Origin of the sequence: Clostridium thermopalmarium DSM 5974 (genome assembly GCF_002995795.1) — a bacterium.
GTDB classification, from domain to species: domain Bacteria; phylum Bacillota; class Clostridia; order Clostridiales; family Clostridiaceae; genus Clostridium_H; species Clostridium_H thermopalmarium.
Window position 1 is genome coordinate 1 of the sequence record NZ_PVXN01000054.1, and the last position, 57,671, is coordinate 57,671.

At 31.5% G+C, this 57,671-nt stretch carries 47 protein-coding genes, 1 other RNA gene, 1 pseudogene and 1 other annotated feature (1 of these 50 running past the window's edge); of the genes and pseudogenes, 42 read left to right on the forward strand and 7 right to left on the reverse strand.

All coding sequences use genetic code 11. From position 1 onward, the window contains the following. The coding region (locus CPAL_RS10890) for a helix-turn-helix domain-containing protein (protein WP_146126585.1) at positions 1 to 119 on the reverse strand (119 nt) is incomplete at its 3' end. Positions 120 to 341: 222 nt separating this feature from the next. Here CPAL_RS10890 and ssrA point away from each other — a divergent pair. Next, positions 342 to 698, forward strand: a transfer-messenger RNA (tmRNA) gene (ssrA, locus tag CPAL_RS10895). Between the two features lie 96 nt (positions 699 to 794). On the opposite strand, the gene CPAL_RS10900 is transcribed toward ssrA, so the two are convergent. Beyond that, complete coding sequence (locus tag CPAL_RS10900) at positions 795 to 2,312, reverse strand: methyl-accepting chemotaxis protein (protein ID WP_242976311.1); 1,518 nt, start codon at positions 2,310 to 2,312, stop codon at positions 795 to 797. Then, positions 2,309 to 2,815 carry a hypothetical protein gene (locus CPAL_RS14115; RefSeq protein WP_242976312.1) on the reverse strand — a complete coding sequence of 169 codons (507 nt, stop codon included), beginning with the start codon at positions 2,813 to 2,815 and terminating at the stop codon, positions 2,309 to 2,311. The genes CPAL_RS10900 and CPAL_RS14115 overlap by 4 nt, the downstream gene beginning before the upstream one ends. Before the next feature lie 542 nt (positions 2,816 to 3,357). Between CPAL_RS14115 and CPAL_RS10905 the strand changes: the two genes are divergently transcribed. The 3 genes from CPAL_RS10905 (at position 3,358) to CPAL_RS14030 (ending at position 6,881) form a co-directional block, all read left to right on the forward strand. Next, the gene (locus tag CPAL_RS10905; protein ID WP_106024606.1) at positions 3,358 to 5,265 is read left to right on the forward strand and encodes an acyl-CoA dehydrogenase family protein; all 1,908 of its coding nucleotides are present in this window, start codon (positions 3,358 to 3,360) and stop codon (positions 5,263 to 5,265) included. Positions 5,266 to 5,325: 60 nt separating this feature from the next. Continuing rightward, complete coding sequence (locus tag CPAL_RS10910; protein WP_061858067.1) at positions 5,326 to 6,525, forward strand: FprA family A-type flavoprotein; 1,200 nt, start codon at positions 5,326 to 5,328, stop codon at positions 6,523 to 6,525. Between the two features lie 203 nt (positions 6,526 to 6,728). Further along, entirely contained in the window at positions 6,729 to 6,881 is a 153-nt protein-coding gene (locus CPAL_RS14030; RefSeq protein ID WP_207644345.1) for a hypothetical protein, read from the forward strand. Between the two features lie 129 nt (positions 6,882 to 7,010). On the opposite strand, the gene CPAL_RS10920 is transcribed toward CPAL_RS14030, so the two are convergent. Continuing rightward, positions 7,011 to 7,970 carry an NAD(P)-dependent oxidoreductase gene (locus CPAL_RS10920; RefSeq protein WP_106024607.1) on the reverse strand — a complete coding sequence of 320 codons (960 nt, stop codon included), beginning with the start codon at positions 7,968 to 7,970 and terminating at the stop codon, positions 7,011 to 7,013. 201 nt (positions 7,971 to 8,171) lie between these two features. Continuing rightward, positions 8,172 to 8,426 (forward strand) — a binding site (T-box leader). 55 nt (positions 8,427 to 8,481) lie between these two features. Between CPAL_RS10920 and CPAL_RS10925 the strand changes: the two genes are divergently transcribed. The 29 genes from CPAL_RS10925 (at position 8,482) to CPAL_RS11065 (ending at position 44,703) form a co-directional block, all read left to right on the forward strand. Further along, positions 8,482 to 8,961 (forward strand): Lrp/AsnC family transcriptional regulator, encoded by a 480-nt coding sequence (locus tag CPAL_RS10925; RefSeq protein ID WP_061858066.1) that lies wholly within the window; start codon positions 8,482 to 8,484, stop codon positions 8,959 to 8,961. Continuing rightward, on the forward strand, positions 8,958 to 10,124 hold the full coding sequence (locus CPAL_RS10930; protein ID WP_061858065.1) for an aminotransferase class I/II-fold pyridoxal phosphate-dependent enzyme: 1,167 nt from the start codon (positions 8,958 to 8,960) through the stop codon (positions 10,122 to 10,124). Before CPAL_RS10925 ends, CPAL_RS10930 begins: the two co-directional genes overlap by 4 nt. 535 nt (positions 10,125 to 10,659) lie before the next feature. Then, positions 10,660 to 11,190 (forward strand): helix-turn-helix domain-containing protein, encoded by a 531-nt coding sequence (locus CPAL_RS10935; RefSeq protein WP_106024608.1) that lies wholly within the window; start codon positions 10,660 to 10,662, stop codon positions 11,188 to 11,190. Between the two features lie 278 nt (positions 11,191 to 11,468). Beyond that, the gene (locus CPAL_RS10940; protein ID WP_106024609.1) at positions 11,469 to 12,419 is read left to right on the forward strand and encodes an ABC transporter permease; all 951 of its coding nucleotides are present in this window, start codon (positions 11,469 to 11,471) and stop codon (positions 12,417 to 12,419) included. Next, a complete protein-coding gene (locus CPAL_RS10945) occupies positions 12,413 to 13,204 on the forward strand; it encodes an ABC transporter ATP-binding protein (protein ID WP_207654933.1) in 792 nt (263 codons plus the stop codon). The genes CPAL_RS10940 and CPAL_RS10945 overlap by 7 nt, the downstream gene beginning before the upstream one ends. 23 nt (positions 13,205 to 13,227) lie before the next feature. After that, on the forward strand, positions 13,228 to 14,250 hold the full coding sequence (locus CPAL_RS10950; protein ID WP_106024611.1) for an ABC transporter substrate-binding protein: 1,023 nt from the start codon (positions 13,228 to 13,230) through the stop codon (positions 14,248 to 14,250). 214 nt (positions 14,251 to 14,464) lie between these two features. After that, positions 14,465 to 15,784, forward strand: coding sequence for a xylose isomerase (gene xylA, locus CPAL_RS10955; protein ID WP_106024612.1), 1,320 nt, complete (start codon positions 14,465 to 14,467; stop codon positions 15,782 to 15,784). Between the two features lie 61 nt (positions 15,785 to 15,845). After that, entirely contained in the window at positions 15,846 to 16,997 is a 1,152-nt protein-coding gene (locus tag CPAL_RS10960; protein ID WP_061858925.1) for an ROK family transcriptional regulator, read from the forward strand. Positions 16,998 to 17,028: 31 nt separating this feature from the next. Continuing rightward, positions 17,029 to 17,676, forward strand: coding sequence for a fructose-6-phosphate aldolase (gene fsa, locus CPAL_RS10965; RefSeq protein ID WP_061858926.1), 648 nt, complete (start codon positions 17,029 to 17,031; stop codon positions 17,674 to 17,676). Between the two features lie 15 nt (positions 17,677 to 17,691). Next, positions 17,692 to 19,191 carry a xylulokinase gene (xylB, locus tag CPAL_RS10970; RefSeq protein ID WP_106024613.1) on the forward strand — a complete coding sequence of 500 codons (1,500 nt, stop codon included), beginning with the start codon at positions 17,692 to 17,694 and terminating at the stop codon, positions 19,189 to 19,191. Positions 19,192 to 19,253: 62 nt separating this feature from the next. After that, on the forward strand, positions 19,254 to 21,248 hold the full coding sequence (tkt, locus tag CPAL_RS10975) for a transketolase (protein ID WP_106024614.1): 1,995 nt from the start codon (positions 19,254 to 19,256) through the stop codon (positions 21,246 to 21,248). 5 nt (positions 21,249 to 21,253) lie between these two features. Further along, a complete protein-coding gene (locus tag CPAL_RS10980; protein ID WP_061858929.1) occupies positions 21,254 to 22,312 on the forward strand; it encodes an aldose epimerase family protein in 1,059 nt (352 codons plus the stop codon). A gap of 204 nt (positions 22,313 to 22,516) precedes the next feature. Beyond that, positions 22,517 to 24,013, forward strand: coding sequence for a sugar ABC transporter ATP-binding protein (locus CPAL_RS10985; RefSeq protein WP_106024615.1), 1,497 nt, complete (start codon positions 22,517 to 22,519; stop codon positions 24,011 to 24,013). Further along, complete coding sequence (locus CPAL_RS10990; protein ID WP_106024616.1) at positions 24,013 to 25,017, forward strand: ABC transporter permease; 1,005 nt, start codon at positions 24,013 to 24,015, stop codon at positions 25,015 to 25,017. Before CPAL_RS10985 ends, CPAL_RS10990 begins: the two co-directional genes overlap by 1 nt. A gap of 57 nt (positions 25,018 to 25,074) precedes the next feature. Further along, positions 25,075 to 26,094 carry a sugar ABC transporter substrate-binding protein gene (locus tag CPAL_RS10995; RefSeq protein ID WP_106024617.1) on the forward strand — a complete coding sequence of 340 codons (1,020 nt, stop codon included), beginning with the start codon at positions 25,075 to 25,077 and terminating at the stop codon, positions 26,092 to 26,094. A gap of 23 nt (positions 26,095 to 26,117) precedes the next feature. Then, positions 26,118 to 27,704, forward strand: coding sequence for a glycoside hydrolase family 43 protein (locus CPAL_RS11000; protein ID WP_106024618.1), 1,587 nt, complete (start codon positions 26,118 to 26,120; stop codon positions 27,702 to 27,704). An 80-nt stretch (positions 27,705 to 27,784) separates the two neighbouring features. Further along, on the forward strand, positions 27,785 to 29,497 hold the full coding sequence (locus CPAL_RS11005; RefSeq protein WP_106024619.1) for a methyl-accepting chemotaxis protein: 1,713 nt from the start codon (positions 27,785 to 27,787) through the stop codon (positions 29,495 to 29,497). A gap of 11 nt (positions 29,498 to 29,508) precedes the next feature. Next, on the forward strand, positions 29,509 to 30,777 hold the full coding sequence (locus tag CPAL_RS11010) for an extracellular solute-binding protein (protein ID WP_106024620.1): 1,269 nt from the start codon (positions 29,509 to 29,511) through the stop codon (positions 30,775 to 30,777). Positions 30,778 to 30,795: 18 nt separating this feature from the next. Next, positions 30,796 to 32,586, forward strand: coding sequence for a sensor histidine kinase (locus CPAL_RS11015; protein WP_207654934.1), 1,791 nt, complete (start codon positions 30,796 to 30,798; stop codon positions 32,584 to 32,586). Next, a complete protein-coding gene (locus CPAL_RS11020; RefSeq protein ID WP_106024622.1) occupies positions 32,579 to 33,382 on the forward strand; it encodes a response regulator in 804 nt (267 codons plus the stop codon). Before CPAL_RS11015 ends, CPAL_RS11020 begins: the two co-directional genes overlap by 8 nt. Positions 33,383 to 33,461: 79 nt before the next feature. Further along, the gene (locus tag CPAL_RS11025; protein ID WP_106024623.1) at positions 33,462 to 34,430 is read left to right on the forward strand and encodes a sugar-binding protein; all 969 of its coding nucleotides are present in this window, start codon (positions 33,462 to 33,464) and stop codon (positions 34,428 to 34,430) included. Position 34,431: 1 nt separating this feature from the next. After that, entirely contained in the window at positions 34,432 to 35,853 is a 1,422-nt protein-coding gene (locus CPAL_RS11030; RefSeq protein WP_106024624.1) for a sensor histidine kinase, read from the forward strand. Between the two features lies 1 nt (position 35,854). Beyond that, positions 35,855 to 37,183 carry a response regulator gene (locus CPAL_RS11035; RefSeq protein ID WP_106024625.1) on the forward strand — a complete coding sequence of 443 codons (1,329 nt, stop codon included), beginning with the start codon at positions 35,855 to 35,857 and terminating at the stop codon, positions 37,181 to 37,183. 189 nt (positions 37,184 to 37,372) lie between these two features. Continuing rightward, on the forward strand, positions 37,373 to 38,458 hold the full coding sequence (gene xylF, locus CPAL_RS11040) for a D-xylose ABC transporter substrate-binding protein (protein WP_106024626.1): 1,086 nt from the start codon (positions 37,373 to 37,375) through the stop codon (positions 38,456 to 38,458). 135 nt (positions 38,459 to 38,593) lie between these two features. Next, positions 38,594 to 40,117 (forward strand): xylose ABC transporter ATP-binding protein, encoded by a 1,524-nt coding sequence (locus tag CPAL_RS11045; RefSeq protein WP_061858942.1) that lies wholly within the window; start codon positions 38,594 to 38,596, stop codon positions 40,115 to 40,117. Then, positions 40,117 to 41,289, forward strand: a complete 1,173-nt coding sequence (locus tag CPAL_RS11050; RefSeq protein ID WP_106024627.1) for a sugar ABC transporter permease — start codon at positions 40,117 to 40,119, stop codon at positions 41,287 to 41,289. Before CPAL_RS11045 ends, CPAL_RS11050 begins: the two co-directional genes overlap by 1 nt. A 206-nt stretch (positions 41,290 to 41,495) precedes the next feature. Then, the gene (locus CPAL_RS11055) at positions 41,496 to 42,260 is read left to right on the forward strand and encodes a DeoR/GlpR family DNA-binding transcription regulator (protein WP_106024628.1); all 765 of its coding nucleotides are present in this window, start codon (positions 41,496 to 41,498) and stop codon (positions 42,258 to 42,260) included. A 103-nt stretch (positions 42,261 to 42,363) separates the two neighbouring features. Then, positions 42,364 to 43,485, forward strand: a complete 1,122-nt coding sequence (locus CPAL_RS11060; protein ID WP_106024629.1) for a DegT/DnrJ/EryC1/StrS family aminotransferase — start codon at positions 42,364 to 42,366, stop codon at positions 43,483 to 43,485. Between the two features lie 27 nt (positions 43,486 to 43,512). Then, positions 43,513 to 44,703 (forward strand): DegT/DnrJ/EryC1/StrS family aminotransferase, encoded by a 1,191-nt coding sequence (locus tag CPAL_RS11065; protein WP_106024630.1) that lies wholly within the window; start codon positions 43,513 to 43,515, stop codon positions 44,701 to 44,703. A 90-nt stretch (positions 44,704 to 44,793) separates the two neighbouring features. Here CPAL_RS11065 and CPAL_RS11070 read toward each other — a convergent pair whose 3' ends face one another. Further along, the gene (locus tag CPAL_RS11070) at positions 44,794 to 45,582 is read right to left on the reverse strand and encodes an IclR family transcriptional regulator (protein ID WP_106024631.1); all 789 of its coding nucleotides are present in this window, start codon (positions 45,580 to 45,582) and stop codon (positions 44,794 to 44,796) included. A gap of 431 nt (positions 45,583 to 46,013) precedes the next feature. Between CPAL_RS11070 and CPAL_RS11075 the strand changes: the two genes are divergently transcribed. The 7 genes from CPAL_RS11075 (at position 46,014) to CPAL_RS11105 (ending at position 52,280) form a co-directional block, all read left to right on the forward strand. Next, on the forward strand, positions 46,014 to 47,159 hold the full coding sequence (locus CPAL_RS11075; RefSeq protein WP_106024632.1) for an iron-containing alcohol dehydrogenase: 1,146 nt from the start codon (positions 46,014 to 46,016) through the stop codon (positions 47,157 to 47,159). Positions 47,160 to 47,326: 167 nt separating this feature from the next. Further along, positions 47,327 to 48,304 carry a 2-keto-3-deoxygluconate permease gene (locus CPAL_RS11080; protein WP_106024633.1) on the forward strand — a complete coding sequence of 326 codons (978 nt, stop codon included), beginning with the start codon at positions 47,327 to 47,329 and terminating at the stop codon, positions 48,302 to 48,304. Positions 48,305 to 48,354: 50 nt separating this feature from the next. Then, on the forward strand, positions 48,355 to 48,636 hold the full coding sequence (locus tag CPAL_RS11085; protein ID WP_106024634.1) for a UxaA family hydrolase: 282 nt from the start codon (positions 48,355 to 48,357) through the stop codon (positions 48,634 to 48,636). Positions 48,637 to 48,676: 40 nt separating this feature from the next. Then, complete coding sequence (locus CPAL_RS11090; RefSeq protein WP_106024635.1) at positions 48,677 to 49,837, forward strand: UxaA family hydrolase; 1,161 nt, start codon at positions 48,677 to 48,679, stop codon at positions 49,835 to 49,837. Between the two features lie 99 nt (positions 49,838 to 49,936). Then, the gene (locus CPAL_RS11095) at positions 49,937 to 50,836 is read left to right on the forward strand and encodes a fumarylacetoacetate hydrolase family protein (protein WP_106024636.1); all 900 of its coding nucleotides are present in this window, start codon (positions 49,937 to 49,939) and stop codon (positions 50,834 to 50,836) included. Between the two features lie 31 nt (positions 50,837 to 50,867). After that, entirely contained in the window at positions 50,868 to 51,761 is an 894-nt protein-coding gene (locus CPAL_RS11100; RefSeq protein ID WP_061858951.1) for a dihydrodipicolinate synthase family protein, read from the forward strand. A 15-nt stretch (positions 51,762 to 51,776) separates the two neighbouring features. Beyond that, a complete protein-coding gene (locus CPAL_RS11105; protein ID WP_061858952.1) occupies positions 51,777 to 52,280 on the forward strand; it encodes a flavin reductase family protein in 504 nt (167 codons plus the stop codon). Between the two features lie 70 nt (positions 52,281 to 52,350). Here the strand turns inward: CPAL_RS11105 and CPAL_RS11110 are convergent, their stop codons facing one another. Then, on the reverse strand, positions 52,351 to 53,295 hold the full coding sequence (locus CPAL_RS11110) for a nuclease-related domain-containing protein (protein ID WP_061858953.1): 945 nt from the start codon (positions 53,293 to 53,295) through the stop codon (positions 52,351 to 52,353). A gap of 252 nt (positions 53,296 to 53,547) precedes the next feature. Next, complete coding sequence (locus tag CPAL_RS11115) at positions 53,548 to 54,363, reverse strand: protein-glutamine gamma-glutamyltransferase (RefSeq protein WP_106024637.1); 816 nt, start codon at positions 54,361 to 54,363, stop codon at positions 53,548 to 53,550. Between the two features lie 205 nt (positions 54,364 to 54,568). Between CPAL_RS11115 and CPAL_RS11120 the strand changes: the two genes are divergently transcribed. Both CPAL_RS11120 and CPAL_RS11125 read left to right on the forward strand, forming a co-directional pair. Next, complete coding sequence (locus CPAL_RS11120; RefSeq protein ID WP_106024638.1) at positions 54,569 to 55,825, forward strand: chloride channel protein; 1,257 nt, start codon at positions 54,569 to 54,571, stop codon at positions 55,823 to 55,825. Positions 55,826 to 55,942: 117 nt separating this feature from the next. Next, a pseudogene (locus tag CPAL_RS11125) lies at positions 55,943 to 57,671 on the forward strand (DNA topoisomerase III) (it continues 466 nt past the right edge of the window).

Here is a 57,671-nt window from a genome sequence, read left to right on the forward strand (position 1 = left end):
TTAGCAATATAGCGAATACTTTTACCTTCTTTAAGCAATGCATAAATTTCCCCACGCTCATATAGCTTTAGGTGTTTAAAAGAACGTATAGGTGTGTTATAATCAGTATCATGAACCATAGTGAAAATCTCCTGTATGTTTATACTCAACACCTATATCATACATGATTTTCACTATGGTTTTAATATTTTTTTATCTGTTGCATTTAATTTTACAATGAACCATGAGTAAGCAGTTAATGAGAGATTATTGACAATAGAAATATGTCATGATATAATACCATATTACAGAATGGTTTTAAAAAATTTAATATATGTTGCTTAGCAAACAATATATCACATGGGGGCGTATATGGCTTTCGACGGGGGTATGTTGTGCTGCAGAAGCGAGTCGATGGTTTCCTGGACCAGCGTTAAAAAACTGGGAATTAAATATAAACGCAGAAGATAATTTTGCATTAGCAGCTTAGTATAGCTGCTCGTTCTACCCGAGAGTCCCACGACTTGGGATAGGGCGTCGACCAGTGGGGAACCGAGCCTTGGAAAGCTTTGACCAAGGAACGGAAATTATGAAGCTACTGAAATCTCAATCCTGTCAGTAGGAGTGAGATGGAGGGAATGTTAAAATACTGACTGCACTCGGAGATGCTGTGGCATTGCTGCTTTCGGACAGGGGTTCGACTCCCCTCGCCTCCACCATACATAAATTTATAATATTGATACAATGAAAAGTCCTTGATTTCAAGGACTTTTACTATTTTTAGTAGAAATAAAATATGAAAACATTTAAAAAACTCAAACTTGAAACAGTTTAATGCTGTCTTCCAGATCTGCAGCCATTTCAGCAAGTTTTTTTATGTTTCCTGTAATCTCTTGGAGTACAGAGACTTGCTCTTCAGTAGATGCGGCAACCTGCTCAGTGTTTGATGCGGTATTCGTAGAAATAACTTGAATATCTTGGATGCTTTTATCCAAGTTGTCTATAGTGTTTCTAGCATTTATTATCATATTATTGTACTTTTCTAAATTTTCTTTAGTATTTTCAAAAGATCTTATAATTTCATTTAAAGATTGTCCTACAATCTCAGCTAACTCTTGTCCTTTTTCAGATTCTCTATTTCCTTCTTCTATTGCAGCTAAAGCTCTATTTGTTCTATCTTGGGTATCATTAATTAGCTGTTTAATACTATTTGAGGATTTCATAGATTCTTCTGCTAATTTTCTGACTTCATCGGCAACTACTGCAAATCCTCTTCCTGCTTCACCAGCTCTAGCGGCTTCGATGGAGGCATTAAGTGCCAATAAGTTCGTCTGATCTGCTATTCCATCCATTATTTCAATTATATTTCCTATTTCACTAGAATTTTTTTGGAGTTCATAAACAATGTTTGATGTATAGTTTACACTATTTTTTATTGTTTCTATTTGATTTACCATACTATTCATTTTCTCTCTACCATCAGCAGCCAATCTGCTTGTGTCTTCAGAAAGTTTCACTATTCCAGAAAGTTGTTCAGTTATATTTCCCATATCATCTACAACATTATGCATACTTGATGAAACGTCTTTAGAAGCTTTGAGTTGTTTTTCTGCTCCACCTGCAACTTCTTGAGTAGAATTTGAAATTTCTTCTGATACTTTTGATACTTGCTCTGCTGAAATTAATAATGTTTTGGAGAATGATGCAAGATTTGTTGATATATCATTTATTTTAGTAACCATATTTTTTAAATTTAGAACCATGTTATTAAAACTAACTCCAAGATTTCCTATTTCATCATTGCTCTTAATATCTATATTTTCCGTTAAATGACCCTGTGCTACATTTTCAGCTGCTTGTGCTAATTTATTTAAAGGATTTAAAGTAGAATTAATAATTAACCTTAAAATAAATCCTCCAATAATAAGCGCTAAAATAGCAACTATAGTAAAGCTTATTGCAACACTTTTTACAGCTGCATTTTTATTTTCTAATGAAAGTCCTATATCCACGGCTCCTAAATTGGTATCGTTATCTTTTAGAGGCATTAGTACATCATATACATTTTGTCCTTTATAATTATATAAGGATGAAAACATTTTTCCTTCTTGAGCTGCTACCTTACTTCCTTCATCGGTTAGAGTGATTCCTATTCTACTCTTATCACTATGGGCAGTAGTTTTTAAATCAGGATCAATAGTTAATGCATAAACTATATTAGATTTTTTACCTAACCTATCAACTAAATTTTGATTGCTTACAGTTTGGTTTAATTTTTTAACTTCGTTTGCAATTATCCCAACCTGTATTATTCCTCCATTGCTTAGAGTCATAGCTCCATACTTATAAAAATTTCCATCTTTTTCATTTGGCTTTTTCTTATTTGCTCAATAATTTTTGATTGGCGTTTCTGCAAAACTGCTTGCACAGGATGGTTTTCTGGATACTTATATCCAATATTGACTGCTAAGTTAGAATAAATTATAACACCTGATGGATCTGCTATATCGATTTCTTGAACATTAACTGCTTTAGCAACTTCTGATAAATATTCATTAGAGATATTAGGATGCTGTCCAACTAAGTAAGCAACAGCACAAATTTTATCTCCTAGTAAATTATCTAGTTGTTCCATTATAGTATTATTGCTTTGTATTTCAGATGCTATTTCTTCAACAAGACTTATCCCATCTTCTTTTACTTGATTTTCAAATTTTTTATTTATTATATTGAAAGACATGATTGCCAGTAATATAATGGAGATTGTTAACACAAGAAACGAACTAATGGTTATCTTAGATTTTAATGAGTAATTTCTTTTTTTAGTAATCTTCACTATAAACATCCTTTCTGCCATATTATGTATTATGAATATTAGTTAGATTTTACACTGAATTTTAACATTTTTCAATAATTATTCCCTTAATTCAACATAATTTTCTATACCTTATATATTTTAACTAGGATTATAAAACCAGCTAAAAATGAATTTCTAGTTGGTTTATTTTAATATAAATCTATGTAATTAATTAACTGTATATTTTTTCATGTACATATATGATCCGAGTAATAACCCGTAGAACTAATAATGAATTTTGGTTCTTTGAGGTTATTTTTTATTTTATAAATAAATCCACAATAAGAATATTTTGTATTCTATAGATAACTCATATTTATAATTTGCCATCTGCTTTAATTGTGCAATTGTGAATAACTTAACAAAAACATATTTAATATTAATCTTGTAATAATTATTATTAAGGAGTATAATAAATTATATAATTAGTAAAATTTATTAATAAAAAATATTTGTAATATGACATATGGCATATTACGTATAAATTATACTAGTTGCTTTAATTATAGGGAGGTGCGCTTATGTCTTTTAAGACTACAGACCAACATGAAATTTTAAGAAAAAGGATCAGAGAATTTGCTGAAGAAGAAATTAAGCCTATTGCATTTATGTTAGATCAAGAAAATAAATTTCCCTCTGAAGTAGTTAAAAAACTGGCTGATATGGGGATGATGGGAATACCATATCCAAAAGAATATGGTGGAGCAGGTCTGGATGTAATCAGTTATGCAATTACCGTTGAAGAATTATCAAGGGTTGATGGCGGTACAGGCGTAATCCTTTCAGCTCATACATCTTTAGGCACATATCCAATTGCAGCTTATGGAACAGAAGAACAGAAACAAAAATATCTAGTCCCGCTAGCAAAAGGTGAAAAACTTGGAGCATTTGGTCTTACAGAAGAAAATGCTGGTAGTGATGCTGGAGGTACAGAAACAACTGCTGTTCTAGAAGGCGATTATTATATTCTAAATGGTGAAAAGATTTTTATTACTAATGCAGGTGAAGCTGATATATATATTGTTTTTGCAGTTACTACACCAGGTATAGGTACTCGTGGTATCAGTGCATTCATTGTTGAAAAAGGATGGGAAGGTTTTACTTTTGGTAAGCATTACGATAAGATGGGTATCCGTTCCTCAGCTACTGCAGAATTAATTTTCAATAATGTAAAGGTTCCTAAAGAAAATCTATTAGGAAAAGAAGGCGAAGGTTTCAAGATTGCTATGACAACATTAGATGGTGGACGTATTGGTATTGCAGCTCAAGCTCTTGGAATCGCTCAAGGAGCTTATGAGAATGCTTTAGAGTATTCAAAAGAAAGAATACAATTTGGTAAGCCTATTTGTCAACAGCAGATAGTTGCTTTCAAATTAGCTGATATGGCAACAAAGCTTAGAGCAGCTAGATTGCTTGTTTATAGTGCGGCAGAATTAAAAGAGAATCATGAACGTTACAGCATGGAAGCTGCTATGGCTAAACAATATGCTTCAGACGTTTGTCTTGAAATCGTCAACGATGCTCTTCAAATATTTGGCGGAAGCGGTTATATGAAGGGTATGGAAGTTGAGCGTGCATACAGAGATGCTAAGATATGCACAATATATGAAGGAACTAATGAAATTCAACGTGTTGTTATAGCTTCTAATATAATAGGTAAAATGCCTAAAAATAACGATGGGGCTAAGGTTTTTCAAAGAGGACCTATAACAGGTTATCGTAAGAAAATAATCTTTAAAGATGGAACTTTAGAAGAAAGAGTTAACTCACTTGTTGAAGCACTTAAGAAAGATGGATATGATTTTACAGTTGGAATTCCTATAGACACTCCTATCAATAAAGCTGAAAGAGTAGTTAGTGTAGGTCTAGGTATAGGGGAAAAAGAAAACATGAAGCTTATAGAGGATTTAGCAATTCAAGCTGGTGCTGCTATAGGATCTTCTCGTCCAGTAGCTGAAAACCTTAAATATGTTCCTATCAATCGTTATGTAGGTATGTCTGGACAGAAGTTTAAAGGAAATCTATATATCGCTTGCGGTATTTCAGGTGCAGGCCAACATTTGAAGGGTATAAAAGATGCTTCTACAATAGTTGCTATAAATAATGATCCTAATGCAAAAATATTTAAGAACGCAGACTATGGAATTGTTGGTGATATAAAGGAAGTAGTACCATTGCTTACTGCTGCGTTAGATAATGGAGAACCAAAGAAGGAGGCACCACCAATGAAAAAGATGAAGAGAGCTGTTCCAAAGAAAGCTGCTCCAACATGGAAATATCATGTATGTAATGGATGCGGTTATGAATATGATCCTGGTGTAGGTGATCCTGAAGGCGAAATAGCTCCTGGAACACTATTTGAAAATCTACCTGAAGAATGGAATTGCCCTGCATGTGGTGAAGGCAAGGATATGTTTATAGAAGTATAATTTCTATAATAAATGACCATAATAACCTAATCTGTTTTAGTATAAAGGAGGACTAAGTTTATGTACTGTGTTAGAAATGTAACAGATGATCTTTATTGGGTAGGCGGCAATGATCGCCGTCTTGCCTTGTTTGAAAATATTCATCCAATTGAAAGAGGAGTTTCTTATAATTCATATTTGCTTTTGGATAAGAAAACAGTATTATTTGATACTGTAGATTGGTCAATTTGCCGTCAATTTATTGAGAATATTGAAGGAGTCCTTGGGGACAGATCTTTAGATTATATTGTAATCAATCATATGGAGCCTGACCATGCAGCTTCCATTGAAGAGGTTATTATTCGTTATCCAGATGCAAAGATTATATGCACAGAAAAGGCTGCTATGTTCATGCATCAGTTCGGGTTTCAAGTTAGTGACAGGATAATAGAAGTTAAAGAAGGCGACACCATGTCTTTTGGAAAGCATAAGGTTGTATTTATAACTGCTCCAATGGTACATTGGCCAGAGGCTATGGTAACATATGATACTACTAATGGAGTATTATTCTCAGCAGATGCCTTTGGATCTTTTATAGCATTAGACGGTAGACTATTCAATGATGAGGTTAACTTTGATCGTGATTGGATTGATGAAGCAAGAAGATATTATACAAATATTGTAGGAAAATATGGTCCTCATGTTCAAGCTCTTTTAAAGAAAGCTTCTACTATCGATATTAAGATGATTTGTCCATTGCATGGACCAGTATGGAGAAATAATTTTGAATATTTCTTGGATAAGTACAATAAGTGGAGCACCTATGAACCTGAAGAAAAAGGTGTATTGATTGTTTATGGAACAATGTATGGAAATACAGAAGCAGCTGCTAATAATTTAGCAATTAGCTTAGCTAAAAAAGGAATGACCAATATTGCTATGTATGATGTTTCAAAAACTCATGTGTCATACTTGATTTCTGAGTCATTTAAATATAGCCATATAGTTCTTGCTTCTCCAACTTATAACTTAAAAATTTATCCACCAATGCTAAACTATATAATGGATATGAAGGCGCTAAATCTTCAAAAACGTACTTTTGCTATTTTAGAAAATGGATCATGGGCTCCTCAATCTGGTAAACTAATGCGTGAACTTATAGAGAGTATGAAAGATATGACTATTTTAGATAGTGAAATGACTATAAGCTCAAGCTTGAAGGAAGAAGATGCAGATTTAATTGAGGAGATTGCGGATAACATTATAAATTCAATGAAGTAATATTCCTAAATAGGTTGCACTTGCAAATAATATTGATATTATAGTAAACTAAAGACAATGAATAAATTTTGGTACATGGAGGAATAACAATGAAGAGAGTAACTGTTTTTGGAAGCAGATACTGACCACAATGTGAACCAGTGAAAGAGTTTCTTTCCGCAAACAATATAGATTTTGACTATTTTGATATTAGTGAAAATCTAATGAATTTAAAGATGTATTTAAGATGCAGAGACTTCAGACCAGAATTTGATAAGGTTAAAGAGCAAGGTAAAATAGGAATACCACTTATAGTAGTTGGTGATGGAGAAAAATTCATTATAGAGAGAGAACCTACTTTAGATGAACTTAAATAAGAATTGTAGCTTCTTATTATAATGAACTCAAAAATTTCAAAACACAACTAAAAAATAAAAGCTGTATTTGGAAAAAACAATACAGCTTTTATTTTTATCCTAAATTTTTTAATATATTTAACTGCTGCCTTACTGGCTTACAACGTTAATAGGATTTCCTTCAATGAAGGCTTTTATGTTATCAGCTAATAATTGAATAAGTCTTTGTCTTGATTCAAAACATTTCCATCCTATATGAGGAGTAAGAATAACATTATCTATTTCAAATAGAGGATTGGTGATTGCAGGTGGTTCAGGGTCTTGAACATCTAAAGCTGCACCAGCTATTCTTTTTTCACGAAGAGCTTCTATTAAATCATTTTCATTTATAAGAGCTCCTCTAGATGTATTTATGATAAAGGCTGAAGGTTTCATCATATTTAATCTGTCCTTATTTATGATATGCTTTGTGCTTGGTGTAAGTGGGCAATGAAGGCTTACAAAATCGCTATTTTTAAGAAGTTCTTCTAAAGATACAAATTTTATATTTGGGTCTTCCCAATGTTTTGGAGTTCTGCTGTATACTAAAACATTCATGCCTAGGGCTCTAGCAATTTTTATTACTTGCTGTCCAATGCTTCCAGCACCGATTACTCCAAGGGTTTTATTCTGTATTTCAAAATGAGGAACCTTAAGGTGTTCTGTAAAATTAGTAAAGTTCTTCTGCTTTATCATTACTTGTTGTATATGTAATGAAGAACTTAAGTTTAGCATAAAGGCAATGGCAAGTTGAGCTACGGCCTCAGAACTATATCCTGGAATATTGCACACAGTAATGCCTTTTTCCTTTGCTGCATCCAGGTCTATATTGTTATAGCCAGTTCCAGCTTCACAAATTAATTTGACAGACGAAGGAAAGTTTGATATTAAATCTCTTCCAAGGGGCAATTCCTTAGAGATAACAACATTTTGATTATTAACTCTTTCTAAGATTTCATCATTAGTGCTAGAATCATATTTTGTAACAGTGCCAAGGTTTTCAAAGCAAGAAAGGTCTAATTTCTTATCAAAGTCAATTTTACCTGAATTAAGAAATACTATATTTTCCATATTACCCTCCTAAATTTTTCATAATCAATATATATTATACAAAATTTCATTTAAAAAGAATATATTTTATAAAGTAAGAATACAAATATATTCAAGAGCATAACATTAGAGTTTATAAACAAAATGTAAAAGATTACAAATGATAAAAATCTATTGAACTTTAAACCCTATTTGGATTATAATATATAAAAATAATAAAACATAAAAACTATGATAGGGAGAAGTATATATAGGATAAGTTCAAAGCGAGCGGTGGATGGTGAAAGCACTGTAATGGAACTATATAGAAAGCAGCCCTTGAGTTTCCAATCGAGAAAGAAGAATTAAGTTTTAATTCTTACAATAGAGGAAGACGTATCCTCACGTTATAGAGGAATAGAATAATCAATTCTAGGTTAGAGAGAGTGCTAAGTAGCACTAATTAGGGTGGTACCGCGAAAATCCTTCGTCCCTTTATGGAGATGAGGGATTTTTTATTATAGATAAATATATAAATTAGGAGGTATTTAATATGGAAGAGATTCTAGAAATCCTTGAGAAAAATAGCAAGTATAGCGAAGAAGAGATTGCTTCTATGGTAGGAAAAACTGTTGAAGAAGTAAGAGCTGCAATAAAGGAATATGAGGATAAGAAGGTTATTTTAGGATACCCTGCATTAATAAATTGGGAGAACACAAACAAAGATAGCGTTATAGCCTTAATTGAAGTAAAAATAACTCCACAAAGAGGAGAAGGTTTTGCAAAGGTAGCAGAGAGAATATATAAATTTTCAGAAGTTAGAGCCTGCTACTTAATGTCAGGAGGATTTGATTTAACAGTAATTGTAGAGGGTAAGACTATGAAAGAAGTAGCTCTTTTTGTAGCACAAAAATTAGCTACTCAAGAAGGAGTTTTGAGTACAGCAACTCACTTTATACTTAAAAAATATAAAGATAACGGAACTATATTTGAAGAAAAGATAAGAGACGATAGGGAGGCAATATTTATATGATAATGGAGAATATGATTTTACCGCAAGTTAAAAATATGCCTCCATCAGGCATAAGAAAATACTTTGATATGATAAACGAGATGAGGGATGTTATATCTTTGGGGGTTGGGGAACCAGACTTTGTTACACCTTGGAATATAAGGGAAGCCGGTATTTATTCTTTAGAAAAAGGACATACCCACTATTCTTCTAATGCAGGATTTATTGAACTTAGAGAAGAGATTTCAGCTTATTTAAGTAGAAAGTATGATTTGAAATATGATCCTAATAATCAAATTATTGTTACTGTTGGAGGAAGTGAAGGTATAGATATAGCTCTTAGAGCTTTAGTAGGTCCTGGTGATGAAGTAATTATTCCAGAACCAAGCTTTGTAGCCTATAAGGGATGTACAACCTTCACAGGGGCTACACCAGTAGTTATAAATCTTAGAGATGAGGATAACTTTAAACTTACTCCTGAGCTTTTAGAAAAGGCCATTACTCCAAAAACTAAAGTGGTTATAATTCCTTTCCCTAATAATCCAACAGGAGCTATTATGACAAGAGAGGATTTAAAACCAATTGTAGATGTTTTAAAGGATAAGGACTTAATTGTTATATCAGATGAAATATATGCTGAACTTACCTACGAAGGAAAACATGTATCTATAGCAAGTTTTCCAGAAATAAAAGATAAGACCATAGTAATCAATGGATTTTCAAAAGCTTATGCTATGACAGGATGGAGGATGGGATATGTGTGTGGACATCCTGTTTTAATAGATGCTATGAAAAAAATACATCAATATGCAATTATGTGTTCACCAACAACTGCACAATATGCTGCCATTGAAGCTTTGAGAAATAGTGATAAAGATGTAGAAGAGATGGTAAAAGAGTACAATAGAAGAAGAAGGGTTATGGTTGATGGATTTAGAAAAATGGGACTTGAGTGTTTTGAAGCTAAGGGAGCTTTTTATTTATTTCCCTGCATAAAATCTACAGGCTTAACCTCAGATGAATTTTGCGAAAAACTTTTAATGGAAGAAAAAGTTTTAGCTGTTCCCGGCAATGCCTTTGGAGATTGTGGAGAAGGTTTTATAAGAACTTGTTATGCATCATCTATGGACAACATATTAGAAGCGCTAAAGAGAATAGAAAGATTTTTAAATAAAATTAGATAAAACATCAATTATAGGATTTGCATTTAGAAAAGCTTCTAATGCTTGTTCAACGCTTTCTACAATGCAAATCCTATAGGTGATGTTTAAATATCTCACCAATGTACCGCAAATTTTATGTGCCAAGTAGCTAACAGTAATATTTATAGAAAAAGGGACTGTTGCAAAATGCATAGAAGTCCTGTATAAAATCAAAAGCCATGCATAAACAGGGAAATATATTCTCTTATATGCATGGTTTTTATTTATGATAGTTTATAAATATTCCTTTCGCAACACTCCTTTTGTGTTGTGCTTGGCGGCTCCGCTTTCCACTTCTTCTACTCCTAAACTTTTTGTTTGTCGCATTAGATACGACATATAGGTCGCATCTTATATGACAATGATGGCTTTTCTAATATGACACAATTGATATATAAAGAATATCAATATAATAATACAAATTTAATAATACTAATCGAAAATATCCACTAACAAAATTTTTATTTTTGTACACATTGTATTAAAGGTGCATATCTACACTTTGGAGGGGATAGATATGAGAGATTTTACAATGGTACAAAATGAAGTGTTAAACTTAGGATTAAGTGGACAAGCCTTTAAACTATACTGTATTCTAAAAAGCTATTGTTTTAATGATAAAACTATATGTTTTCCATCACAAAAGACCTTAGCATATAGGCTAAATAAAAGCGTTAGAACTGTGCAGAGAGCATTAAAGGAATTGGTTAAGTTTGGACTAGTAAAAATTAAAAGAAGAGGTTCTATCAGCAATATATATGAATTAAATATGAATCATCATAAAGCTAAGGATAATTCAAAGAGAGCTAATATCCATGAAAAGTTAAATTCTTTAATTGAAAAACACTATAATAAACCTAGTTATAAAAATAGCCTCAATATTAATAAAAGGAATTTTAAAAATACATATAATAATTGTAAGAATAAAAAGGATAGCTTTAATGATTATGAACAGAGAAAATATGATTTTAATAAGCTGGAAGCTATGCTTTTAGGATATCCATCTGCTCCGGAAAACCTTAGTGAAGCTCTAGCTAGTGAAGGTTAATGAAAGTGTAGGAGTAGAGGCACCTCCACTAGAACTAAATTGTTGCACGATTTAATTTTGAAACGCATATACTACAGTATATCTATAGGAATAATTGAAATGTTATATGAAAGTATTGACAAGATGAAAATAAATATATAAAATTATACTGAATAACATATAGGATAACTAGGAAATATAAAGGCGTATTTATAAAAAAGCTTTACCTAAGATAAGTATTTATTTTTTGAGCAAATACCTAGTAATCATATAGGAATAATATAAAAGGAGGAGAATGGATGAAAAATAAGAGTAATTTTAGGATGGTTTTACCTATGATAACATTGCTTATAGCAATTTCTGTAAGTAAATTTGTTCCAGATAAACTTGCGATTTATAAAACGACGTTCTGGATTCCTGTACTTATTGGAATTTTAGTTATTATTTTATTGTTAAATATAGTTTCTCTAAAAAATTCAACATTACATCATAAGCTTGAAGAAAAATCACCATTAATTAGTGCGGGTATATTACTACTGTGTCTGTGGGAAGTTCTTACTTCAAAGCTTACTATATTACCAATGCCATATTTCCCAGCACCAGGGCAAGTGGTTGATGTTATTATAACTGATTGGAGAATGCTTGGTATAAGTACTTTGTATTCTCTTAGAATGTTAGTTATAGGATATTCTATAGGTGCTATTTTAGGCTTAGTTACAGGTGTTATGATTGGGTGGAATCCAAAGCTCAACTATTGGCTTTCTCCTTTGCAGAAGGCAATTGGACCAATACCTGCAACAGCATGGATACCAATAGCTATGACATTATTCCCAAGCAGTTTTACGGCTAGTGTATTTATACTAGCATTAGCGGTATGGTTTCCTGTAACTGTAATGACAAGCTCAGGAATTGCAAATGTTCAAAAATCTTATTTTGAGGTAGCACAAACCCTGGGAGCTGATAAGTACTATCAAATATTTAGAGTGGCAATACCTGCTTCGTTGCCTAATATTTTTATAGGATTATTTATGGGTCTTGGAACATCCTTTGTTACCTTAATAGTAGCAGAAATGTTAGGTGTTAAAGCAGGACTCGGCTGGTATATAAACTGGGCTCAAGGATGGGCTGAATATAAAAAGGTATATGCAAGCCTTGTAGTTATGTCAATACTATTCTCTACAATTATAACCTTGTTATTTAAGATGAGAGACAAAATATTAGTATGGCAAAAGGGGCTGATAAAATGGTAAAAAAGGAAGGAAATATAGTAATAAAGGATTTAAGCTGTGAATTCACAGATCATGAAAATAATAAGATTTTAGCATTAGATAGAGTAAATATGGAAATACAATCAGGAGAGTTTGTATCTATTGTAGGTCCCAGCGGCTGCGGTAAGTCTACTTTACTAAGAATAATAGCAGGACTTCAAAAACAAACCTCTGGTACGGTTTTTCTTGATGGTGCGGAGATACAAGGGCCAAGCTATGAAAGAGGGCTTGTGTTTCAAAATCCTAACTTATTTCCGTGGTTAAATATATATGACAATATTGGCAGTGGATTAGTGGCAAGAAAGTTATATCACAAAAAGAAAGATGAGATTGATAAGTATATTGAACTTGTAGGATTAAAAGGCTTTGAAAAAGCTTATCCTCATCAGTTATCAGGAGGTATGGCACAGCGTGCAGCTATTGCAAGAGCATTAGTAAATCATCCTAAAGTATTGCTTTTAGATGAACCTTTAGGTGCTTTAGATGCATTTACTCGTATGTATATGCAGGACGAGCTTATAAGAATTTGGCAAGAGAGAAAAAATACAATGATATTAATTACCCATGATGTTGATGAAGCTGTTTATTTAAGCGATAAGATAGTGGTTATGTCACCACGTCCAGGTAAGGTTCATCATGTTATCAAAGTAGATATGAAACATAAACGAAAGAGAAATCAACCAGAGTTTATATTTCTTCGAAATAAGATTTTGCAGTTGCTTAATTTTGTTCAAGAAGAAGAAAAACAGCCAGAGTATTATATTTAATCTATAATTCAGGAGGAGATACCATGAATAAAAGTATTATAAAAATTATAAGCGTATTGTCAATTTCAACTGTACTGTTAACAGCATGTGGAAGCAAGCAATCTTCTAATAAAGATACTGCTTCACAAACTAATTCTGAAGGCTTAACAAAGGTAACTTTAGGAACATATAACGGTACATGCGAAGCACCATTATATGCTGCAGTTGAAAGTGGAATTTTTAAGAAACATGGTTTAGATGTAGAGCTTGTTAATATTAACGCTGAGACTTTAAAAGAAGGACTAGCATCAGGAAAAATAGATGGTGCACAAATTTCTCCAGGAATGTTTAAATCTATTGAACAAGGACTTGATATTAAGCTTACAAATGGAGTGCATACTGGATGCATACAAGGGGTTGTACCAATAAATTCTAGCATTAAGTCAGTTGCAGATTTAAAAGGAAAGAAAGTAGGAATAGACGCAATCGGTGGAGTTCCTATGGTACTTTTATCTATTGAGTTAGGTAAGGCAGGAATAGATGCTAAAAACGATGTAGAATGGAGAGTATATCCTCAAGCTCAACTTCAACAAGCTCTTGAAAAAGGAGATATAGATGCCTTTGCAGCATGGGATCCATATGGTGCTCTAGCAGTATCACAAGGTAAGGCTAGAAAGATATTTGGAAATATGAATCATGATAACCATGATAATCATCATGATGAAAATGCTCAAGATAATTACTGCTGCTATGTGGGAGTAAGTGGAAAGGTTGCAAAGAATAATCCAGAACTTGCTAAGGCTATTACAGAAGCGTGGTCTGAAGCAAGTGCTTGGGTTCAAGAACATCCACAAGATGCAGCTAAGCTTACTGTTGAGAAAAAATATGTAAGCAGTGGGGATGAAATTGAAAACAGCAAGTTAATCGGTGAATATGAATTTAAAGCAGATGCAGCAAAAGCAAAAAATGATTTTAAAAATACTCTTGAAGCTATGAAGAAACAAGGTATACTTGATAGCAATACAGATATAGAAAAACTTGTTGAAGATACTTTTATTAGTTTCTAAGGTTTAAAGTTAAATATTTTAGAAGTGGCTAGATCTTATGGGATATAGCCACTTTTTTCATTCGCATATAATCTTTAGTTAATACTAAAGGTAATTTTAAAAATATTTTAAAATAACTTTTTAAAATATATTGAAAAAGTTTTGATTAAGTATTATAATAAAATCACAGCAAGTGAAAACAATTTCAAAAATAATTTTATAGGGGGTAAAATAAATGAGTAAATATTTTAATAATGTACCAGAGATTAAGTATGAAGGAAAAGATTCTAAAAATCCTTTTGCTTTTAAATATTATAATCCAGATGAAGTTGTAGGAAACAAAACAATGAAGGAACATCTTCGTTTCACAATGTCTTACTGGCATACACTTACTGGAGAAGGAACTGACCCATTTGGTGCTGGAACTATGGAAAGACCATGGGATGGAGAAACAGATAAAATGAAATTAGCTAAAATGAGAATGGAAGCTGCCTTTGAATTTATGGATAAACTTGGTATAGAATACTTTGCTTTTCATGATAGAGACATAGCACCAGAAGGAAAAGACTTAGCAGAAACAAATAAAAATCTTGATGAAATAGTTGCTTACTGTAAGGAATTAATGAAAAAACATAATAAAAAGCTATTATGGGGTACAGCTAACATGTTTAGCAATCCAAGATTTGTTCATGGTGCTGCTACTTCTAACAATGCAGATGTGTTTGCATATGCAGCAGCTCAAGTTAAGAAAGCTCTAGAAGTTACTAAAGAGTTAGGCGGAGAAAACTATGTATTCTGGGGTGGTAGAGAAGGATATGAAACCCTATTAAACACTGATATGAAACTTGAACAAGATAACTTAGCTAGATTTTTCCATATGGCTGTAGATTATGCTAAGAAAATAGGATTTACAGGTCAATTTTTAATAGAGCCAAAACCAAAGGAACCAACAAAGCATCAATATGATTTTGACGTAGCTACTGTTCTTTCATTCTTAAAGAAGTATGATTTAGATAAATACTTTAAAGTTAATATAGAAGCTAATCATGCTACTTTAGCAGGACATACTGTTCAACATGAACTTGCTGTAGCTAGAATAAATGGAGTATTAGGAAGCCTTGACATAAATCAAGGAGATTTATTACTTGGATGGGATACAGACCAATTCCCAACTAATATATATGATGCAACATTAACTATGTATGAAGTGTTAAAGAATGGTGGAATAGCTCCAGGCGGACTTAACTTTGATGCTAAAGTTAGAAGAGGTTCATTTGAAGTTGAAGATCTATTCCTTGGATATATAGCTGGTATGGATACTTTTGCTAAAGCATTAAAAGTTGCACATAAGTTATTAGAAAGCAGAGAATTAGAGAAGTTTGTTGAAGAAAGATATAGCAGTTTCAGAGAAGGAATAGGAAAAGACATAGTTGAAGGAAAAGTAGATTTTGAAGCTCTTGAAAAATACGCACTAAATAACAGTGTTATTAAAAATAAGTCAGGAAGACAAGAACTTTTAGAATCTATATTAAATCAGTATATACTTAACGAATAATAGTGTAAAATAATGTAGAGATAAATTCTATCTCTACATTATATTTATAAGTGGTGATAAGATGGGAACTTTAGGGCATAGTGACATAAAAATTAATAATAAGAAAAGAATAATTAAACTCTTATCTAAGGAAAGAGAATTAACAAAATTAGATATTTCAAGAATGCTTGATATAAGTGTTACTACAGTTACAACAATAGTAGGAGAACTTAAAGAAGAGGGAATTGTTGAAGAAGCGGGAATGGCAACTTCCACAGGAGGAAGAAAGCCAGTGATTATAAGATTTTTACCTGATTCAAGATATAGTATAGGTGTAGATTTAGGTAGAGACTATATAAGAGCTGTCCTTGTGAATTTAGATGGCAAAATAATCGAAGATAGAACAATGGAATTATTAGAAATTAATAATTTAGAAGTATTATCTATAATGAAAAGATTAATACAAGAGTTATTAGATACAAGTGAGGATGTCCATAAAAAGCTTTTGGGAATAGGTTTCTCTCTTCCTGGTATTATAAATGAAAAAGAGTTTAGATTAGAACTAGCTACCAACTTCAGATTAAAAGATATATCTTTTAAAGAAATACAAGAAGAATTTAATCTACCTATTTATCTTGAGAATGAAGCTAATGCAGGAGCATTAGCAGAATGCAAACTGGGGATTGCCAAGGATTTAAGCAATCTTATTTATATCTCAATTACGGAAGGTGTAGGTGGAGGTATCATTATAAATAATGATATGTATAAGGGTAGAAACAATAAGGCTGGAGAAATAGGACATATGACCATTATTAAAGGTGGTAGGACTTGTAACTGTGGAAAAAAAGGATGTTGGGAAACTTATGCTTCAAACAGAGCTTTAATAAGAGATTATAATGAAAAAAGCAAGGAAAATGTTAATAAAATAAGCGATATAATAAAGAAATTTGAGATTGGTGAAGAAAAGGCTGTGCAAGTTGTAGAGGATTACACCGATTACCTTGTGGAAGGCATACAAAATTTAGTATTTATATTTAATCCAGATTATATTGTAATAGGTGGAGAAATAAGCAATTACTCTTCAATTTTTAGCGATAAACTTAAGGCAAAAACCTTTAATAAAAACGAATTTTATAATAAAGAAAATGTAAATATACTTTTTTCACTGCTCGGAAATGATTCAAATATATTAGGGGCAGCGCTAATACCAATTATAGATACATTTGGAGTTTAGTATTTATAGTAGTTAAAAGGAGATGTTTTGTATGAAATTGTTCGTGGATACAGCAAATATAGATGAGATTAAAGAGTTAAATGATATGGGAGTGATAAGTGGTGTTACTACTAATCCATCCCTAATTGCAAAAGAAGGAAAGGACTTTTGGGAAACTATAAAGGTTATAGCTAGCATAGTTGACGGGCCTATAAGTGGAGAAGTTATAAGTGATGATGCTGAAGGTATGATTAAAGAAGGTAGAGAGATAGCTAAAATTCATAAGAATATGGTAGTTAAAATACCTATGACTAGTGAGGGGTTAAAGGCTGTAAAGGTACTTTCAAAGGAAGGTATAAAGACAAATGTTACTTTAATATTTTCACCAGCTCAAGCATTACTTGCTGCTAATGCAGGAGCAACTTATGTAAGTCCTTTCTTAGGAAGATTAGATGATATATCAACAGAAGGAATGGACCTTATCAGAAAGATATCAAATATATTTAAGATTCAAAATATAAACACTCAAATTATATCAGCAAGTATAAGAAATACAATTCATGTAATAGATGCAGCAGAGGCTGGAGCGCATATAGCTACTGTTCCATATAAAGTAGTAATGCAGATGGTAAAACATCCTCTAACAAATGAGGGGCTAGAAAAGTTTAAAAAAGATTGGGAAGAGGCTTTTAATAAATAAGATGAGGTGTTTAATATGAATTTTTTAGGCATAGATTTAGGAACTTCTTCAGTAAAAATTGTAGTTATGAATGAAAATGGACAAGTAGTATCTTCTATTTCTAAGGATTATGACGTAAATTATCCTAAAATAGGATGGGCTGAACAAAATCCAGAGGATTGGTGGACAGCTACAAGAGAAGGAATAAAAGAACTTATAAATAGTTCAGAAATTAAAGGAGAAAGCATCAAAGGTATAGGATTAAGTGGACAAATGCACGGGCTTGTTCTTCTTGATAAGGAAAACAATGTACTAAGACCAGCTATACTATGGTGCGATCAAAGAACTCAGGAAGAATGTGACTACTTAAACAAAGAGGTAGGCCAGGATAAAGTATCACAGTTTACAGGGAATATGGCTCTTGCAGGATTTACAGCACCAAAACTTTTGTGGGTTAGAAAGCATGAAGAAGAAATCTTTAATAAGATTGAACATATACTTCTACCAAAAGATTATATAAGATTTAAGTTGACAGGCAGCTATGCTACAGACGTATCAGACGCTTCAGGTATGCTTATGCTAGATGTTAAAAATAGAGAATGGTCAAAGGAAATGCTTGAAGTACTAGGAATAAGTGAAAAGGTTCTTCCAAAGGTTTATGAATCATGGGAAGTTACAGGAAAAGTGCTTAAAGAAGTTTCAGAATATACTGGACTTTCAGAAGAAACAGTAGTAGTTGCTGGTGGAGGAGATAATGCAGCTGGAGCAGTAGGTACTGGAACGGTTGAAGAAGGAATACTATCTGTATCTCTGGGAACTTCTGGAGTAGTTTTTGCAAGCAGTGATAGATATGAAGTAGATGAAAAGAACAGACTACATTCTTTCTGTCATGCTAATGGTAAATGGCATCAAATGGGAGTTATGCTTTCAGCAGCTTCATGCTTAAAATGGTGGGTTGAAAATATAAATAAAGACATTGAAGGTGATGTTTTTGATAAGCTTCTAGAAGAAGCAAATAGTTCACCTATAGGAGCAAATGGAGTAGTTTTCCTTCCATATCTTATGGGAGAGAGAACGCCATATAGCGATCCAGACGCTAAAGGAGTATTTTTCGGATTAAATATTACAAGTGCTAGAGAAGATATGACAAGAGCAATATTAGAAGGTGTTTGTTTCGGACTTAGAGATTCACTAGAAATATTAAAGAGTTTAAATGTAGACATAAAAGAAGTTAGAGTTAGCGGTGGAGGAGCAAAGAGTCCTTTATGGAGACAAATTTTAGCCGATATATTCGGAGTAACGGTAAAGGTTATAAATTCCAAAGAAGGTCCAGCTTATGGTGCTGCTATATTAGCAGCAGTAGGATGTGGGGCATTTAAGTCTGTAGATGAAGCTTGCAAAAAGCTTATTAAAGTTACAGATTCAACAGAACCAAATCCTAAAAATGTAGAAGTCTACAATAAAGTTTATAATGTATATAAAGGATTATACCCTGCACTAAAGGAGTCTTTCAAAAAAATAAATAATCTGCAGTAAAGTAAAGACCTAAAGTAATAAAAATGCTTTAGGTCTTAATAAAATAGTATTGGAGTGATAATATGAATAAATATTTAGATGACTTATCAATAAATACAATCAGATTACTCTCAGCAGAATCTGTGCAAAAGGCAAATTCAGGCCATCCTGGACTTCCTATGGGAGCAGCACCTATGGCGTATACATTATGGTCAAAAAATATGAAACACAATCCATCAAATCCAAACTGGGTAGATAGGGATAGATTTATACTTTCAGCTGGTCACGGCTCTGCACTTTTATATTCTTTATTACATCTATTTGGATATGGTCTTACAATAGAAGATTTAAAGCAATTCAGACAAAAGGGGAGCAAGACACCTGGTCACCCTGAATATGGTCACACTCCAGGAGTTGAAATTACTACAGGACCTTTAGGACAAGGACAAGCTAATGGGGTAGGTATGGCATTGGCAGAAAGCTATCTTGCATCTAAGTTTAATAGACCAGGGTATGAAATAGTAAATCATTATACTTATGTTCTCTCAGGGGATGGAGACATGATGGAAGGAATAACAGCAGAAGCTGCGTCTCTTGCGGGCACTCTAGGGTTAAGCAAGCTTATAGTATTATATGATTCTAATAATATATCTATAGAAGGAAATACTGATATAGCTTTTAGAGAAAGCGTAGAAGATAGGTATAAGGCTTATGGATGGCAAGTAATAGTTGTTAATGATGGCAATAGTGTAGAAGATATTAGTGAAGCTATTATGAAAGCAAAACAAGATACGAAAAGGCCAAGTCTAATTACTATAAAAACTCAAATAGGATATGGCTCCCCTAAAATGGGAACTGCTGCTGCTCATGGAGAACCATTAGGATTAGAAAATATTAAAAAGACTAAGGAATTCTTGAATTGGCAATATACTGAAGAATTCTTTGTACCAAGTGAAGTAAAAGAATATATGGACAAAATTAGAAAAGATGGAGAAAAAGCTGAAGAAGAGTGGAATAAGCTTTTTAAGTCTTATAAGGAAAAGTATCCAGAATTAGCTGAGGAATGGGAACTATGGCACAGCAATGAGCTTCCTGTGGATATTTTAAATAGAGAAGATTTTTGGAAGTTTAGTGAAGGAAAGATGGCCACAAGAAATTCCTCAGGTGAAGTTATAAATCGTTTAGCTAAGCTTATACCAAACCTTATAGGAGGTTCTGCAGATTTAGCTCCTTCTAATAAAACTTATATGAAAGATAAAGGAGATTTTTCTGCTGAGAATAGGAATGGTGCTAATCTTCACTTTGGAGTAAGAGAACATGCTATGGCTGCTATAGCAAATGGAATTGCTGCACATGGAGGACTTAGAATCTTTGTTGCTACTTTCTTTGTGTTTTCTGATTATATGAAGGCGGCCATGAGATTATCAGCACTTATGAAACTTCCAGTTATTTATGTTTTAACTCATGATAGCATAGGTGTTGGAGAAGATGGACCAACCCATGAGCCTATTGAACAGCTTATTTCATTAAGAAGTATACCAAATATGCACGTATATAGACCAGCGGATTCAAAGGAAACAGCAGCAGCGTGGTATTCTGCAATAGAGAGAAAAGATGGTCCTACTGCTATAATCCTTTCAAGACAAAACCTTCCGCTATATGAGGAGAGTTCAAAAGAAGCTTTAAAAGGTGCTTATATATTAAAGGATAGTGAAAAAGAGGTTCCAGATTTAATACTTATGGCTACAGGATCTGAGGTGGAGCTTATTTATGAGGCAGCAAAAGTATTAAAAGAAAAACAAGTAGATACAAGAGTAGTAAGCATGCCTTCTTGGGAGGTATTTGAAAAGCAAAGCCAGGAATACAAGGAAAGCATACTAGCAAGCAGTGTAACTAAAAGATTAGCTGTTGAGGCAGGATGTTCTTTGGGATGGCATAAATATGTAGGTTCCTTTGGAGATGTTATTTCTATTGATACATTCGGTGCTTCTGCTCCAGCGGAGGAACTATTTAAGGAATACGGATTTACAGTAGATAATGTAGTTGAAAAAGCTCTTAAATTACTTGAAAGGAAGTAGTTATTATGAGTATTTTGAAAAAGCATTACGGGTATACCCAAGATGGAAATGAAGTTTATATTTTTACTCTTACAAATTTTAATGGTATTACAGCCGAAATAATAAATTACGGTGGTATTGTAACCTCCTTAAAAGTACCTGATAATAAGGGGAATTTTGATGATATAGTACTTGGATATGATAGTCTGGATAAATATATGGATGATACTGTATATTTTGGTGCAATTATAGGAAGATATGCTAATAGAATAGAAAATGCATGTTTCGAACTTAATGGTAAAAAATATGAGTTAGCTAAAAATGATGGAAGAAATCATCTTCATGGTGGTATTATTGGGTTTAATAAAGTTGTATGGAATGCAGAGATAATAAAAGAAAATAATAATGAGTGCTTACAACTTATATACAATAGTAAAGATGGAGAAGAAGGATATCCAGGAAATCTTCATGTGAAAGTCACTTACACACTTACTAATGATAATGAACTTAAGATAGATTATTTTGCTGTTTCTGATAAAGACACTATAGTAAATCTTACAAACCATTCTTATTTTAACTTATCTGGTCATTCCTCTGGTGACATTTTAAACCATAAGGTTATGATTAATGCTAATAAGTTTACAGAAGCTAATGAGGAAGCTATTCCTACCGGGGAGATAATAGATGTAAAGGATACTCCAATGGATTTTACTAAGTTAACATCTATAAAAGATGAAATTGATAGTGATTATGAGCAAATACGTTTTGCCAAAGGGTATGATCATAATTGGGTATTAAATGTAAGTGGGAATAGCCCAGAAAAAGCAGCAGAAGTATTTGATGATAAGAGCGGTAGATTTATGGAAGTTTACACCACAAAGCCTGGGATCCAATTTTACACTGGCAATTTTTTAGATAATGCTCTTGTTGGAAAAGGAAATGTAATCTATGGGAAAAGAGCGGGACTATGTCTTGAGACGCAGTATTTCCCAAATTCCATAAATTATAAGAATTTCCCTTCACCTATACTAAGAGCTGGACAAGAGTATAAGCATACTACTATTTATAAGTTTTCTAATAGATAAAAAAGAAGCCTCATGCTAAGCAAATCAATGCTAAGCATGGGGCTTTTATAATATATAAATCATCGTAAAATTTCATAAATGCTGTTATATAAAAGAAGTAAAATTTTCAAAGGTAAAAGTAAAATTATTATATATATTTAATTTTCTGAAACTTTTATACTATACTCATGAAAACGATTTTAAGAAAGTTGAGGTGGTCAGAAGGTGAATAGTGTATTCCTAAAAATGGAGAATATACACAAGCGATTTCCGGGAGTTTATGCGCTGAAGAATGTAAACTTGGAAGTAAGAAAAGGAGAAGTACATGGTCTTTTAGGAGAAAACGGTGCTGGAAAATCAACTTTAATGAAAATACTTGGTGGAGTGCATGCACAAGATGAGGGGAAAGTGTATGTTGAAGGAGTTGATTGTGGAATTATTACTCCAAGCAAAGCAGTAGAGCTAGGTATTGGATTTGTTCATCAAGAATTAAATTTAGCAGAATCTTTAACAGTTGCTGAAAACGTATATATGGGAAGACTGCCCTATAAAAATAAAGCTTTAGGGATTGTTGACTATAAAAAGTTGTATGAAGATACGGACAAAATAATTAAAAAGTTAGGAATCAATATAAAGCCTACAGATATAGTTGGAGAACTGGAAACTGCAAAAAAGCAAATGGTAGAAATTGCGAAAGCTATAAGTTTAAATGCTAAAATAATTATTTTTGACGAGCCAACAACATCCCTTTCAAACAAGGATGTAGCTAACTTATTTAAGGTTATAGAAACATTAAAATCTGAAGGAGTAGCCTCAATATATATATCACATAGATTAAATGAAATATTTGATATTTGTGATAGAGCCACAGTATTAAGGGATGGTACCTTTATAGGAACCTGTGAAATCAAGGAAATAAGTCAAGAAAAGCTTATAAATATGATGGTTGGTAGAGAACTTAAAGATTTGTTTCCAAAGGAAATTTTCACTCCAGGTGAAGTGGTTTTAGAGACAAAAGATTTATGCGATACCACTGGTAAGATTAAGAATATTAATATAAAAGCTAGAAAAGGAGAAATTTTAGGTATAGCTGGATTGGTTGGCTCAGGAAGAAGTGAGGTTATGAGGCTAATCTTTGGAGCAGATCCAATAGGTGGAGGAGAAATAAAAATAAATGGAAATAAGGTTAAGATAAAGTCACCAGAAGACGCAATTAAAAATGGAATATGTCTTTTAACAGAAGATAGAAAAAAACAGGGATTATCCTTAATAATGAGTGTAGCAGATAATATAACTATTACAAGTTTAAAGAACTTTTTCTTAGATCATAAGGCATTAAAAGAAGTAGCATCAAAATACGTAAACGCTTTAAGAATTAAAACATCTAATTTAGATACTATGGCGGGAACACTTTCAGGTGGAAATCAACAAAAAATAGTACTTGCTAAATGGTTAAATACAAATTCAGATATATTTATTTTTGATGAACCAACTAAAGGAATAGACGTAGGAGCTAAAGCTGAAATATATGATATAATGAACGATTTAGTAAGGAAAGGTAAAGTGGTTATTATGATATCTTCAGAATTACCTGAACTATTAGGAATGTCAGATAGAGTATATGTTATGTGTGAAGGAAGAATAACAGGTGAACTCAATAGAGATGAAGCCACTCAGGAAAAAATAATGGAATTAGCTACAGTTGGAGGTGCTGATATATAATGGAAAAAAATATTGATAATAAAAGTGTTCTTACAGGAAATTTAAAAAGTATAAGCATAAAAGACTTACTTTTAAAGTACTCAATTTATATAGTGCTTGTTGCGCTAGTAATAATATTTTCAAGTCTTAATCCTAAATTTTTAGGTGATGCTAACATTGCAAACTTTTTAAGACAAATTCCAACAGTAGGAATTATTACTGTTGCTATTACAATGGTTTTAATAATTGGTGGAGTTGATCTTTCAATAGGAGCTATTGCTGCTTTTACAGGAACAACTGCAGCTTATATGGCTACAAAGGGATTTAACCCTATTATTGTTATAGTGGGATGCTTGTTAATTGGAGCTATGTGGGGATTATTTAATGGTGTATTAATTACTCAGTTTAAACTAGAGCCTTTTATACTTACAATGGGTACAAGTTATCTTATAAGAGGATTGATACTATTTTTTACAAACGGAATTTATATTAAAGGATTACCGGATTGGTTTTATAGTCTTTCAAATACAAAAGTAGGAATAAAATTAATACATTCTAATACAGTAATGTTTATCTTAATAACATTAATTATGGCATATGTAATGAAAAATACAAGATTTGGACGTTATACCTATGTTATAGGATCAAATAAAGAATCAGCAAGACTATCAGGAATAAATGTAAATAAACATTTTGTAAAGGTATACGTTTTAGAAGGAATTTTTGCAGCAATTGCAGGTATATTGCTAATGTCTAACTTAAATGTTGGAGCACCAAGTGAGGCTAATGGTTTAGATTTGTTTGCTATGGCCGCAGCAATTATAGGAGGAGCTCAATTTGGAGGCGGTGTAGGAACTATAGGAGGAGCTATAGTAGGTATATTAACTATACAAGTATTCCAAAGTGGACTTGCTATCATGGGAGTTAATACATTTATACAACAAGCCGTTACTGGAACAATCATAGTAGTTGCTGTAATTATTGATTTCTATAGAAAAAGAAGCATATTTAATAAAAAAAGTTAATTGATGTATTTACAAATTATATTAAAAATATTTAAAAGTTTATGAGGAGGATTAATTATGAAAAAGAAGATTCTTACACTTATAACATCAGGTTTAATTGCAAGTTCAATACTTACAGGATGCGGCGGAGCAAAAGATACAGCAGCTAGTAACGCTAAAAAAACCCTTTACTTTATACCAATAGTTGATACAGGAGCATATTGGTCACCTATGAAGAAGGCCGCTCAAGATAGAGCTAAAGAATTAGGATATGAACTAGTGTTTAAAACTTCACCTTCAAATGAACCACAAAAGAATGAAAAACATTTAGGTTTTGTAGATGAAGGTATACAAAATGAGGCAGCAGGTATAGCAGTAGCACCAATAGATCCAGATATGTTTGATAAGAAGATTAAAGAAGTAAAAGAATCAGGTATACCAGTTGTAACCTTCGACGCCGATGTAAAGACTAAAGAAAATAGAACTTCATATGTAGGAACAGATAATAAATTAGCAGGAGAAGAGCTTGGAAAACAAGGAGCTTCATATTTAAAGAGCAAGGGAATTTCAAAAGGTAAGATTGCATTAGTAGCTGTAAACCTAACTCAAACTACTATGACTTATAGACAAGAAGGAATTAAAAAGGGATTTGAAGAAACTATGGGAGCAGATGCTAAAAACTTCGTATGGTTAGAGCCAATTCAAGATAATGACCAAGCAGCAGAATCTAAAAAGCAATTAGAAGCACAAATTACTGCAAATCCAGATATGGTAGCTGTATTTTCTTTAGGATCAGAAGGTCCTGATACTGGAGTAATGGAAGCAATAAAATCTCAAAATAAAGCTGGAAAGATATATCACTTTGGATTTGACTATACACCAACTTGGGAAAATGGAGTAAAGAGTGGATTAATTACAGGAATAGTAGACCAAGATTCTTATACAATTGGTAGAACTGTAATAGATGTTTTAGATAAGAAAATAAAGGGTGAAAATGTAGATGAAAATTATCCTGTAGCAGTTAAATGGGTACCAGCAGATCAAATTATAGAGTATGGAAAAGAAAAACAAAAACAGTTTACTACAGAAACTAAATAGCCCAATTTTAGGAGGTAAACGTGATGGATAAAATTAAAAATCCTATATTAAAGGGATTTAATCCGGATCCTTCAATATGTAGATGCGGAGAGGATTACTATATAGCAACATCAACTTTTGAGTGGTTTCCTGGAGTGCAAATACACCACTCAAAGGATTTAAAAAATTGGAATTTAATCCATAGGCCTTTAAACAGATTAAGCCAATTAAATATGATTGGAAACCCTGATTCAGGTGGAATATGGGCACCTTGCTTAACTTATTCAGATAATAAGTTTTGGCTAATATATACAGATGTTAAAAGCTTATCTGGAATATGGAAGGATACTCCAAACTATTTAGTGACTTGCGATACCATTGATGGAGAATGGAGTGAACCTATTTATTTAAATTGTGTTGGCTTTGATCCATCCCTATTCCATGATGATGACGGAAAAAAATATTTAGTGCAGATGGTATGGGATCACAGACAAGGAAATCATCCTTTTTACGGCATAGCTATTCAAGAATACAGCCATAAGGATAAAAAATTAATAGGAAAGTCAAGAATAATATTTAAAGGAACAGGTATAAAGCTTACAGAAGGACCTCATATATATAAGATAAATGGGTATTACTACTTAATGGTAGCAGAGGGAGGAACAAGATACGAGCACGCCGTAACAGTGGCAAGATCAAAGAGTATATTCGGACCATATGAAGTTCATCCTGAAAATCCTATTTTAACTTCTTGGAATAGTCCAAATATTCCGTTGCAGAAGGCTGGGCATGCATCTTTGGTTCATACTCATACAGATGAGTGGTATTTAGTTCATTTAGTAGGAAGACCTTTAACAGAGAGAGGCTGCTGTCCACTTGGAAGAGAAACAGCTATTCAAAAAATTGAATGGAAAGACGGTTGGCCATATGTAGTTAATGGAAATGAACCTTCTTTATATGTTGAAGCACCTAAAATGAAGGAAGTTAAATGGGAGAAGAATTACCCTGAGAGAGATGATTTTGATGAAGATAAGCTAAATATAAATTTCCAGACCCTTAGAGTTCCTTTAGATGAATCAATAATGACATTAAAAGAGAGAAAAGGATATTTAAGGCTTTATGGAAAACATTCTTTAACTTCTAAGTTTGTGCAAGCTCATGTAGCAAGAAGATGGCAAAGTTTTAATTTTGACGCTATAACAGGTGTTGAGTTTAATCCTACAAGTTTTCAACAATCAGCAGGCTTGGTATGCTATTACAACACAGAAAACTGGGTGTATTTAAATGTAACCTATGATGAAGAGAAGGGAAGAATTATAGACTTAATTGAATGTGATAATTTCAAGTTTTCACAACCTCTAAGAAATAAAAAAATAGTTGTACCAGAAGATGTAAAAACAGTTCACTTTAAAGTAGAAGTTAGAAGGGAAGAATATAGGTTCTCATATTCTTTTGATGAAAAAGTATGGCAAGACATTCCTTTAGTATTTGATTCAAATAAATTATCAGATGACTATGTTAGAGGAGAAGGATTCTTTACTGGAGCTTTTGTTGGAATGTGCTGCTTAGATGCAACTGGACAAAGTATACCAGCAGATTTTGATTATTTCACCTATAAAGAAATTTACTAATACTATGTGGCAAGGAATTTTTAAATTTAAAATCCTTGCCCTTATTTTTACATCTAATATTTTATGTGGAGGTGTGTTATATGAAGTTTCTTTCAAAAATTAAGGTAAAATATAAGCTAATGATATCTTACATATCAATAGCTTTAATAGTTTTGTTGGTAGGAATTATAGGTATAGTAAATTTGCGTAAGATTAATTTAGCTTCAACAAGTATGTATAATATTCAATTTTCATCTATAGATACTCTTCATAAGATTAATGAAAACTTTCTTCAAGTTAAAAGTAACATATTAATTCTACTCTACGATAAGGACGATATGGTGATAGATCAAGTTATCCAGGACACCAATAGAATTATTAATGAAAATAACTCTCTTATTGAAAAGTATAAAAATTTAAATTTAGATGATTACGAGAAAAAGGAATTAGAGAAATTTAATTCCAATTTTATAAAATATAAAGAAAAAGGTAATTTAGTGTTGAGTAATGTTAAACAAAGAAAGTATAATGATATTGAAATGAAATGCAAAGATATGGATATTTCTAGAGTTAAGATGGAAGATTCTTTGAAAAAGCTAATAGATTATAGTTCTTATGAAGCTAACGAAGTAGATAAAAATAATGCTAGGATATTTAGCAGATCTAAAATAACTATAGTATTATTTGTAATAATAGGATTAGTATTTGCTGTACTTTTAGCCTTTTTTATGACATGGGATATTATACTATCATTAAGTAACATTAAGAATTATGCAAATAATCTTTCAAAATATAATTTTTCTAATGAAATAAATATAAATAGAAAAGATGAATTTGGACAAGTAGGAAATTACCTTAATATAGCTTTAAAAAATGTACGAGAACTCATAAAAATTATTATAGATAATTCTTTATCTCTTAGAAAATCTTCTAAGGAATTATACGATACAGTAAAAGAAATAAAATCTAAGGTATATGGTATAGACAAATTTATAAATGAAATAGTATCAGGATTTCAAGAAATAAGTTCTTCTTCTGAAGAGATTGCAGTATCTATTGAGGAAATAGATAAAAATCTAAATGAGTTATCTGTAAAAGCTAGTAACGGAAGTACTAAGTCATATGAGATAAAATCCAAAGCTATTTCAATCAGAGAAGAAGGAGAGGCTTCTAAGGAAGCTTCAGAAAAGATTTACTTGGAAAAATATGATCAAATTAAAAAGGCAATGGAAAAAGGAAAAGTAGTTGAAAAAGTAAAATATATGGCTCATGATATTGCTGACATTGCTTCACAAACTAATTTATTAGCCTTAAATGCAGCTATAGAAGCCGCTAGAGCAGGGGAAGCTGGAAGAGGTTTTGGAGTGGTTGCAGATTCTATTAGAAATCTTGCAGAAAAGTCAGCATTTACAATAAATAATATTCAGAATATTGTATCAGAAGTAGAAGATTCATTTATCTACATGTGTGAGAATTCAGAAGATATATTAAAATATATAGAAAGTAATGTAAAGTCTTATTATGAATTTATTATGCATTCTAGCAAATCTTATGAAAATGATGCTAATTTTGTAAGTAATATGTCTGAAGAGATTGCAGCTATGACTGATGAAATAAATATAAGTGCAAATCAAGTGAACAATGTTACGCAAAATTTTGTATTCACAATGGAAGAGTTTAATAAAAGTTCTCAAAATATAGTGGAAAACTTAGATAGTCTAGTAAAGGAAATGGATGGTATTGAATTAAATGCACAAAGACAAGAAGAATTGGCTCTAAGTTTAAATAAAATAATTGATAAGTTTCACATTTAGGAGGTGAGCCTATGAAAAAGTTGCTTTCAATCTTTTTAATATTAGCATTATCTATTGGTTTTCAAGGATGCGGTAAAAATGAGATAAGCAATTCAGGAGAAAATAAAAAAATAACTCTTACGATGTGGCATATATGGTCTCAAAAGACAGAAGATAGTAATTCTGTCATTATTGAAAACGTTGTAGACCAGTGGAATAAAAATCATCCTAATATTCAAATAAAGCTTGAAAGCGCTGAAAATGAAAGGTATAAAACAAAAATAAAAACTGCCGCTGCTACAAATGAATTACCAGATATATTTTATTCCTGGGGAGGAGGATTTTTGAAACCTCTAGTAGATACGGAAAAGCTATTGCCTCTTAACGAATATTTAAACAGTAATACAATAAAAGAGGTAAAGGATGGAGTGTTAAATAATGTAACTTATAACAATAAAATATATGGATTACCTCTTACGTTTTCAATTGGCACCTTCTATTGTAACACAGAATTATTTGAAAAGGCTGGAATCAAGATACCAGATACTTATGATGAGCTCTTGTATGCTGTTAAAAAATTTAGAGAAAAAGGAATAACTCCACTGTTAGTTGGAGAGCAAGATAAGTGGACTGGAATAATGTATTACGACATTTTAGCTTTACGGGAAGTAGGAATACAATCCTCTAAAGATGCATTAAACGGTAATGATAGAGACAACGTATTTTTAAAAGCAGCTTATAAATTAAAAGAACTTATAGATTTAGGGGCCTTTGATGAAGCAAGTTTAAGACTTATGAGAGACGAATCAGAAATACTATTTAAAGAGGGAAAGATACCAATGTACTATACTGGAAATTGGCTTATAGGAGAACTACAAGGAGAAAACTCTAAAGTTAAGGATAAAATTGTAGTAAAAACATTTCCTATAATAAAAGGAGGCAAAGGAAATAATAAGGAATTTTTAGGTGGAGCTTCAGATTACTTAATGGTAAACAATGATACAAAGTATAAAAAAGAAGCTGTAGAAGCTATAGAGTTTATATGCAAAAATGTATCAAAACAGTATTATGAGTTTGGTTCAGGCTTGCCTGCATGGAAAGATACTTACAATGAGAAAAATGTAAATAAACTTTCTAAAGAATTAAAACATATTAGTGATAATGGAAACTACATGTTGTATTGGGATATTTATCTTGGAGAGAAAAATGGTAATAAGCATAAGGATTTAGTCTATAAACTATTTCAAAAAAGTATAACCCCAGAAGAGTTTGCGAGAGAAATGAATAACTTAGAGGAATAAGGCTAGGATGTGATTTACATGCAAAATAAATTTAGATTAAAGTCTATATATAAGGTCTTAAGGAATAAATACTTAAATTTGAAAATAAGCTCAAAGATAACAATATACTTTTCAGTACTTTTTATAATATCAACTTTGGCAATTACTTTTGCATATAAGAAAATAAATAGCACTTATATGACGGAAAAAATAGAGCAGAGTTCTTTTGAGGCTTTAGAGAGAGCACAATTAAATATAAATACCATAATTAATGACGTTTCTAACACTTCAAAGATGATTATATCAAGTAGTGAGATTCAGGATAATCTACAATATAGTAATGAACATGGTAGTCTAGAGATTCAAAATAATATTAATAAATACTTAATGCAATTTACAAATTTTAATCCTAATATAGCCTCTATATATATTTTTGATAATTATGGCAACAGATATTATTCAGAAAATGTTATCTATAAAAATTTTGATATTAATGATATCAAAAATAAATATTGGTACAAACAAATAATAGATAAACAAGGTGGATATATCATAAGACTAAATGGTGGAGGGTTATTTCACAGTAAAGAAGGAAATTATGTATCACTAATAAGGGTAATAAACGATATTAATACTCAGAAAAAAATAGGTATATTAATTATAAATATAAGTGAAGAAGCATTTTACAATTCCATTGTAAGAATAGGAGATAAATATGGCACTAATTTAATTATAAAAAATGAAAATGGAGAAGTAATAACAAAATCTAAAATGGATGAGAGAATATTAATTGAAGCAGAAAGACAAAATGCTTTTGAAAATGATAAAGGATTTAGCATTAGAAAAATAGATGAAAGCGATTATATTATATCTAATATGAAAACAGACACGTATGGATGGAATTTAATTACTATTAGTGAGTATAGCCAGTTAAGTAAACAAGCTCAATATATGAAAAGTTTTATTTTATTTTTTATTAGTATAGTATTTATGCTAATTGCCTGCGGTTCAATAATAATATCTAGATTAATTACAAGACCATTAATAAAGCTCCATGAATCCATGATGGGAGTAGAATATGGAGAATTTAAGCCTGTAAATACACCAACCTATAAGGATGAAGTTGGAGAACTAAAAAAGGTTTATAATATTATGATTTTTCAGATCAAAACTCTTTTAGACAAAATAAGAGAGGATGAAAAATTTAAAAGGAAAGCAGAGCTAGAAATATTAATGTCACAAGTTAAGCCTCATTTTCTATATAACACATTTGATACTATCAGTTCCCTAGCTTTATTAGGAGAAAATAGAAAGGTATATGATGTAGTAAAGGCTCTAGGAGTCTTTTATCGAACAAGTTTAAGTAATGGCAAAGATATAGTAACTGTAGAAGAAGAGATAAAAACAGTAAAAAGCTACTTAATGATTCAAGGTATACGATATAAAGATAAATTTGAAGTTAAATATGATTTAGATCCAAATTGTAATCATTTCATGATAATAAAGCTAATATTACAGCCTTTAGTAGAAAATGCAATTTATCATGGCCTTAGAAATAAAGCTGGTAAGGGATTGATAAAGATTTCTACCTTTGAAGAGGGAGAGATGCTGGTATTGTCTGTGGAGGATGATGGATTAGGCATGGATGAAATGCAACTTAAAAAAGTTATGGAAGGAAAAACTCCCGGCATAGGAGTTAGGGCTACTAAGGAAAGGGTGAGAATTTTTTATGGTGAAAAATCTGAATTTATTGTTAAGAGTGAGAAGGATGAAGGAACTAAAATTACAATTAAAATTCCTAAAAAAGTGGGTGAAGTAATTTATGAATAATAGAATAAAAATTATGATAATTGACGATGAATACCTTATAAGAGAACTTATAAAAAATTGTGTATCTTGGGATGAAATTGATGTTGATATAGTTGGAGAAGCTTCTAATGCTGCTGAAGGATTAAATCTAATAAGTAAAAATAAGCCAGACATTATTTTAACCGATATTTGTATGCCTGGACCAGATGGATTAGATATGAGCAAATCTATTCTAGAAAAGTATCCAGATATTAAAGTTATTATTATTACAGGATATGATGAATTTGAATATGCAAAGAGAAGTATAAAATTAGGAGTCAGTGATTTTATACTCAAACCTATAAATGATGAGGAATTGAAAAGTTCTGTTTTAAAGTTAAAAGAAGAAATTTTAGAAGAAAGATTAAAAGAAAAGCATTATGAGAATATTAAACAAAAATTTGGAGTCCTTAAAGAAATTATAGATTTAGATGAAGAGAATAAAAAGGAAACAAAATCTTTAAATATAGAAGAAGTAAAAGAATTTATATTAAAGAATATATCCAACAGAAATTTGTCATTAAAATTAGCGGCGGAGCATTTTTATGTAAACTCTAGTTATTTAAGTAGAGTTTTTAAATCGAAAACAGGAAAGAGTTTTTCAGAGTATGTTATCAATATAAAGATGAAATTAGCTATGGAAATGCTTAAGGATTCTTCTATGAAGTCCAGTGATATAGCCAAAAAGATTGGGATAGATGACCCTAATTACTTTAGTGCTTGTTTTAAAAAACATATAGGTTGTTCAATAAAAGATTTTAGAAAAAGATATTTATAATACTTAAATATAAATAAAAATTATGGTAATACAATATCATAAATTAAAATATAAAAAATAATATTAACAGGAGAAAAAGATGAAAAAGTACATAGTGTATATAACATTTATGCTTGTAAATATATGCATTTTTACTTTTCTTTTAATATATATCAGTAATACAGGAGTAAATAGAAGGGAAAAAGCAGATAAACCTAAAATAGTTTTAATTTCACATGTGTATTCTAATCCATACTGGCAATATGTGAAGCAAGGTGCAGAAGATGCCGCAAAAGAAAGAGGTGCTGTAATTGAATTCAAGGGTCCTAATACTGATAGTATAAAAGAAGGAATTAAATTTATCGATATGGCAATATATGCGAAGGTTCAAGGAATAATTACATATGTTCAAGATGAAAATGAATATAAACCATATATAAATAAGGCAATAGAGAGAGGAATTCCCTTAATCACAGTAGATTCTGATGCAGAGACTAGTAATAGACTGGCATATGTAGGAACAGATAATGTAAAAGCAGGAGAAGTTGCGGCAAAGGAATTAATGAAAAAGATTGGAACTAATGGAAACGTGTTTATATTAATGGGTGGAAAAGAAGTAAAAAATCAAATAGAGAGAGTTAAGGGATTTTCAAATTACATAAGTACTCATTCCAATATACATATAACTAATATAGAAGGAAGTGGAGCATATCTTTTAGAATCAGAACTGGCCACAAGAAAAATATTAAGTAAAAATCACAAAATAAATGCAATATTTTGTCCAAGTGCACTAGGGAGTGTTGGAGCTGCTAAAGCGGTAGAGAGTATGAATTTAAAAGGAAAAGTCAGCATTATAGGATTTGATGATTTGCCAGAAACTATTGCTAATATAAGCAAAGGAGTTACATATGCTACCATAGTTCAAAGACCTTATGAAATGGGATATAAAAGTGTTAACTTAATAATGGACAATCTTCAAGGTAAAAAAATTAATGGAAAATATATAACTGATGTAAAGGTAGTAGATGAAAGTAATTTAGATTCTTATCTAAGAGGAGATATAAAATAAGATGAGTAGATTAAGAAATAAGTTAATAACTTTTATTATTATAATCATAACTCCTATGCTTTTCATTAATTTATTTACATTGTTATTAAGCAATAAAATTGAGATGCAGTATAGTACTATGATAAGTAAACTAATTACAATGGAAGAAGCAAAAAGAAATATAAATAACTCTGTTTTATACTTTGATAAATATATTACTACAAGAGCTCAAGATGACTTGAAAAATTGTATTATAAATTATGAAAAGGCAAAACAGAACATAAATGCATTGGGATCGGGTTCCACTATAGAAAATATGTATTATTTGAGAGAGCTTAAAAATACTTTAGAAAGTTATAAAAAGTCTTACGACATAACTATTGAAAAGCTTAATAGTAATATGGGATATAATTTTTATGATGATTTTATAGAAACAAAAAATATAGCTCACTACTGCAATGAATATATAGAAAAGATAAATGAAAATTATTTAAAATATAATAATGAAAATTATAAATTGCTAGTAAGGAAAAACAGAATTAAGGATTCAGCAGTGATATTATATTTTTTGTTAATGATAATTGTATGTCTATTTATAACACTAATTTTTTCCAAAAATATAACGGAAACATTGAAGGAATTAGTGCTTGAAGTAGAGAAAGTTTCAAAAGGATATTTTAATATAAAAAAAATAAATCCATCAAACATATATGAAGTAGATATACTTTTAAAAGGATTTAACATAATGGTAAGCGATATCAAGACTTTAATAGATGAAATTAAAGAAAAAGCAGAAATTGAAAATATGTTAAAAGAAACTCAGCTAAAGGCTCTTCAATCTCAAATAAATCCACATTTTTTATTTAATACTTTAAATAGCATAATTCAAATAGCAGATATTGAAGGAGCTGTTGAAACTGAAAAATTAATGAATGCTGTATCTAAGCTTTTGAGATATAGTCTAAGTATGGTAGATAGACAAGCATCTTTAAGAGAAGAATTAGATATAATAAAGCAATATGTGTATATTCAAGAAACAAGGTTTGAAGATAGGGTGGCTTTTAATATTGAAGTCAATGGCTATATAGATGACATAATTGTTCCAGGCATGACTCTGCAACCACTGGTAGAGAATGCTTTTATTCACGGAATAGAACCTAAGGAAGAGGGAGGAAGTATACGTATAAAAGTTGATAGAAATGAAAAACATTGTTTAATAACAATTGAAGATGATGGATGCGGTATGACTGAGGAAACCATTTTTTCAATATTGGATGATAAAGAAGGCAAAAAACATACAGGTCATATAACAGGCATAGGTACTAAAAATGTCATTAAGAGATTAAAGCTTTTATATAATGACGAATTCGCATTCAAAATTCAGAGTAAAGTTGATGAAGGAACAAAGATAATTTTAAAAATACCTATTACTGGGGTGAGTTGATTTGATAAGATTACTTATAGCAGACGATGAGAGTTTAGAAAGAAGAGCAGTAAAAAATATTATTTTAAAAAAATATAATGCTCAAGTTGAGTTTTTTGAGGCTAAGAATGGAAGAGAGGCCATAGAAATATTTGATAGAGTAAAACCTGATATTGTAATAATGGATGTTAAAATGCCAGGTATAAATGGCATTGAAGCAATCAAGCAAATAAGTAAGATATCTAGAGATGTGTATTTTATGATATTAACAGCTTATGATTACTTTAGTTTTGCTAAGGAAGCTCTTGAGTACAATGTAAAAGAGTATATTTTAAAGCCATTTGATAAAAATGAATTAATAAATAAGGTAAGTAATGCTATAAATATTGTTGAACAAAAAAGAGAAGAAAGAAAAAAGGAACTAGAAATACAAGAAAAAATAAACATGATACTTCCTATTCTAGATAATGAGATGAGCTATGCCATAATTAATAATAGTTTAAATGTCATCGATTATAATACTTACTTAAAATACCTAGGTTTAAAATTTTATTGTGGATACTGTATGCTGATAAAAGTTAAGGAAAAATATAATTATGTTCATTTAGATGAGAAGTCTAAACAAAAGCTAAAAGTAAAGATTAGAGAGTTTATAAAGGAATATATTAGTAGAGAATATAATTCAATTTCCTGTTTAACTCCTAATAATATAGCATTTTTTATAGAAATTAATGATAATCAAGATGATTACCAAGTTAGAATTGATTCTATAACTTTGGGGAGAAGAATAAGACAAGCCGTTAAAGAAAAGTTTGGTGTTTCGCTTAGTATAGGGATAGGAAGAAGATATTATGATATCAAAAATTTACATATGTCCTATAAGGAGGCATATACTTCTCTAAATTATAATTCTAATGAAGTAAATGTAAGAAGTTATCAAGACATATATGCAGCATCAGATAAAGCGCAAAATAATCCTAATAAAAAAGTAGATTTTATTAAGAGTGATAAGGAAGAAAGCTCAAGAGAAGATAGAGAAACTTTGCTGTCCAGAATAGAAAAGTATATAAACATTAATTATAATAAGGAGTTAAGCTTAGAAAGTTTAGCAAGTCACTTTAACTTAAGTCCATATTATTTCAGTAGAATGTTTAAAGAATTAACTGGAACTAACTATTCAGAATATATAACTAACGTTAGGATATGTAAAGCAAAGGAAATGTTGAAAGAAGGAACTTTAAATATAAAAGAAATATGCTATAAAGTAGGATATAATGATCCTAATTATTTTAGCAGGGTATTTAAGAAAATAGAGGGTATGAGTCCTAAACAGTTTAAATTAAATTTATAGAATAGAATTATGCAAAAGCACTATATAGGCAATAAAGTCCTATATAGTATTTTTTTGCAGTTAATTAGGCATATATGTATATGTTTACAGCAAGTAATTACATGGCTTTAAAACAAGTTTTAATGTATCTTAATAGCATAAAGTATTAAGTTATATATTACGTAATTTGAAGATTAAGGGGGATTTTTAATGAAAAGTAAAAAACTGTTAAAGAGTATTGCTTTAGGCTTGATTTCTGCTATGACTTTAGCAACTTTAGTAGGATGCTCGGCTAATGGGAACGGTGGAAATAGTAAGGCTGCATCCAGTAACGGTGATAAAAAAATTAAAATTGGACTTAGTATCGATGACTTGAGATTAGAAAGATGGCAGCATGATAGAGATATATTTGTACAAAAAGCTGAAGAACTTGGAGCGGAAGTTGTAGTTCAATCAGCTAATGGAGATGACCAAACTCAATATTCACAAGCTGAAAACTTAATCTCACAGGGAGTTGATGTATTAGTAATAATACCACATAATGGAGAAACTATGGCTCCTATTATTGATGAAGCTCACGCTAATAATATAAAGGTTTTAGCATATGATAGGTTAATTACTAACTGTGATTTAGATTACTATATATCTTTTGATAATGTTAAAGTTGGGGAATTACAAGCTGAAGCATTAGTTAAAAAGGTACCAAAGGGAAATTACTTTTTAATGGGCGGATCACCAACAGATAATAATGCAAAACTATTTAGACAAGGACAAATGAATGTATTACAACCTCTAATAGATAAAGGAGATATAAAAATAGTAGGAGATCAGTGGGCAAAAGACTGGTTACCAGAAGAAGCATTAAAAATAATGGAAAATGCTTTAACAGCTAACAATAATAAGATAGATGCTGTAGTAGCTTCAAATGATAGTACAGCAGGAGGTGCAATACAAGCTTTAGCAGCACAAAAGCTTGATGGTAAAGTAGCAATTTCAGGACAAGATGCTGACACTGCAGGTTGTCAAAGAGTAGTTGAAGGAAAGCAAACGGTTACAATATATAAACCAATTAAAGATTTAGCAACTAGTGCTGCAGAAATGGCTGTAAAGATGGCTAAGGGAGAAGAAATTACTACTAATGGAGTTACAAATAATGGAGAAAAGGATGTTAAATCTATGCTATTAAATCCAATAGCAGTTACTGAAGAAAATATGGCTGATACCATAATAAAAGATAAATTCCACACTGTAGAAGAAGTTTATAAGAATGTACCAAAAGATAAGTGGCCTAAGTAAGAATTTATAGAAGAATTTTTAAAGTCGCTATTTCCCAATTGATGAAAATAAATGATTATTTAGCTGCTTAATAATCATTGTAAATTGGTGATTAGCGGCTTTATAAAAACTATGGGAAAGTCAGAGGTGAAATATATGAGTCAGTACTTACTAGAAATGAATAATATAGTTAAAGATTTTTCCGGAGTAAAAGCACTAGATAACGTATGTCTTAAAGTACGAAAAGGAGAAGTTCATGCTCTATGCGGAGAAAATGGTGCAGGGAAATCAACATTAATGAAGATATTAAGTGGAATTTATCCTACAGGAACATATTCTGGAGAAATAATATATGAAGGTAAAAAGTTAAATTTAAAAGGTATTAAGGATTCTGAAGAGGCCGGTATTGCCATAATACATCAGGAATTAGCTCTTATTAAAGAAATGTCCATCAGTGAAAATATATTTATAGGTTCGGAAATAAATAAAAGAGGCATTATTAACTTTAATGAAATGTATAACAGAACAAAAAAATTGCTGGAAGAAGTAAAACTGGATGTAAACCCATCAACTCCAGTAAAAGAGCTGGGAATAGGACAACAGCAGTTAGTTGAGATAGCAAAAGCATTATCTAAAAATGCAAACTTATTAATATTGGATGAACCAACTGCACCTTTAACAGATAGTGAAGTTGAGGTTTTGAAAAATATAATAAGATATCTTAGAAAAAAAGGAGTTACTTGTATCTATATATCCCATAGGTTAAATGAGGTAATGGAATTAGCAGACACTGTTACGGTAATACGTGACGGCAAATCTATAGGTACGGAATCTATTAAAAATCTAGATCAAGATAAGATAATCAGCATGATGGTTGGAAGAGAAATGAAGGATTTATATCCAAGAGAAGAGCATAAAATAGGAGAAGAAATTCTTGAAGTAAAAAATTTTAATGTATATGATGCAGCAAGTACAAACAAAAAAAGGGTAAATAATGCAAACTTTAAACTTCGAAAAGGGGAAATAGTAGGTATAGCAGGATTGATAGGTTCAGGGAGAACTGAGCTAGTTGCTAGCATTTTTGGAAGTTACCCAGGAAAACGAGAAGGAGAAATATATTTTGAAGGAAAAAAAGTGTCCATTAAAAATCCTAGTGATGCATTATCTTATGGTATAGCTATGGTACCAGAAGATAGAAAAAGACAAGGTATAGTGGGAGATATGTCCGTAAGAGAAAATATTACTTTGGCAAATCTTTTAAAATATAAAGGACCTTTTAATGCAATAAATTCAGATAAGGAAATTTTAGATGTAAAAAAGTATATAGAAGATATAAAGATAAAAACAGCTACTATGGAACTCAAGGTTAAAAGCTTGAGTGGAGGAAACCAGCAAAAAGTTGTACTAGCTAAAAACCTTTTAGCAGAACCTAAAATTTTAATATTAGATGAACCAACAAGAGGAATAGACGTAGGAGCAAAATATGAAATATATAAACTTATGTTTGAGCTAGTTAAAAAGGGAATCTCTATAATAATGGTATCCTCAGAGCTACCAGAAGTACTTGGAATAAGCGATAGGGTTATTGTAATGCATGAAGGAGAGATAAAAGGCGAATTTATAAATAAAAACTTAACTCAGGAAATGATAATGGAATGTGCAATAGGGGGGGAAAAATAATGGAAAGTAAACTTTCTATAAATTCTAAAATCAAGGAGAAGAAAGAAATAAAAAAGAATAAAATAAATTCTAAAATGTATACGATGATTATAGCTTTAATATCTATTTGGATTATATTTACTATTACAACTGGTGGAAACTTTTTAACAGCAAGAAATTTATCTAATCTTTTAAGACAGATGTCAACCACAGGATTATTAGCTATAGGGATGGTATTTGTCATTATATTAGGTGAAATAGATTTGTCTGTAGGTTCCATGTTAGGATTACTTGGAGGAATAGCTGCTATTTTAAATGTATGGTTTAAAATGAGTGCAGGAGCCACTATAGTTATAACTTTGGCATTAGGATTAGTATTAGGACTTTGGAATGGTTTTTGGATTTCTTATAAAAATGTACCTTCATTTATAGTAACTTTAGCAGGAATGCTTGTGTTTAGAGGAATACTTATAGGTGTAAGTAAAGGTTCAACAATAGCACCTTTAACTAAGAGTATGAAAGTAGTTGGTCAGGCTTATCTACCATCTGTACTAGGATATATTATTGGAATAATAGCTGTTATATCAACCATACTAATCATTACAAAAAGTAGAAATAATAAATTAAAATATGGATTAAATGTTCCGTCTAAATCTGTAGATATGGCTAAAATAGTGGTTATTTCAGTTATTATAATGGGATTAGTTTTTATATTAAATCAATATCAAGGACTTCCAGTTCCAGTATTTATCATGTTAATGCTTGGAATCATATTTTCCTATATTGCATCTAAAACTGTATTTGGTAGAAGAATATATGCTATAGGTGGAAATAAGGAAGCTACAAAGCTTTCAGGAATAGATATAAAGAAATCAGTTCTTATTATATATGCAATAAATGGTTTGCTTGCAGCCATGGCAGGAATCTTACTAACTGCAAGATTAAATGCTGGTTCAGTTGCAGCAGGACAGAATGCAGAGCTTGATGCTATAGCATCTTGCGTTATCGGAGGTGCTAGTCTATCAGGAGGAACTGGTTCTGTAGCAGGAGCTTTAGTTGGAGCATTAGTAATGGCAAGTATTGATAATGGAATGAGTATGTTAAATACTCAACCTTTCTGGCAGTATATAGTAAAAGGTCTTATATTACTAATAGCTGTATGGATAGATATATCTACAAAAAAGAAGGATTAGCATTAATAAAATGGGGTATCTCATAATGCATGAAGATGCATTGTGAGATACTCTTTTTTATAGACAATTTCATGTAGAAATTTAATCAGTATACCAATTAAATATTATAATCAAGAAAAAACTTGCATAAACTATTAACAAAACTGCACAAACATGATAAAATAGACATAGTTGAGTTTGTAATTTAACAGGAAGGTGTGAGAATAATGTTTGCTGAAGAACGCCGAGAAATGATATTGGCTCAGTTAAAATCAAAAGGAAGAATACTTGCAAAGGATTTAGCAAAAGAGTTTGGTACTTCAATAGATACCATAAGAAGGGATCTTACAGCCATGGAAGAACGAGGTCTTTTAAAAAGAACTCATGGAGGTGCTATTCCTCTTTCAAAGGTTAGAAGATTCCCAATAGATGAAAAGTTAAGATATGGGGAAGGTACTGAACATCAAAATGCTGTTGCAAAGCTAGCAGTAAGATACATAGAACAGGGAGATACTATATTTATAGGCGGTGCCAGTATACATTATGTCTTATTGAAATATCTTCCTTTAGATAAAGATTATACCGTAATTACAAACTCTCTAATTATTGCTGAGAAGTTAAAACTATTAAATAACGTAGAAACTTATATAGTTTGTGGAAAAATAAAAGATGAAGAAGGAATAATTGATGCTTTAGCTACGGAATTTATAAGAACACTTAGAATAGATGTAGCATTCCTAACTGGAGGAGGATTTTCAGCAAGACATGGACTTAGCAGTTCTACTCCTGAAGGTTCTGCCTTTCAAAGAGCAGTAGCGGAGGTATCAAGAAAAAAGATATGTCTTGCTAATTTTGATAAAATAGGCACAGAATTTTTTTCTAGAACCTTGGAAGCAAAAGAATTGGACTTACTAATTACAGACTGGGAAGCTCCAGATAAGGAAATAGAGAAAATAAAAAAATTAGGTATAAAGGTTATTATAGCTAAATAAAGACAAAACTATATTCTATGATACTATGTGTTTTTTATGATTAATTTAGAAGATAATTCTAAATTTAATAAATATAAATATAAACAAAAGGAGATAAAAGATTATGAAAGTGGATTTCTATACTTCCAAAAGAGAATATAATGAAAAAAAAGCCGAGTTTGATAGAGCTATTCAAGCTGTTATTGAAAGTGGGAGCTTTATACTTGGAAATCAAGTAGCAGACTTTGAAAAAGCAGTACAAGAGTATACAGGAGCAAAACATGCCATAGGAGTTGCCTCAGGTACAGACGCTTTAGTTATCGCTTCAGACATACTTGGATTTAAGGATGGAAAGGAAGTAATAACTTCACCATTTACTTTTTTGGCCTCAGCATCATGTATCATAAGACACAAAGGAAAACCTGTGTTTGTAGATATTGATGAAGAAACTTTTAGCATAGATGTAAATAAAATAGAGGAAAAAGTAAATGAAAACACCGTAGGAATACTTCCAATACATTTATTTAATCAAATAGCAGATATGGATAAGATAATGGATATAGCATCTAGACATAATCTTAAAGTTCTAGAAGACGCTGCAGAAGCCTTTGGAATGAGATGGAAAGGAAATGGTACAGAATATAAAAGTTCAGGATGTATAGGAGATTTTGGAGTTTATTCCTTCTTCCCAACAAAAACCTTAGGTGGATATGGTGATGGAGGAATGATAGTAACTAATGATGATGAATTAGCAAGGCTTGCAAGGAGTTACAGGGTGCATGGAGCATCAAAGAAATATCACTATGATTTCATAGGCTATAATTCAAGACTTGATGCTCTTCAAGCAGCCGTTCTATCTGTAAAACTAAAATACATAGATGAAGCTATTAAAAAGAGAGAAGAAGTAGCTAAGCTTTATATAGAAAGATTAAGTGAAATTGAAGAAATAAAAATACCTAAGATTAAAGGCCACCAAAAACCTGTTTATTATGTATTTAATATATTAGTACAAAATAGAGATGGACTTGCAGAACATCTTAAGAAGAATGAGATAGGATACAGCATTTATTATCCAATGCCACTTCATATGCAAAAGGCATTCCAATATTTAGGATATAAAGAAGGAGATTTCCCAGTGGCTGAAAGGTTATCAAAAGAAGTTATTGCTCTTCCAATTTATCCTGAAATCACTACAGAAGAAATTGAATTTGTATGTGATACTATTAAGAATTTCTACAGAAAGTAGTTTAATTAAAGAAGGGAAGGATTTATCATGGCAAATAAAAAGATACCATTTTCACCACCGGATATAACTCAATCAGAAATAGATGCAGTAATAGAAGTTATGAAATCAGGATGGATTACATCAGGTCCTAAAGTAGCTAAGTTTGAAGAAAATGTATCAAATTATTGTAAAGCAAACCATGCAGTAGCAGTAGCAAGTGCCACTGCTGGAATGGAATTAGTACTAAAATGCCTTGGAGTAGGAGAAGGTGATGAGGTAATAACAACACCATACACATACACTTCTACATCCAATGTAATTCTTCATAGAGGAGCAAAGCCAGTTTTTGTAGATGTAGAAAAAGATAGCTTTTTAATTGATATAAATAAAATAGGGGATGCTATAACTGAAAAAACAAAAGCTATAATGACAGTAGATGTTGCAGGAGTACCTGTGGACTATGATGCAATTAGAGAAGTAATAAAATCTAAAGGAAGAGAAGATATAATTCTTTTATCTGACTCTGCTCATTCTATTGGTGCAAGCTATAAAGGAAAAAAAGTAGGGGGACAAATGGATTTTCATGTGTTCTCATATCATGCAGTAAAAAATCTTACAACTGCTGAAGGTGGTGGAATTACATATAATGATAACCACTTCCATGGAAAAGAAGACTTATATAAGGAATTTAAATATTCTTCAGTAAACGGTCAATCAAAGGACGCTTTGACAAAGATGCAGGCAGGAGCTTGGGAATATGATATTATAACAGATGGGCTTAAATGCAATATGACAGACATATCTGCAGCTATAGGACTTGCACAACTTGAGCGTTATGAAGATATGCTGTCAAAGAGAAGAGCTATATTTGACACCTATAATAGAATACTTGGAGAAAAGGATTGGGCTATACTTCCTTTCAGTAAGGATGAAAATAAAGAAACAAGTTATCACCTATATTTGTTGAGAATAAAAGGCTTTAACGAAGAACAAAGAAATTTGGTTATAAAGATGTTAGCAGAGAAGGATATAGCAACAAACGTTCACTATAAACCTCTTCCAATGTTCACTCTTTATAAAAACTTAGGATACAAAATGGAAGACTATCCAAATGCTTATGCGCAGTACGAAAATGAGATAACATTACCACTTTATTCAATACTTGCCTTAGAGGATGCTGAATATGTGGCAAAGGAACTAGTTAAATGTGTTGAGAAAGTATTAACTACTAAAGCTTAAAGAAATATAAAATTGTGATAAAAAATAAGACCGGGAACTTTCTCGGTCTTATTTTTTACAGAATGTATTCAGTTAATTCAAGATATGGAATTAAGAAAAAAAGTTTAATGTACTAACGTCAATATTAAGCCTATCCAATAAAACTTCAATTTTTGTTTTAGATTGAAGTAAAAGTCTTTCAAGAAGTTCAAACTTTTCAGAGGTTGCCCTATAAGCAGGAATACTTACGCCAAGGGCTAATACAACTTGCTTATCTTTACGAATTGGAACAGAAATACACTGAATTTGATCAGTAACTTCTTGTATATCCATAGCAATATTTGTTTTCTTTATATCACAGAGTTGGCCATACAATACGTTAAAGTCAGTTATTGTATTTTCAGTATAAGGTTCTAGGCCATTAGGATAAAGTGCAAGCAATTCTGACAAGGAACAATCACATAATAAAGCTTTACCTAGAGCTGTACAGTAGGCAGGTAACTTTTTACCCACGGATGAAATTAATCTAATAGGCTCCGGGGAATCTACTTTAGCTATATAAAGAACTTTATCTTTATCTAGTACACCTAGTTGGCAAGTTTCTAAGCATTTATCAACTATAAGCTGCATCTCCTCAGTAATAAAATTTAGAACATTTAAATTCTCTAAATAAGAGGAACCAACAGCAAAGGTATTAATGCCTATTGTATACTTGGACGTTTGCTTATCAATTGTGATAAACTTTCTTTGTAATAATGTATGGATAACAGGGAAAATACTACTCTTCGGTGCATTAATAGCACTAGCAATCTCAGTTAGGGTATACCCCCCGGAAGAAAATGCAAGCAATTCTAATATATCTAAGACACGAGAAGTAGGTCTATGTTCATTTTTTGTCAAAATAATACCTCCTTTAGAAAAATAAAAGCAACAGTATAATAACAAAAAAGTCAATTTTTTTCAAGAGAAAGAAAAGTTTTAATATTTTTATTATTAAATTATACTCCACATATTGACATTGTTATATGGACTTGGTATTATAATTACATAGTTCGTATTTAAGATATGCATTCGTAAATACGAACGAAGGTAAATAGATTAATTGTGAAATCTTAATAAATTTCACAAAAATAAAAATATTTAAACACTGTATCTAATTACTGGATATAGAATACTATTGGCAAATCTCAAGAAATAATAAAAAGTTATACTTCATATGATAATTCTATTTAAAAAGCAGTTTGTAAGTAGTATTAAGTTAAAATGACTATAAGAATATCCAGTAATTAAATTTTAGTGTAATTAAAAATAATAACTAAAGGAGGAGCTGTATGAGTATTTATTACATTCCACCAATCAATTTGGTTGGTAAAGGATGCCTTGCAGAGGCAAAAGAACCTATAAAATTATTAGGTGCTAAAAAAGCATTTGTTGTAAGTGACAAATTCCTTACTTCAAATGGAACTGTAAAAAAAGTAACAGATTTATTAGATGAGATTGGAGTTGGATACATAGTTTATGATGATGTAAAGCCAAACCCAACAGTTACAAATGTAAACAATGGTTTAGAAATACTAAAAAAAGAACAATGTGACATTGTTATAACCATTGGTGGGGGTTCACCTCAGGATTGCGGGAAAGCAATAGCTGTTCTTGCAACAAATGGTGGCACTACAAAAGATTATGAAGGTGTTAATAAAACAAGCAAGAAATGCCTTCCAATAGTTGCAATTGCAACAACTGCGGGTACTTCTGCTGAAGTTACAATAAATTATGTAATTACAGACGAAGAACGCCATGTAAAAATGATTATGGTTGACAGAAATGCATTAGCTTCAATTACAGTAAATGATCCAGAACTTATGTTAAGCAAACCGGCACCTTTAACAGCTGCAACAGGTATGGATGCATTAACACATGCAATAGAAGCTGTAGTAGCAAAGGGAGCATACGATGTAACAGATTCAACTGCTTTATATGCAATTAAACAAATATTTGAGTTTCTTCCAAGAGCTGTTAAGGATGGCAGTGATATAGAAGCAAGAGAGCAGATGTGTTATGCTTGTTTCTTAAACGGTATTGCCTTTAGCAATGCTGGACTCGGAAATGTACATGCAATGGCACATCAGCTAGGTGGTTTATATGACTTACCACACGGTGTATGCAATGCTATGCTTCTTCCATTTGTTGAGGAAGAAAATGCAAAAGCTGTTCCAGCTAAATTTCGTCCAATTGCTAAAATTATTGGCATGGATGTAACTGGAAAAACAGATGAAGAATGTGTTGATTTTGTAATTAGTAAAATAAAAGCTCTTTCAGAAGAAGTAGGTATTCCTAAGTCATTAAAACAGGTTGGTGTAGATAATCCAGACTTCGAAAAACTTGCTGAATTTGCTATGAATGATGCTTGTGCTGGTGCAAATCCTGTATTCTTTACTAAAGAAAAGTTAATTGAACTATTTAAGAAAATAGCTTAAATAATAAAATTTTAGTTGTATACCATTAAAGATTTAAGGCAAATGTGACTATATAGTGATGGCTAAAAAGTAATACATAAAATGAGAATTTAATGTAAACGGATTCAAAAAATGCTAGTTAAGTTTTAAATAAAATTTTATATAACTTTTAGTAGGGGGAAATTATTATGATTATGAAGTTTCTTAAAAAAGTACCAGCTGGTATGATGATTGTTCCATTACTTATCGGTTCATTTTTAAACACCTTTTTCCCAGAAGCTTTGAAAATTGGATCTTTTACTACAGCTACATTTTCAAGTGCAGGTGCAGCAACTGCCATGGGAATTCAGTTATTCTGTTTAGGAACTACACTACAACTTAAGGACATGCCAAAGGTTCTTAAGCGTGGAGGAATACTACTACTGTCCAAATTTATAATAGGTGCTGCTATAGGTATTATAGTTGGTAAAGTATTTGGAATGGCAGGGGTTTTAGGTTTAACAGCATTATCAGTAATAAGCGCCGTAACAAACAGTAACGGTAGCGTTTACTTGGCATTAATGAAGTCTTATGGAGATGTAACAGACTGTGCAGCAATGGCACTTTTAGCATTAAATGATGGACCTTTCTTTACATTAATAGCTTTAGGAGCATCAGGACTTGCCAATATTCCAGGAAAGGCTTTACTTGCAACAGTAATTCCAATAATCGTAGGTATGATACTTGGAAACTTAGATAAGAGCTTAAAAGACTTTTTAGCACCAGCAGGAGATATATTAATACCATTCGTTGGATTAACATTAGGAGCAGGAATCAACTTAACAAACGTTGTTAAGGGAGGTCCACAAGGAATAGTATTAGGTTTAATTACATTTGGAGTGGGTGGAGCATTCATTGTGTTCTGCGATAGAGTAATAGGAAGACGTCCAGGATATGCAGGATGGGCAGTTGCAACAACTGCTGGAAATGCTATAGCTGTGCCTGCAGCTGTTGCATTAATAGATCCATCATGGGCACCTTATGTAGATATAGCAACATCTCAAGTAGCAGCATCTACAGTTGTTACAGCAATATTAGCACCTTTAATGACTGACTGGTGGGCAAAGAAATATGGATGTCCACAACTTGAGTTGAAGAATCCATCAGGATCAGAAGTAAGTGCATAACTATATTTTAATATATAAATAAAATAAAAAGAAAAAAAGGAGCGATAACTATGATTAATGCATTAATAGTTGAAGAAAAAGATAATGTTATAGTAGCAATTGAACCTATAGCAAAAGGTTCTGAAGTTAACTACAAATTAAAAGATGGTACTGTAAAAACATTAACGGCACAACAAGATATCACAATATATCACAAGTTAGCAGCAGTGGATATTGCAAAAGGTACTCCAATTGTTAAATATGGGGAACATATAGGGGCTGCAGCAGTTGACATTAAAGCTGGAGAGCATGTTCATGAACATAATGTAGAAAGCGTTAGAGAAGAACTGTAAACAAGAAGAACTATAAACAAAATTTAAGGAGGAATTAATTATGAATTTCTATGGATATAAAAGACCAGATGGAAGAGTTGGAGTAAGAAACCACGTTTTAATTTTACCTGCAAGTGTATGTGCTTCAGACACAACAAGATTAGTTGCATCACAAGTTCAAGGAGCTGTAACATTTAACAACCAAAATGGTTGTTCACAGGTTGCTCCGGACCAACAATTCACAATGGATGTAATGGCTGGATTTGCAGCTAACCCTAATATTTATGGTACAGTAGTTATTTCCCTTGGATGTGAAAACTGCCAAATGGATTTAGTTGTTGAAGCGATCAAAGAAAGAACTAATAAGCCTATGAAAACTGTTATTATTCAAGAAGCAGGTGGAACACTTAAAGCAATAGAACAAGCCGTTCGTTATGCTAAAGAGATGGTAGAAGAAGCTAGTATGCAAAGAAGAGAAGAATTCCCAATATCTGAACTAATTGTTGGTACAGAATGTGGTGGATCAGACCCAACATCAGGACTTGCTTCTAATCCTGTAGTAGGAGAGCTTAGTGATAGATTAGTAGACTTAGGAGCAACATCTATATTAAGTGAAACAACTGAGTTTATAGGTGCAGAACATATCTTAGCAAGACGTGGAAAAACTAAAGAAATTAGTGATAGAATATATGAAATAGTTCATAGATACGAAAATGCACTTAGATTAGTTGGAGAAGAAGTTAGAGATGGTAACCCATCACCAGGAAATAAAGCAGGTGGATTAACAACTCTTGAAGAAAAATCTCTTGGATGTATCCATAAAGGTGGACATAGAGAAATAAGTGCTGTATATGATTATGCTAAACAAGTTGATGAAAAGGGATTAGTTATTATGGATACTCCAGGAAACGACCCATCATCAGTTGCAGGTATGATTGCAGGAGGAGCTCAAATAGTTGTATTTACAACTGGACGTGGTACTCCAACTGGTAACCCGATTGCACCAGTTATAAAAATTACAGGAAATAAAATTACTTATAAAAACATGGAAGACAATATGGATTTTGATGCAAGTGGTGTAATTTATGGAACTAAGACTTTAGAAGAATTAGGAGATGAATTACTAAATAAAGTTGTTGAAACAGCAAACGGTAAACTTACAAAGGCAGAATCTCTTGGTTACAATGAGATAGCTATAGCTAGAGTTTGTAACTACGTTTAATAGATATATTTAAGTTTATATTAGGCTTGCATCTTTGCAGGCCTAATTATATGCAAGAAATGAGATAAGTTATAGAGTATAGAAAGGGGGGGGCTTAACATGAAATTTATTTCTTTCAAAGAATCAGGAGAAGAAAAATTAGGAGTTTTATCTAAAGACGGTACTTTAGCAATAGAATTATCCAGTCTTAACCTAAGTAAGAACTTTTACGGTATGATTGATTTAGTAAACAATATTTCAGACTGTGATATGGATACAATCCGAAATATTATATTAGAAGATTCTGTAGATAATATTGTAACATATCCATTGAATAAAATAAGAGTCTGCGCACCAATAAAAAAGCCAATACACGATATTATTTGTGTAGGTGTAAATTATAAAGATCATTTAGAAGAGACTAAGGAAAGCTTTGATAAGAACAGTTTTACAGAACCTAAAAAGACTGTATATTTTTCAAAGAGAGTTACAGAAGCTATTGGTCCAGAGGATAAAATAATAAGTCACTCTGACCTTGATGAAGAGTTAGATTATGAAGTTGAACTAGCAGTTATTATTGGTAAAAGAGGAATAAATATTCCTAAGGATAAGGCCGAAGATTATATTTTCGGTTATACAATAATGAATGATATTTCAGCAAGAGCTCTACAACAGCAGCATCTTCAGTGGTATAGAGGAAAGAGCCTAGATACTTTCACAGCATTAGGACCTGTTGTAGTACATAAAAGTGAAATACCATTTCCAGTTGAATTGAATGTATGCAGTAGAGTAAATGGAGAATTAAGACAAAATTCTAATACTAAGCTTTTTTTAACAGACATTCCAAGCATAATTGCTGAAATTTCTAGTGGAATGACTTTAGAGCCGGGAGATATTATTGCTACAGGTACTCCATCAGGTGTTGGAATGGGATTTAAGCCACCACGATTTATGAAATCTGGAGATGTAGTTGAATGTGAGATTGAAAATATTGGGATATTGAAAAATATCGTTGAATAACAAAACGTATAATAAAAGGAGTGTATATATTATGACAGGAAAATGGTTAACCCCTGTGGTTACTGCATTTGATAAGGACGGAAACATTGACAGTGAAGCAAATAAAAATATCTACGATTTTCTAATTAAAGGTGGAGTAGATGGTTTAGTTATAATGGGCAGCACAGGTGAGTTCTTTACAATGACTATGGAACAAAAGAAGGAATTAATTAAGCTTGCAGTGGAGCATGTAAATAAGAGAACAAAGGTTTTTATAGGTACAAGCTGTATGTCTGCTGATGAAACTATTGAACTTTCTAATTATGCCAATGAAGTTGGAGCAGATGCTGTTATGGTTATAAGCCCATATTATTTTGCTCTATCTAACGAGAGTGTTGAACTTTTCTATGATAAAGTAGCAGAAGGAACAAAAGCAGATATTTATCTATACAATTTCCCAGCTAGAACTGGATATGATTTAACACCAGAAGTTACTTTAAATTTAGCAAGAAAGCACAAAAACATCGTTGGTTATAAAGATACAGTTACAGAAATGGGACACACAAGAGCACTTATAGAAACAATGCATAAAGAGTTCCCAGAATTTGAAGTTTATTCAGGATTTGATGAAAATTTTGCACACAATATACTTAGTGGTGGAGCTGGATGCATTGGGGGTCTTTCTAATTTTGCACCAGAAATATGCTCTGCATGGGTAAAGGCTATAAATGAAAAAGATTTTGATAAGGTTGCTGAAATTCAAAAGATTATTAATGAAATGATGGCAATTTACGATATTGGGACACCATTCATTCCTATTGTTAAGAAAGCCATGATGATAAGAGGAATTGAGATGCAGGATTACTGCACTGTCCCATTTATTCAGGCTAATGATGAACAAACAGCTAAGATTAAGACGTTAATGGAAAAATTAAACTTAATCTAAGAAGGTGAAATTATCATGGCCTTAAATTATACAGAAAACCTTGAAAAGGGAATTGAGTTATTGCAAAAAAGAGGAGCCTTTCTCACTGTAAAAGATGAAGATAGATTAAATACTATGACCATAGGTTGGGGAAGTGTAGGTTTTCAATGGAGAATACCTGTTTTCGCTGTACTTGTTAGGAAATCAAGGTATACCCATAATCTCATAGAAAATGCTACAGAATTTACAATAAGCATACCTTTTGAAGAGGAATTAAAGAAAAGTTTAGTATTTTGTGGTACAAAGTCAGGAAGAGATTTTGATAAATTTCAAGAATGTGACTTAAAGACTGAGGGCGGTAAAGAAGTAAGCACTCCGGTGATAGCAAACTGCGGACTTATATATGAATGTAAAATAATATATAAGCAAGATATGGATCCAAGCTTATTAGATGAAGATTTAGATAAGAATTGCTATCCAGATAAAGATTACCATACCATGTATTTTGGTAAAATTGTAGCTTGTTATATGAATAAATAGTTAATGGAAAAGCTCCAGCAAATATTTACTGGGGCTTTTTTATAAGTTGAACTTGAGTTTTTTTATATAATTATATTGCTTTATTATCTTCTTGCATGATTAAATCTTCCTCATTAACGAGGTTGCTATCTTGGTACTGAACTTTAATCGATTTTATATAGTCGTTCCTTTTCTGAAGATTAACCATTCCTCTCATGCAAACTGCAAGAAACATTGTTCCTATGATTAAAAACAGGAAGTTTTCCTTTTCAAATTTAAAGCTATAGAATTCGCTTATGAAATTATCTTTTTCTTTGCTGTGAATTTTATAGGAAAATAATATATTTTTTACTTTAGCTATATCATCTATACTTTGCTCATCTGAATAATTTTCAATAAAATCAATTAAACTATTATGATTAATAACTTTAACTGAGATATCAGTATTTCTTGATGAGTTACACACATCATTTTTGATTGCAATTACGTCAATAATTGGATATTTATAATTAATGATTTTTTCTAATACCTTTTTATAATTTCTACATTGTAAATCAAGGCTACTAACTCTAGTTTCTTCATTCATATTGTCTTTAATACAATTTTCTATAGAATCAACCAATATAGGATTAGATAAGGTTTTAACCTCAATATTAAATATAGCATTAGGGCTAATTACTATGTGATTGAAATGTTGTTCTAAGTTATCTACTTTTAGACTAATATCCTCAATAACTTTAAATTTTTCTTTATCTAAACATTGAAGAGCATATTTAACTTGCTTATCTATTCTTTTATTTGCTGCTCTAATTATTCTATCTTTATAAAAATCCTTAAGTATACTTATAATTTCGCCTGGCGTTTTGCTAGAGACAAAAACAGTTAAGCCTATTAATATAAGAGATACGGGAATAACCATCCACGGAGCATCGGGAGATAGATTACGACTAATAGATAGCCTAATGAGACATAATCCTGATACAATATATAAAAGACCTATAACTCTGTTAAATAGTCTTAAGGCAAAGGATTTCATTTAAACACTTCCTTCTTTATTTTGGTAAGTAACACATAATAATAATATTTTATACCTTTTTATGAAATTATATGTATATAGTTAATTTTACATTAATTTAAACAAAATTGATATCTTATTAAAATGTTACTGGATAGCTTTTTGATGAATTTCCATGTATGGAAGCATATATATAGTGGGAAAAGATAAAGTAATTATCTTACTCCCACTTTTAATTTGATTAAAAAATTTAGTTAGAATTTACAAATCTACTTAGTTTATAGATAAAAAATTAGCTGCAAAAGGATAGTGCCTTAACATTATAAGTCTAGATTCAAATTTAATGTATTCTTTGGCAAGATATTTAAAGTCTAATCTAGTGGCGGTGTCCATTAAGTAAGCGGATCTTGTAGAGCCTTCTTTTCGATTTTCATTTAGAGCTTTAATTATTTCATTCGCAGTTTTTATTCCTATTCCATGACCATAATATGTTCCATCTCCTAGATCTATGGCGTTTTCCCCTTGCCATTCTGGAGTTTTTGGATTTACGTCAGGATTTTTAAAATATCTACAATCACCTGGGAAATAATCTATAACATTTGAATAGGTTGCAATTCCAAGGTCATCATCAAGGTATTTCCAATTCATTAAGTATATGTGATCAAATAATCTATTAAATAGTTTTCTAGGAAGTATATCTAATAAAGCCTTATAATAAAGAATAACTATAGCAGTAGAACATTCTGTACCGTACATGGAGCTATTCAAATATATGTCTTCAATTGCAGCATAAGGTTCTACACCTCTTTTTAACAAAAAACCTCCTTCAGAGGTTAGAGTCCAGTATTTTGGATTGCATTTAGCCTCCTTAAATACTCTAAATCTAAAATTGCTCTTATATAGATCCCTAGAAGCTTTAATAATACTTAGCCTTAAATCTAGTTCAAATTTTAGTTCCTTTAGAGAATCAAATCTGTAGATTTTGTTACTGGAGGTCATAGTGTTTACAATTTTTTCTTCAAGAGGTTTTAAGTTATATTGCTTGTTTATGTCATCAGTGCTCATAATTTTATTGGAGATTATTAACATTGCTATCCTCCTATTAATTGAAAAACTATACATTATATACTATGAAATAACTAATAAGTTGCTAATTTTTTTAAAAACAATAGATATGGAATTGGTGTTTTTTGATATAGTTGACTATATAAGTTGATAGATATATAATTTAAATGAATATAGTAATAATTACTGTTTAAAGAAGTTAAAAATATATAAGCGTTTGGTGGGGACTATGGAAACATATAAGAAAAGGCTTTTATCAACTATAAATTATACGATTACTTTTCTAAAGTGGATTTTAATAGCAGCAGTAATTGGTTTAATTGGAGGAAGTATAGGAAGCTTATTTCATGTAAGTGTTGAATTTGCTACATATTTTAGACAAAAGCACAATTGGTTAATTATGCTTTTGCCATTTGGCGGTATCATAATAGTTTGGCTTTACAAATTATGCAAGATGCCTGTAAACATAGGAACAAACCAGGTTATAGAATCCATACGTTCTGATGAGAAAGTTCCTTTTGTTATGGCTCCTCTTATTTTTGTGAGTACAGTAATAACTCACCTATTAGGTGGATCAGCAGGAAGGGAAGGAGCGGCACTGCAGCTTGGAGGAAGCATAGGTTCTCAAGTAGGTAAGATTTTTCGTCTAGATGAAAAGGATATGCACCTGATTACACTTTGTGGAATGAGCAGTGTATTTTCAGCATTGTTTGGAACACCTTTGACTGCCACTTTTTTTGCAATGGAAGTTATTAGTGTAGGTGTAATTTATTATTCAAGCTTTCTACCTTGTATTACAGCTTCTATTGTAGCCTATACCATTTCTTTACTATTCAATGTGGAGCCTGTTCGATATACTTTAAAGGTTATACCTAAAGTATCTCTTCCTATTATAATAAAAATAATGGTATTATCAGTTCTTTGTGCAGGTGTAAGCATAGTATTATGTATGATTATGCATAATACTCAAGAACTTATGAAAAAGAAAGTTAAAAATGAGTTCCTTCGTATTGCTGTAGGAGGGATATTAATAATTGTTTTAACTTCTCTTGTTGGCTCAATGGATTATAATGGAGCAGGCATGGACATAATTTCAAAGGCAATAGCTGGAGAAGCAAGGCCTGAAGCTTTTATTTTAAAAATAATTTTCACAGCTATTACTATTGGAACAGGTTTTAAAGGAGGAGAAATTGTACCAACCTTTTTTGTAGGATCAACTTTCGGTTGCTTAGTTGGAGGACTTTTAGGAATTGATCCGGGATTTGGGGCTGCAATTGGCCTAGTTGCGTTATTTTGTGGTGTAGTTAATAGTCCGATAGCTTCTGTTATTTTGAGTATTGAACTCTTTGGATCTCATGGAATTATATTATTTGCAATTGCCTGCAGTGTTAGTTATATGATGTCTGGATATTATGGCCTTTACAGCAGCCAAAAGATAATGTATTCTAAGCTTAAAGCTGAATTCATCAATATTAACGCAAAATAAAAACAAAGTCTATATCCTATTTAAATTAGTGATATACTAATGTAAGTGGGATATAGATTTTATTTTTTGTAAAATAAGAATTAACATAAGATAATGGATGGGAGGAGAACTATACATATGGGAAAATCTCTAGTTCTAGCCGAAAAGCCTTCTGTTGGAAGGGATATAGCTAGAGTTTTAAAGTGTAATAAAAAAGGAAATGGATATATAGAAGGAGACAAATATATAGTAACATGGGCATTAGGACATTTAGTTACTTTAGCTGATCCAGAGGTATATGATGATAAGTATAAGAGCTGGAAGTTAGAGGATTTACCTATGCTGCCCAAACCACTAAAACTTGTTGTTATAAAGCAGAGTAGTAAGCAATTTAATATAGTTAAAGAACAAATTAATAGAAAAGATGTTACAGAGGTTATTATTGCAACAGATTCTGGACGTGAAGGTGAACTTGTGGCTCGTTGGATTCTAGAGAAAGCTAGAGTTAATAAGCCTACAAAGAGACTCTGGATATCATCACAAACGGATAAAGCAATACTTGATGGGTTTAAAAATTTAAAGCCTTCAGTGCAATATGATAACCTTTATAAAGCAGCGGCATGCAGAGCAGAGGCAGATTGGGTAGTAGGCTTAAATATTACAAGAGCTCTTACTTGTAAGCATAATGCACAACTTACGGCAGGACGTGTACAGTCAGCAACCCTTGCTATGATAGTTAATCGTGAAGAAGAAATAAGAACCTTTAAGCCTAAAGATTATTTTGTAATAAATGCAAAGACAAAGGGTTTTATTCTTCAGTGGAGAGATAAGAATAATAATAGTAATATTTTTGGAGAAGATAAGGTAAATAAAGTTATTTCAGCAACAAAAGGTAAAGAGGGAAATGTAGTTGAAGTTAATGAAAGTCCTAAGAAGCAATTTGCACCTGCACTATATGATTTAACAGAGTTACAAAGAGATGCAAATAGAATCTTTGGATACTCAGCTAAACAAACATTATCCATAATGCAAAGATTATATGAAAATTATAAGGTATTAACTTATCCAAGAACAGACTCAAGATATATTTCTACTGATATAGTAGATACATTAACAGAACGTTTAAAGGCCATTTCTATAGGAAGTTATAGGACATTTGCAACTGAAATATTAAATAGTAAAATAAATGCAAATAAGGGCTTCGTGGATAATAGCAAAGTAAGTGACCATCATGCAATAATTCCAACTGAGGAAAGAGGGAATATAGCTCTTTTAAGCAGTGAAGAAAGACATATTTATGATTTAGTAGTTAAGAGATTCTTATCTGTTATGCTACCACCATATGAATTTTTGCAAACCACTATAAAAGTTGACATTAATGGTGAAAGCTTTGTAGCCAAAGGAAATGTAATAAAATCAAAAGGTTGGAAAAAGGTATACGATAGAGTTGATGACTTAGCAGAAGATGAAGATGAAAAAGATAGTCAAGTATTACCGATAGTTAAAGAAGGTGACAAGTTAAATATAACCTCAGTTGAAAGTAAAAAGCTTAAGACAAAGCCACCTGCAAGATTTAATGAAGGTACGTTACTATCAGCTATGGAAAAACCACAAAAATATGTAGCAGTAGATAAAATTTCTGCTAAAACGCTAGGAGAAACAGGTGGAATAGGAACCGTTGCTACAAGAGCTGATATTATTGAAAAGTTATTTAATATGTTCTATATAGAGAAGAACGGAAAGGAAATAGTTCCTACCTCAAAAGGAAAGCAGCTTATAGAGCTTGTACCAGATGAGTTAAAATCACCATTAATGACAGCTAAATGGGAGCTTGAGTTAGAACTTATAAGTAAAGGAAAGAAAGATC

Excerpts from the sequence above, each read along its gene's own strand:
- CPAL_RS10930 (WP_061858065.1), top strand. The coding sequence starts at position 8,958 with ATGATAATGGAGAATATGATTTTACCGCAAGTTAAAAATATGCCTCCA.
- CPAL_RS11000 (WP_106024618.1), top strand. The coding sequence starts at position 26,118 with ATGGATAAAATTAAAAATCCTATATTAAAGGGATTTAATCCGGATCCT.
- CPAL_RS11100 (WP_061858951.1), top strand. The coding sequence starts at position 50,868 with ATGACAGGAAAATGGTTAACCCCTGTGGTTACTGCATTTGATAAGGAC.
- CPAL_RS11110 (WP_061858953.1), bottom strand. The coding sequence starts at position 53,295 with ATGAAATCCTTTGCCTTAAGACTATTTAACAGAGTTATAGGTCTTTTA.
- CPAL_RS10980 (WP_061858929.1), top strand. The coding sequence starts at position 21,254 with ATGAGTATTTTGAAAAAGCATTACGGGTATACCCAAGATGGAAATGAA.
- CPAL_RS11120 (WP_106024638.1), top strand. The coding sequence starts at position 54,569 with ATGGAAACATATAAGAAAAGGCTTTTATCAACTATAAATTATACGATT.
- CPAL_RS10920 (WP_106024607.1), bottom strand. The coding sequence starts at position 7,970 with ATGGAAAATATAGTATTTCTTAATTCAGGTAAAATTGACTTTGATAAG.
- CPAL_RS11030 (WP_106024624.1), top strand. The coding sequence starts at position 34,432 with ATGAGTAGATTAAGAAATAAGTTAATAACTTTTATTATTATAATCATA.
- CPAL_RS11055 (WP_106024628.1), top strand. The coding sequence starts at position 41,496 with ATGTTTGCTGAAGAACGCCGAGAAATGATATTGGCTCAGTTAAAATCA.
- CPAL_RS10910 (WP_061858067.1), top strand. The coding sequence starts at position 5,326 with ATGTACTGTGTTAGAAATGTAACAGATGATCTTTATTGGGTAGGCGGC.
- CPAL_RS11025 (WP_106024623.1), top strand. The coding sequence starts at position 33,462 with ATGAAAAAGTACATAGTGTATATAACATTTATGCTTGTAAATATATGC.
- CPAL_RS11065 (WP_106024630.1), top strand. The coding sequence starts at position 43,513 with ATGGCAAATAAAAAGATACCATTTTCACCACCGGATATAACTCAATCA.
- CPAL_RS11085 (WP_106024634.1), top strand. The coding sequence starts at position 48,355 with ATGATTAATGCATTAATAGTTGAAGAAAAAGATAATGTTATAGTAGCA.
- xylA (WP_106024612.1), top strand. The coding sequence starts at position 14,465 with ATGAGTAAATATTTTAATAATGTACCAGAGATTAAGTATGAAGGAAAA.
- CPAL_RS11095 (WP_106024636.1), top strand. The coding sequence starts at position 49,937 with ATGAAATTTATTTCTTTCAAAGAATCAGGAGAAGAAAAATTAGGAGTT.
- CPAL_RS14030 (WP_207644345.1), top strand. The coding sequence starts at position 6,729 with ATGAATTTAAAGATGTATTTAAGATGCAGAGACTTCAGACCAGAATTT.
- CPAL_RS10950 (WP_106024611.1), top strand. The coding sequence starts at position 13,228 with ATGAATAAAAGTATTATAAAAATTATAAGCGTATTGTCAATTTCAACT.
- CPAL_RS11010 (WP_106024620.1), top strand. The coding sequence starts at position 29,509 with ATGAAAAAGTTGCTTTCAATCTTTTTAATATTAGCATTATCTATTGGT.
- CPAL_RS10990 (WP_106024616.1), top strand. The coding sequence starts at position 24,013 with ATGGAAAAAAATATTGATAATAAAAGTGTTCTTACAGGAAATTTAAAA.
- CPAL_RS11015 (WP_207654934.1), top strand. The coding sequence starts at position 30,796 with ATGCAAAATAAATTTAGATTAAAGTCTATATATAAGGTCTTAAGGAAT.
- CPAL_RS11060 (WP_106024629.1), top strand. The coding sequence starts at position 42,364 with ATGAAAGTGGATTTCTATACTTCCAAAAGAGAATATAATGAAAAAAAA.
- CPAL_RS10925 (WP_061858066.1), top strand. The coding sequence starts at position 8,482 with ATGGAAGAGATTCTAGAAATCCTTGAGAAAAATAGCAAGTATAGCGAA.
- CPAL_RS10995 (WP_106024617.1), top strand. The coding sequence starts at position 25,075 with ATGAAAAAGAAGATTCTTACACTTATAACATCAGGTTTAATTGCAAGT.
- CPAL_RS11020 (WP_106024622.1), top strand. The coding sequence starts at position 32,579 with ATGAATAATAGAATAAAAATTATGATAATTGACGATGAATACCTTATA.
- CPAL_RS11115 (WP_106024637.1), bottom strand. The coding sequence starts at position 54,363 with ATGTTAATAATCTCCAATAAAATTATGAGCACTGATGACATAAACAAG.
- CPAL_RS11045 (WP_061858942.1), top strand. The coding sequence starts at position 38,594 with ATGAGTCAGTACTTACTAGAAATGAATAATATAGTTAAAGATTTTTCC.
- CPAL_RS10960 (WP_061858925.1), top strand. The coding sequence starts at position 15,846 with ATGGGAACTTTAGGGCATAGTGACATAAAAATTAATAATAAGAAAAGA.
- CPAL_RS11090 (WP_106024635.1), top strand. The coding sequence starts at position 48,677 with ATGAATTTCTATGGATATAAAAGACCAGATGGAAGAGTTGGAGTAAGA.
- CPAL_RS11105 (WP_061858952.1), top strand. The coding sequence starts at position 51,777 with ATGGCCTTAAATTATACAGAAAACCTTGAAAAGGGAATTGAGTTATTG.
- CPAL_RS10935 (WP_106024608.1), top strand. The coding sequence starts at position 10,660 with ATGAGAGATTTTACAATGGTACAAAATGAAGTGTTAAACTTAGGATTA.
- fsa (WP_061858926.1), top strand. The coding sequence starts at position 17,029 with ATGAAATTGTTCGTGGATACAGCAAATATAGATGAGATTAAAGAGTTA.
- CPAL_RS10945 (WP_207654933.1), top strand. The coding sequence starts at position 12,413 with ATGGTAAAAAAGGAAGGAAATATAGTAATAAAGGATTTAAGCTGTGAA.
- CPAL_RS10940 (WP_106024609.1), top strand. The coding sequence starts at position 11,469 with ATGAAAAATAAGAGTAATTTTAGGATGGTTTTACCTATGATAACATTG.
- CPAL_RS11080 (WP_106024633.1), top strand. The coding sequence starts at position 47,327 with ATGATTATGAAGTTTCTTAAAAAAGTACCAGCTGGTATGATGATTGTT.
- xylF (WP_106024626.1), top strand. The coding sequence starts at position 37,373 with ATGAAAAGTAAAAAACTGTTAAAGAGTATTGCTTTAGGCTTGATTTCT.
- tkt (WP_106024614.1), top strand. The coding sequence starts at position 19,254 with ATGAATAAATATTTAGATGACTTATCAATAAATACAATCAGATTACTC.
- CPAL_RS11005 (WP_106024619.1), top strand. The coding sequence starts at position 27,785 with ATGAAGTTTCTTTCAAAAATTAAGGTAAAATATAAGCTAATGATATCT.
- CPAL_RS11050 (WP_106024627.1), top strand. The coding sequence starts at position 40,117 with ATGGAAAGTAAACTTTCTATAAATTCTAAAATCAAGGAGAAGAAAGAA.
- xylB (WP_106024613.1), top strand. The coding sequence starts at position 17,692 with ATGAATTTTTTAGGCATAGATTTAGGAACTTCTTCAGTAAAAATTGTA.
- CPAL_RS11075 (WP_106024632.1), top strand. The coding sequence starts at position 46,014 with ATGAGTATTTATTACATTCCACCAATCAATTTGGTTGGTAAAGGATGC.
- CPAL_RS10905 (WP_106024606.1), top strand. The coding sequence starts at position 3,358 with ATGTCTTTTAAGACTACAGACCAACATGAAATTTTAAGAAAAAGGATC.
- CPAL_RS10900 (WP_242976311.1), bottom strand. The coding sequence starts at position 2,312 with ATGACTCTAAGCAATGGAGGAATAATACAGGTTGGGATAATTGCAAAC.